This is a genomic window from Buttiauxella sp. (assembly GCF_049686335.1).
Lineage (GTDB): Bacteria > Pseudomonadota > Gammaproteobacteria > Enterobacterales > Enterobacteriaceae > Buttiauxella.
This window is the reverse complement of sequence record NZ_JBAVHX010000010.1, coordinates 576,716-634,386: the sequence shown is the minus strand read 5'-3', so window position 1 is coordinate 634,386 and position 57,671 is coordinate 576,716. Positions and strand designations below refer to the sequence as shown.

Sequence of the window (57,671 nt, the reverse complement as noted above, 5' to 3'; positions counted from 1 at the left end):
CCTCCAACGGATCAATTCAGACGAAAAAAGCCGACAACAATTACTTTTGGTTTTGTTTTGGTTTTTTCTCGTCTTTTTGCGGTGCTTTTTCAGGTGTTTTTGATTGTTCTTTAGAGACGTTCATTAGTATTTTTTTCATGGGTGACTCCAATAGGGTATACAGCGATTTGCTGTAACTTAAGTATAGTTTTTTCTGATGATACGGCGAGCGAAGCGGTATAAGTCTGCGAGGTTGTTTGCGGTAAATATTCAGCAACTTCAACAGGCTGTAGGGGTTATTTAATTAAATAAAAAATGAAGAAAATTTATTTGCATTCCTTTTTGAATTAATTCCCATGTTTATTTAAATGTCGGGTGTGACTGGCAATCAGAATTGGTTTAAAAAACCATAGAATCAGAAATAATATATTTCAAATAGAAGTGTTTTTTGCAATGCAAATAAGTTTACTCATATTTACGAAATGTCAGTAAAGCAGGGCGTTTGTATGAGTCATTCCACTGGAGTGTAAAGTCTGCTCCATCGCGATGCCTGGGATTCTGGCATGGCAACGGAGCCGCATTACTAAAATTATCCTGACTCACTTTCATTAACTGGCGCTTTTCTCAGCATCTGGATTGACTGTGGATTCCGCAATGGTACTGAGTTTGCTGTCTGCTGCTTTCTCTTCCTCCAGCGTTTCGCCTAGCAGAGACTTCGCGCTCGAATACCCCAGTTGCTGAGCCAGAGTGCACAACGTACCGTAAGCGGCAATTTCGTAATGCTCCACTTTTTGCGCAGCGGCAATAAGCCCTGCGTCACGAACCGCTCCTTCACTGATACTCTCAATGACTTCCGCGCCTTCTTCGATTAAGCCTTCCATTGCGACACATTTAATTCTGGCTAATTTCAGTCCGTTAATACTATCAACGACCTGGTCGATACGTTCGATTTGCCCACGAGTTTCTTCAAGATGGTTTTTGAATGCTTCTGCCAAAGAAGGGTCATGAGCTGCGCGGGCGAGTTTTGGCAATGCACGAATTAATTGTTTCTCTGCACTGTAGGTATCTGAAAGCAAATGTTTGAATAGTTCTTCAAGTGTTTTGATCTGCATATATGCTTCTCCAAAAAATCAGGTTAAATGATTTAGAAAAATAAACCATGACTGTTAAGGATAGTCCCCGCGAGCGGGGATGAATTTAAATATTTCCCATCACAGTATTTAATTCATTAAAATCCGAACTTTATGGGGATTTATTTGAGTGATGTCGATTGATAACACCACCAATATGAGCAGACATTTACGTTTCAGTCGCGAGTTCAGTACTGGCTTTGCTACTGGAGTAAATAAAGTAAAGCGCTATTCCCAGGCAGATGACGGCACCAAGGCGAGTCATGGAGAAGGGGATCGCTTCATTACCCAGCCAGCCAAAATTATCAATCAGCATACTCATCGCCAGCTGACCAAAAATAACCGCCACCGTCGCGACAGCAGCACCGATACGCTGAACCGCCACTACCATAATGACGATGTAAGGCACGCCACAAAATGCGCCAAGCAGCTGCCATTTCGGTACGTCCAGCAAAGTCAGAGCGTGCTTTTGTTCGAAGAAGAAAATGAGAAGTGCCGTGACCAGAGCGCCTACTGAGAACGTCAGAAAAGCACAGCGGAAAACGCCAACGCAGCTACCCAGCTTGCCACCGATGGCGGCCTGCATGCTAAGAACCGCACCGCCGATAACCGCCAGAAAAATCATCAATATATCCATAAATACTCCTTAACCTCTGGACACGAGGAACAGGGCTGCAACAATAAAAATCAGAGCCACAATACGTTTATTGTCTATTTTCCGATGCGGAGTACCGAACAGGCCATAATGGTCAATCACCAGGCTTTTGAATACTTGCCCCGCCAGAATGCCGATCATGGTCATCGCAATACCGATAATGGGTACGGCAATGGTCAGGATGACTACGTACACCGGCCCCAAAATGCCACCCAACAGAGTCCATGACGGCTGAGCAAAGAAAGAAGGGCTGTTTCGTGGGCTAAAGAACAACATCAACAGGAATGTCAGTGCCGCCCCAACCCCGAAAATACTGAACGTTGCCCATAAATCGCCGACCTGGCTCCCCAATGGCCCTAGTAATCCGGCTTCTACGGATAACCCCATCCCGCCAGCAACGACGAGTAATATAAGTAAAAGCTGCATACCAACACTCTCCTGTGAATCAGGCGGGAGATGGTATAGCAGCAGTGAATAATGAAAAACGGTATAATCCAGGAAACACCTTTGCAGGAATCGAGATAATGTATGAACCAGGCGCCATAAATTTTCGCGCACTGTTATTTTTCATCGGTGTCTTTGATGAACAGAACTTTTCCGCCGTGGCCAGGCGGGAAGGTGTCTCAGCATCAATGGTCTCGCGCGTAATACTGCAACTGGAAGATACGCTGGGTCAGCAGCTTTTTTATCGCAACACCCGGGCTGTTATTCCGACAGAAGCGGGGAGGTTATTCATTGAGTATGCCCGCACCATGACGGAACAACTCAGTGAGGCTCACACAGAAATGCTGGAGCGGTCCCTCGAGCCGGCAGGGTTGATAAGGATTAACGCGCCGGTGTTTTTCGGGCAGCGCCATATCGCACCGTGGCTACCTGAATTATCAGACAGGTATCCGCGATTATTGCTTGAACTGACGCAAACGGATGACTATATCAATCCACATCGCGAAGCATCGGATATCATTTTTAGAATTGGCACGCTGACGGATTCCTCCTTCCATGCGCGTATATTCGGCACGCAGCGGTATCACCTGGCGGCTTCACCGGGCTATATCAAAAAATATGGAACACCAGAATTACCTGCGGATCTGAATCATCATAAATGTCTGGTTTATAAAGGGTCGTCAGGCCCTAATCGATGGCTATTCAAAGAACCCGGTGGCAGTTGGATTCACTATCCGGTTACTGGGTTACTGACATCGAACAACGCGGAATCATTGCTAACCAGCGCATTAGGCGGGATGGGAATGGTGCTATTTCCGGACTGGCTGATAGGCGACAGTATTAAGAAAGGCGACCTGGTCAGATTGATGGGAAGATATGTGGCAGCGATTAATACAGAACCACAGCACATCGCCGCCATTTATCCCAATGTTCGACATCCTCCGCTCAATGTACGCGCAGTTATTGATTACTTCGTGGAGGTTTATGGTACGCCACTTTATTGGCAATTTGATTGAAGCACAGAGCCAGGATGAGCCTGTAACTTTAGCCACTTGAAGACAAGCGTGACAAAAATAATGATTTGATAAGGGCCATTCTTAAAGGCACACAGCGTATCGCACAAAAAAGCCTGGTCAGATTATCTGACCAGGCTTTTTAGGAAACGCCTATTACGTGTTGATTTTATTACATGTAATCAAAATTCAATGTGGCATTACCGTCCAGGTTCTGGACCTCAGTAACCGTTTTCATATCATTTGCAAGGTTTATGTTGTCAATAAAAACTTCAAAAGATGCATTGGTAAATGCCTTGGGAACAAGCTGACCAACGTCTGCAAAAGACGCTATGTCAGTAGTTTCGGCAGGCCACACGCTTGTAATATACGTATTAATAAAAGTACTGCCGCCATTGGCGCTCTCAATCAGTTGGGCGGGATTGCCGTCAAGAGTCAGGTTCCCAAATCGTAAGGCATAAGCACCAATTGGCTTATCGTCAAGGGTTTTTCCTAAACCAAAATCTGCAGCGGCTGGCCAGCCTGTCAGACCCGGCACAGAGGTGCCTTTACGGTTATCGACAACAGTGAAAGACATCTTCATTGGGCCTGTACAGGCAATATCCAACACAATAGATTTGTCATCCAAACGTAAAGCACCTGTAGCAGCAAATTGACTGGTAGATGTCGCACCATAATCGACTAATCCATCATTGGGAAACGTAGGGGTACAGGCCGCTGGGGTAATGGTACCTTTGACCTGTAACGTTGCGCTTGGGTTGGCGGCCATAACGTTACTTGCGCTCACTAATAGAGCGGCAACTACTGATGCTTTAAAGATAGTTAAGTGTTTCATATATTTTTACCTGACTGATAGTATTGATGACATTAAGAAATTATATCTAAACTGCTTGAATTAGATTGGCATCAGTATCGGCCTAACATCGCTGCAACGCTATTTAATAAATAGATAAGTATTTTTTCGTTTTAGGGAATTCCTGAAACCAAAACAGGCGCTAAGATTATAATTAATTCATTAATTTTTCATTTAATTCGATTCATCAAATACTTCAGGGTAAGATTTAACTTATTAAACACTAATTATGGCTCCCCAGCTTTGAGAGAAAAAATGAAGCAGAACAATATGTTTACGTTAACTTCTCTCGCTGCACTATTGTTCGTCGCGGGTACGGAAGTTGCAGCAGGCCGACAGCGACTTTGCAAGTTACGGGTACGATTACACCAGCGGCCTGTACACCTACGCAGGGCAACGGCGGTACTGTCGATTTTGGTACCACATCAACCTCAGAAATTATTGATACCAAAATCGAACTTGAGAACAAGTCTGTCGCGCTAAACGTTGTATGTACCGGGGCAACGAAACTTTCTTTTAACGTTGTCGATAATCGTGCCGGCACCGTAGTCGCTAACCTCACTAATTTCCCCGCGGGTCTGGCTGATTTTGGCCCTGGGAAAACGAATGATGATAAAGATATGGGGCTTACGTTATTTACCCGCAAAATCCAGTTATTGACGGTGTGGCGGGTAAAATCCTTGGTTCGGCAGACAAAATGAGCTGGCATACTACCGGCATTGAGGTTATTAGCACCAGTATCAGTGGTGGTTCAGATACTAATATTTCAGTTACAACTTCAGAAGGAACCGCTCCCGTTGGACTTAAACAGTTTCCCATCCCTTGATGGAGAAATGAAAAATATCACTCAATTGCAAGCTTTGGATGGTAACGCCACCCCTAATTTCGATTATTTTTAGTCATTCATGCGGTATGTAATGAACTTGATTTCAGACATATCCCGCCTGATTTACGTCTCCTCCAGACACACGCGTAGCGCCGTATCTTTCTGTTTTTAATGATTATGAAAGGGGCTAACAGCAACAAGTAAGTATGAAATAAATCATTAAGTATTCTTAATGTCCTTGCTCCACTATTATACATCTCGTCAATGTGTGGCAAGGAATGTTAATTAGACAATCAGTTCTTAACCTTTAAGTGAGCATCTATGACGTGCTATTCATAAATGGAATTTACTCTTATCAACGACTCGCTCGGTGTCTATTTATAGACTCCGCAGTTATTAAGTTTTATTTCTAAATAGCGATACGAAATTCAAGGTAATTAATATGAAATATTCATCTGTAATGATTGCATCTCTGCTTTCAATGACTGGTTTTGTACATGCAAGCGGCATGGTGCCTGCTACATCCGCTTTATTAGTGAATGAAGCAGACGGCGGGGCCAGTATTAGCGTCAAAAACACCGATGCTAAAGCCGCATTGTTATATACCACCGTGAAAGAAGTTGACGAAAAAGATAAAAGCAGCGTGCGCCTTATTGCTACACAGCCGATTAGCCGACTTGAAGCCGGCCAAACACAGAAGGTTCGCTTTGTACTTAATACCACTGCGCCGCTAACGGTAGAGCATTATAAACGCGTCTCCTTTGAAGGTATTCCTCAGACTAAGGCGCCTGGTAAAATGCAGATAACAGCAACCATTCGCCAGACTCTGCCCGTCATTATCCATCCAAAAGGTCTGGCCGTGTCCACCGAACCATGGACCAAGCTTGAGTGGGCTGTGAGCGGCAAAAAAGTCACTGTTAAAAACCCAAGCCCATACGTTGTACGCTTGTCGTCAGAAGTGACAATGATGCCTTCAAAAGCAGCGGGTAAATTGCCTAAAACCTGGATTTTGCCAGGAGAGACCCTGCAAATTGATTTGAACTCTGCCAGCAGCGATAAACAGTTGCAAATTTCTCCGGTCTCTCGTTTTGGTCTTGACGCGGGTGTCTATACCGCGAATGTGAAAAGTTAATTATTGAAATTACCTTTCTAAGTTTTATTCAATATCTTCGAGTTGTCATTATTTTCTCGTTGCGTGTTAACGTCATCTTATTGTGAGGTGGCGTTAATTTGGTGCTACAGAATTATAATTATTGTGAATCCGAAATGTTTAAAAGAAATCTGATAAGCACCATTCTATTGCTTACGTTACCCCTTATTTCTGCGTCCGCAGTGGCTGTGGAAAGTGGTAATAATAGCTCAACAGGGAATTCGGATAGTAATAATAATGCTGTGCCTACACCTGCCGACGGAAAAGATGTGCAATTCGACCTTGAAACACTGAAGTCGCGTGGTATCGATCCTTCACTTGCCAATTATTTCTCGGAACAGGCAAAATTTATCGAAGGGGACAAAGCTGTCACGGTATCCGTTAACGGGCATGCGAAAGGCAGTATTCCGGTGCGTTTTAACAATAAAGGGCAGGCGTGTCTTAGCGAAGGGTTTCTAAAAGCCGCCGGGTTAAAAATCCCTGACACCAGCGATGCCACTGACGGCTGTTACGATTATGCAAAAGCCTACCCAGGTACGGTATTAACTCTGATACCCAATGAGGAACGGGTGGATATTGTTACACCGCCGGATGCCATCGCCCCGCTTGCGGAGCAAGGTGTAGAAAATGCACTAACGGGGGGAACGGCTGCGTTACTGAATTACTCAATGTTCACCAGTAGTAACGAATTTGAAGGCGGGAAAAGCACCTATTCTCAGGGGTCGTTTGAAACAGGTTTTAACTTTCACGACTGGCTAATTCGCAGCAGTAATATGGTCACTCAGAGTGATGGGGTCTTCAGCCATAACTCGCTGTATACCTATGCCCAGCACACGCTGACGGATTACAAAAAAGTCCTTCAGGTTGGTGAAATCAACATCAATAACAGTCTGTTTAGTGGTGATGCTATTAGTGGCGTGCAACTGTTCCCTGAAGCCGCACTGGATATAAACAACAATAACAACGTTGTGGTCACCGGTATCGCTCAAACCCCCCAGGCACGTGTAGAAGTTCGCCAGTCTGGTTCATTAATTTACTCAACTCTGGTGCCTGCAGGCCCGTTCACATTAACCAATATTCCGATCATCAGCGGCAACATAGATTTGGATGTGAAAGTGGTAGAAACCAGCGGCTCTATCAACACCTTTCGCGTGCCAGCACAGTCTTTTGGCGGTAGTGGAATACCCGCTGCGCAAGGGCTGTCGATGGCAATGGGGCGAACGCGAGATACCGAAAGTCCGTATGGTGATCCCTGGCTTGCCACGGTTTCCGACGGCTGGGCATTAACCCGTAATATGAATTTGAGTGCCGGTGCTCTGGCGGCGGATCAATATAATTCCCTGGCAAGTGGGCTTGATATTGCCGTCAGTAAAGATCTTACCTTCGGCGCAAAGGTGCTTACCTCATCAGATAAACGCAGTGGCAATAAAGGGCAGCAGCTTCAAATGTCTGCCAATTACCGCGCCCCCTGGTCGTTGACCTTTGGTGCTTCGGCCACGCAAAACAGTCGTGGTTTCCGTACGCTGTCTGACTCTTTAAGAGATGAAGAAGATTCGGGCCTCAATAAAAGTGATTACAGCCTGAATGTTGGTTGGTCGGAAACGACCCTTGGGAGCTTCTCTCTCGGCCTGACGAAGTCAGAAGGGTTCGACAAAGACGATAACTCATCGCGCATTAGCGCTTCCTGGGGGCGGCACTTTAAATATGCCCTGGTTAACGTGAGCTGGCAGCATGAGTTGGACAGTGATTCGGGAAAACATCATCACGAGGATGGATATGACGGTGACTATTCAAACTTTAATAATGATGGTGATACCTGGTATGTCAACGTCAGTATTCCTTTCGGTGGCCAGACGGTAAATACCTACGTCCGTAATGATGGCGATAGCACCACTTATGGCGCACAGACCAGCGGCAACATATCGAAAGACACTTCTTACAATATTACGGCAGAAAGTGGCCAAAACGAAAGTGACCGGAATATTTATGCCGGCATCAACAGCAATTTGCATTACACCCGTGTGGGTCTGAATGCGGGAACTAACGGCGACAAATCCAGAAATTATTCTGCCTCTTTAGATGGTGCGATTGTTGCTCATAGCCATGGTGTTACTTTCTCACCTTATGCCGTAGACGATACCTTTGCTATTGCCTCTTTGTCGGAAGAAGTGGCGGGTGTGGAAATAGGGACGTCGCAAGGCCCGGTATGGACAGACAAATGGGGGCAGGCGGTTATCCCTTCACTCACCCCTTATAAAGACTCTGTGGTGACGGTCAATACCGAAACATTGCCGAAAAATCTCGATGTTGTGAACGGCTATAAATCAGTGAACGCCGGTCATGGCTCGGTACCAAAAATGCAATTTGGTGCGGCTAGTGTGAGACGTCTCATGCTGGCAACCACGATGCCTGATGGCAAACCCATCGAAAAAGGCGTGGCGATATTTGATGACAAAGGACAGTACGTCACGACTGCGGTAGATGATGGCGTTGTCTTCCTCGATAACGCAGCCGAGCAGACCCATCTTATTGCTCAACTGGATGAAAGCCATCGCTGCCGAATTAACTTCAAAGCGAATGAAAAAACAGATCTTGATAATTTCTATGAAAATGTCACGGCCAAATGTGAGCCAATGTAATGAACAAATATTACCAACCGGATATAAAGCCAATGAACAAAGTCATAATTAAAGCAGCTCAGGGGCTGGTTGTCGGCATCGCATTATTATGTGGAACGGCTCATGCCTCGATTGACGATTGTAATCTGGCTATTTCACAGATGCAGATAGACTATGGGAAACTCAACAAAGCCTCACAGTCTTTTCAAACGACTTCTCAGGGTGATATGACGGTACTTGATAAAAGAACGTTATCAGTCATGGTTTCGTGCAACCGCCCCGAATCTATAAAATTGCAGTTTTCAGGAATCAAAACCAGCGGGCAGCAATTTGCCTTTGGACAGGACGGTGGCGTTAAAATTACGTTGAGAAATGCGACTATGGACAGTAAATCTGCACAGTTGCGTAATATTACACCGGGAGCGACAGACGTTTCTCTGCAAAATTCGCAAGTGATAAAGCCTGATACCATTATCTCTCCAGACGTGAATAGCAGCGACACTGGAGTGTCTTTTGCCGCAATGATAGATGTTGAGCCGGTTGTCAAAGATAGTGCTTTTAATATGCAGGATGCCCAACAGCTAGTGACGCAAATGGAAATCTCCCTTGTGGAATAACCCCTTTATTTTAACACTTGCAATATAGACAATTTGGTATCGCATATGAAACATGTATCTTTTTATATTAAAATTATTATGTTAATGATTATCTCAGCCAATGCTGTAGCAGCAACATCTGCTGTATTAATCATTAAGGCTGAAACTGTTCCTCCAGCTTGTACCGCCATATTGAGCGATGGGGGCGAAATCAATTTTGGAACCATCAGTGCCGGTCAGCTCTCTGAGAGCCAGTCAGTGGCGCTGGCTCCTAAGCGTATTCAACTGACTATTAGTTGTGATTCAGCAGCAAAACTAAATGTCACTTTTGACGATAACCGCCGGGACTCATCGGATGATGTGGCCTCTCATTATGGGCTGGGTAAAGCGCTCAATGATGCGAAAATCGGTTATTACACACTGACCGCGCCGTCGGTTGCTGCAGGAAGCCAACAGGCGAGCCTGCTGAGTAGCACCGACACGGTAAACTGGACTACAGAGAGTAGTGACGCAAATATTGAAAATAATAATACCGGGATGCTTCGTCACTATTCCATAGGTTCATCTGGGATTCCCGTAGGTGCCAACAGTTTTAATTTTGATATTGAAGTAACGCCTACTATATCTCCCGAGATGAGAAATATCACTGAAGCCACACAACTGGATGGCAGCACAACAATAAATATTGATTACCTGTAAAAGATCCAAAACAAAAATTAATTATTAAGTAGTCCGGCTGTGCTGGGAGTGTAGATACTTATTTTCCATGGATTAATAAAATCAAGGATTAGATGCGATGAGCCTTAAATACTCTAAAATAGCGCAGGGTTGTTTATTTGCTTTTTCTGCGGGTAGTTTACCTTCCCTCGCTTTTGCAGATTCTCCATGGAAAGTCACAGACGGAACGCATGTGACAGTGACCAGTGGCTATGATAGCACTGCCGCTGGCGATTATCCGCTTTATGCTGAAGGGAATGGCAGCGTGCTGGAATCCATCGATGGATTAACTTTTAGCACCCATGGCGATTATCTTTATGGTGCTTCAGTAAAAAATGGCGGAGCTATTGTTTTAAATAACGCCCAGATCTCTACTCAGGGTAGCAGTGCCCATGCGGTAAATGTTTATAACGGCCAGTTCACGATGGATAAAGGCAGTATTATCGTTGAAGGTTATTACTCGTCAGGAATAAACGCCAGCCAGAACTCAGACATTACATTAAGTGGGCTCGATATAGCCGCGAAAGGCGATAATACTAATGCAATAAAAATCACTGAAGGAATGTTGAATGCAAGTGATATCAATATTATGGCTTCGGGAAAATCAAGCCAGGGCATTGTTCTGGCTTATGGCTCCGTTGGGCAAGTAGAGGCAATCCTCGAAAACGTCAGTGTTGTTTTAAGCGGTAAAGGCACCGAAGCGGCCATCATGTTAGGAAACGGCACGCTTGTCGGCAATAACGTCACGATTTCTACCTCGGATAAAAACAAAGGAATCGATCTCTACAACGGCGGAACAGATCGCGGGCATTTAACACTCACTGACAGCTTTATCACCTCTGAAAATGGTCACGCCGTCTATGTGATGAACGGAGATGCAACGCTGGTCAATACGGCGATCGGCACTGACAACGGTTTCGGGGTGAATGTCAACAAAGGGGGGACGGTCACGCTGAATGGCGGGAGTGTAACTACCCAGGGTGATAATGCTTTTGGCACCTGGCTTGCGACAGGAACTTCTTTGTTGGAAGTGGACGGTACGTCTTTTATTACCTATGGCAACAATGCCATTGCCGTTGATGCTCAGTACGGCCAGGCGTCCCTAAAAAATACCGATATCAAAACCACTGGTACTAACGCCTACGGCTTATATAGCGAGAATTTGGCCCATGCTGAAAACCTGAATGTTGAGACGGTTGGAGAGGGGGCCATCGCGGTGTTTGCCGCAGGTGGCGGGAAGATTACATTGAATAACGCCACGCTTTCTACGCAAGGCGAGAGTGCCACGGGGATTCTGACTTACTCTGGCTCGACAATAGAAGCCACAGATATCTCATTAACGACAAAAGGCACCAACAGCCCTGCATTGTGGGTAAACGACGGCACTCTGTCCGTCAGCAACAGCGAGATTTTAACCACCGGTGAAAATGGCGCTGGTCTGCTGGTATCAGGCGATCGAAGCGGCGTTGGCAGCACCATCGTGCTGGATAACGTCTCGTTAACGTCGCAAAACGCTGGCGCAATCCTCACCCGTGGCGCGGCAGTAGACATTTCCCTGCTCAATGGTACACAACTGATTGCTGGCAATGGCATTCTGCTTGATGACGTTGCTACCCAAGGTTATCCGAAGGATGTGACACTCACCGCGCAAACAAACGTTACCCTGCAAGGTGATATTCGTGCGGCGACAGAAAATAACGTTCACGCTGCGTTGTTGGAATCTTCAAACCTAACCGGTGCTATTAACGGAACTGACCAACTAAGCATCGACAATAGCAGCCAGTGGTTTCTGACCAGTTCGTCATCAGTCGGTGCGTTTAGCCATGAGGGGACAGTTGAGTTTCAGCATAGCGACGACAGCTTCCATACCCTGATGATGACCTCCCTGAGTGGGAACGGTAATTTTTTGATTAATACAGACCTTGCGGCACAGCAGGGTGATTTAATCGTGGTAGACGGGCAGGCCAGCGGCGATCACTGGTTAGGCATAAAAAACAGCGGCAAAGATCCGGATAAAAGTAGCGATGTTTTAACTGTAGTGGATACACAAGGGGGTGATGCCTCCTTTAGCCTGCAAGGGGACGTTGTCGATGTGGGCACCTATCAATACGAGTTACAGCATCGTGGCGACGATTGGGTATTGGCGCAGAAAGATAAAGCTGAACCTGATGTCCCGGATGACACACCTGTTCCTGATGTCCCGGACGACACACCTGTTCCTGATGTTCCGGATGACACACCTGTTCCTGATGTCCCTGACGACAATATCCCAGATAATATTGTACCCGTACTGACACCTACTGCCAGCACGGCAATCGGCATGTTTAACACGTTACCGACAGTCTGGAACGGCGAATTGGCCACTCTGAGAACGCGCATGGGTGAAGTGCGTGAGGGTAATCAGCAGGGAGATGCCTGGGTTCGGCTGTTAGGGAATCAGTATGACGTCACTGCCACTCAGAATATTGGCTATGAACAGACGCAATCAGGGATCTCTGTTGGGGTAGATGCCATTCGCGAGACACAATACGGGCAATTCATTGGCGGGATATTTACAGGCTACAGCTATAGCGATGTGGACTTTGATAACAGCAGTACAGGTTCTGTCGATAGTTTCTTTATCGGAGGGTATGCCACGTGGTTGCTGAACTCCGGCTGGTTTGTCGATGCCGTTGCTAAGGCAAATAATTTCAGCAGCTCTGCCGATGCCCGTATGAGTGATGGAACTTATACGACAGGTAGCTACAGTACGCCAGGTTTTGGTCTCTCACTTGAAGTTGGGCGACAGTTCACGTTTGAGAATGGCTGGTTTGTCGAACCCTCGGTGTTGGCTTCGGCACTGTGGATTAAAGGCGAATCTTACGAGTACGACAATGGGCTGGAAGCTAAGAGTAGCCAAATCACGTCAAAACAACTTGCCCTGAATGGCGTGGTTGGGAAATCCGTGACACTCGAAAACGGCGTCAAACTACAGCCCTGGATCCGTGTCGGGATGTATCAGGAGCTGGCGGACAACAATGACGTAAGCATTAATGGTAATGATTTTACCAATGACATGTCGGGGACTCGTGGAGAATATGGTGTGGGCATCTCGGCTCAGATAACGCCGGCTCTTCAAGTTTATACTGATGCGCGTTATAGCAAGGGTAGCAATATTGAATCTCCCTGGGGAGCAAACCTTGGAGTGAGATGGCGTTGGTAATGGTTTACCTCCTTTTGGCTTGAGATGAGGGACAGCGTACGACCACGAAAACATGTTGGTTAAATTTTGCAACCCCTTCTTTTTTGAGGGGTTTCTTACTGATTACCGAATAATCAGCTAAGGTTTTAATGAGGTCATTGGTTTTGGTAGTGTCTGGTCAAGCATCAATAAAACTAAATAAATCGTTTTGTTTATTTCATAAATATTTAAGAGTAACTTTCTCATAATCTTATCTTCTACCCACTAATTCACAGGTGCGAAATGAAATATTTTGATGAATGGCCTCAATGTAAAGCATGGTTGACTAATATCCTTAATAACAGTGGATTATGCACTGAAGAGGAGATAAGTGATTACGTAAATAAAAATAAACCGTTGCAATTTCCTTGTATCGCTTACGTTGACGCCAACGAAACGTTTCAATTCGATGATCACATTGTGTATATTTATAAAGACCAAATCGATGAATGGTCTGCGTTAATGACAGCTCCTTCAGACGATGAAACTTTTACATAAACACAGTCTGGATGATGAATCCTTCTGTAAATTAGGGTGAAAAAATGAACGATCTTGAACCGACCGACCGCGCAAGTGGGAAAGGTAAACGAATAGATTTAAATTTACTGATTTTCTTTGATGCCGTCTATCAGACGGGAAGCGTTAAGCTGGCAGCATCGTTACTCAATTGTAGTTCGCCCAATGTCAGTCAGTCATTGCAGCGTCTGCGTGACCTGATCGGCGACCCTTTATTTATCCGTAATGGGCAAAAGCTGAGTGCAACAACGGTAGCAATCAGGCTGCACGAAGAAACTAAAAACAGCCTCCATGAACTACAATATTCGTTTGAAAACTTTAGCGAAAAGAGTAAAAGAAAACTCATCATCGAATGCATGCCTTACTTCTCTATAAAACTCATTCCGTTGATTACATCTTTTTTAGAAACGAAAAATATTGATTGTGAAATTCTTAACCTCGAACATAGCACAACAGAATCAACGTTCGGCGAGCGTCTGTCGTTAAAAAAAGTGGATATTATTTTTGGCGTAAACGCTGATTTAGGTTTATCCAGAGAGAAATTTTGCATCACCACAGGTACCGGGATATTGGTGTGCAGAAAGAACCATCCACGTCTTGATAAGTCTTATGTTTACGGCACAGATCCTTCAGAAAATGTAGCTAAGATACTTACAGATATCGGCGTGATAAAAAAAATGCGTACATTAAACGCCGACTTTTTCCAAAATTCATTCTGTTCATTACAGGCGAAGTCATTTTTATCAATATGTTCACATATTGCCGTATCGAATTCTGTTGCAATAATCCCACGTTCATTTTATGAGCAGTTTAAAGATGTTTTTAATCTTAAGTCATTAGAGACTAACCTGGACATGCCAGTTTACTCAGAATATATGTATTTTAATAAGACCACCAGCGATAAAGTTCTGTATCTTGAACTCTTCAATTATATTAAAGATAATTATGATAATCCTTTGTATTAAATGATTTGATGGCTATCTATTTTTGTAGTCCCCAAAAAGGGCTAATTATTAATGTAAATGACGGCTTCTATCAGCGCGTGAGCAAGACAGTTCCTGCATAAAAAGCCTTATGAATATCATCAGGCTTTTTTAAGCGACAGATGAAGGCGCTGGCCGTTTTAAGAGTGCCCAGCCTGGAAAACGAACCTGAATGCCAGCGTGTTATCCGTTTTCACCGGCAATACACGCTCCCCGAACCGTTCAGTTGAGCGGGTTATACTTAATATCGCTGCGTGACATAGCTTGCCAGTCTTCCAGTAACACCTTCCCATTCAGACTAACAATCAGCTCTTCAGGTATCCTGATATCCATTTGCATAAACAAATTGAGGGCAGGTTATCAGTTTCTTGACGGAGCCTGCACAATGTCTAAAAGCATCCGTTAAATAAGACTTTTCTACTCATCCGCCATCTCAAAACCCAACCATGTACTAATGTTACTCAAAGTGTTTCGACAAGTGTTTCTTGTTGTTTATTTGTGTCAACGCGCTACTTCCTTATGTGGCCTTGCAGAGATGACTTATGAATAATATTTATCGTTTGGTATGGAGCCATGTGGCGAACAGTTTTATTGCTGTTGCAGAAACATCCCGTACAGGGAAAAAAGGATCGAAGACCGGACGTGGAGGCCGAAAATTAGTCACTACTGCGCTGATTGTCGCCGGTGTTTATGGCCCGACGGCCAGCGCGGTAGATGTGACGTGGAGCGCGGCTTATCCAAACTACCTGTTTCTACCGGTTTACGATGTAGTAAAAGAGACGGGCTACGCGTTTACCATTGATGGACAGCCACTGGCAAATCATTACGCCCCAGGCACCGAACTGAATATTATTGGCGCGATACCCAACATTGCCACGGGGACAAACGGCAGCAGTACAGGTGTCACGGTACTGAATGCGCTGCCTGACCCCGGTGGAACCGGTACGGGGACCGACCCAAATCGTATCATCACTATCGAAGCCACCGACTCAGCCGGGGCGGCTACGCCAATCACAGCGGCAAACATTGATCAGTACACGTATTCGCCTTCTCCGGCCAGACCTCAGGAAAGCCAGGAACTGAACGTCGAAGTACCAGGTCTCGACGGCAGTTATCAGGTCATCAGCATTTATGATTCCTCGACGTTTATTGCTGCCGATGACACGGCAGTCAGCGACATGTTGTTGCCGGTTTACGACCCAAACTCGATTCGTATCTTTAATAATTTCGGTATCGCGTCGGTGGCGTCAACCGGCGGGCAGGCCAGTATCAATGTGGGTTCAAGCGATGCGAATGCTCCGATTGCGGCAGCTGCAAATACCATTGACCTGTTGACTAAAAACTCTGTGCTGGCAAAAGCGGACGGCAGCGGGAGTGTGACCAGCCGTACCGAATGGCGTTCCGATAACTATATCCATTTCCGTCCGGCGATCGTGCTCTCATCTGATACCCAAAATCTTGAAGCACAAAGTGCGAAATACGATTTCACCATCACGCTGCCACACTACGAGCAGGTCGGAAATAAGGCTCTGCTACTGGGGAATAAAGACTTCGTTATTCATTCTTCCACTGACATTGCAGATGTTAATGATTTCCTGACAGGCCAGGGGGCTTATGCTGGAAAACCGCAGATCCAGTACTGGCTGACGGCGGGTGCAACAGTCAATGGCGAGGTGATTGACTCGTCTGTTGAAGCGCAAAATACCTACGACGCGATTATTAGCGGCATGTTGGCACAGGAGGAAAACACCAGTATCAACCTGACGTATCATGTCTGGGATGACAAAGGCGTACACAACAACAACGCCACGGTTTCAACCGGGGATTTAAACGTTATCTATGCCACAGGTGCGAATGCGTCTGGTTTGGTCACCAGCGACGGGAGCCTGGCAGTTGACGGGGCATCGGCGGTGATGCGCGCGGATAACGGTGCCATCATCACTAACGACGGGGCGATCAACGCCTGGCGCAGCAGCGGTAGTAGCCCAGACTCGGTTGGTATGCTGACGACAGACGCCACGGCCATCAACAATGGCACCCTCAACGCGGGTCTGTTTATTGAAAAGGATGGCAGCAACCAGAACGTTTCTAATGCTGGCAGCACAGGTATGCAGGGCAGCGGTAACAGTATGCTGACCAACAACGGCCATATCAATGCGGCGATGACTGACTCCACCACCAACGATGCCGTGGGCATTCGCGCGTCAGGCACCACCACGGTTTCGAATACGTTAGCAGGTACCATCGCACTGGTTGGCAACAGTAATAATCAGTTCGGCAAAGCAGGCGGTTACGGCGTCTGGCTTGATCAAAGCGCCACATTCAATAACGCCGGTAATATCTACCTTGGCGTCAACCCTGTCTTAAATTCCACCGCGCCAACACCGGTTCCGATGACCGGTGGCGATCTGTCGGCGGGGATTCGCACGCAAAGCACCGGCGCGGTGAACAACACCGGTACGATAACCATTGCGGAAAATACCCGTAATGCTGCCGGGATCTCCATCGAAGGGGCGTCAGGAGCGGTGACCAACTCCGGCACAATCAATGTGTTAGGTAAGCTGACTGACGGTTCAGCCGCTGCTAACTATGGTTTGAACGCAGTTGACAATGTCGGCACCGTGACGCACAGCGGCCTCATCAAGGTGGACGGTGATAATAACATCGCCATCAACGTGCTGGCACAAGATGCGGGAGCGGAAGTTACCACCACAACAGGAAGTGCGATTACGGTCGGGACCGCGGGGGATACTGGTGGCAGCGATGGCCAACCCTACACCTATCGTAACTACGCCGTATATGCGGAAGGACTCAATACCCAGCATGCACAGGTTAATCTGAACTCCACCATTCGTTTGTTATCCGCCGGGGCGATTGGCGTACATGCGCGTGGTGATGCGCGCATCGATATTGATGCCGCTTCGACGCTCTCATTCGAAAACGTAAAACAGATGGGTTATTACGCCTGGGGTAATGAGGCACAGATAAATCTGGGTAATGCCATTATCAATGATAACGGCCAGGCCGATTCTATTCTGTTTGCCGTGGATCACGGGGCCACTTTTGCCGGTAATACCGGTGTGGCGGCGGGATATCAACTGACGGTATCGGGTAACAACGGAACCGGGATTATTGCCAACGGCATTGATGAGGTCAGCGGAACCAAAACCTCTCTCACCACCGGCACCGCACAAATATTTGTCAATGGCGAGAAAGCGGTTGGGGTAAAAGTGACTGGCGGGGCAGTCGGTAATATTAATGACGGCGGGATTGTCCTGCAGCATGACAACACCACTGCGGTCCTGATTGACGGACGTGATTACAATATTGACGGCTCCATTGATCCCGAAGAAGTGCAGACAGACGTGACATCCAGTGCCTCGATTACCAGCAGCCCAGGGCAAAGTGGCATTGTTGGCTATAACGTGGCTCATGCCGGGGTGCTCAATCTCAGCGGCCCAGGGATAACATTAAATGGCACCAACAGTACCGGGATCATTCTGCATGACAACGGTAGCGCAACGGTCGCAGCACCGGTGAATGTTTCTGGCACCAATAATATTGGTGTCGATATTCAAAATAATGGCGTGCTGACGAATAACGGCATTATTAGCGTCAGCGGTGCCGCGAATAGCGGCAACGTCGGCGTTCGTGTAGGGGGAGCAAATGCGGTGGTTAACCGCCTCGGCACAGTCAATGCTTCAGGCGGTTTGGCGGCAGTTCAGCTTATTGGAGCAGGCGCGAATTTAACGGTTAACGGCACAGGCAACCAGATTACGGCCTCTGGTGGAGCCGATGGCGTAAGAATGGATGCCGGTGCCACTTCCTTTAGCTCCTCGGATACGGTTATCGACATTTCCGACAGCGGCGCGGGGATTAATAACAACGCCGATACCTCCAACATCAATCTTAGTAACGTCACGATTAACGCCTCCGATGGCCCTGCGATTCGCACCGCCGTCACCTTTAGCGCGCAGGGGACGAACAACACCCTGAATGTTTCCGGCAATGGTGAAGGCTTTGCATTTATGCAGGCCGATGGTTCGGTGACTACGGGCTCTCTCACCATTGGTAACGGCTACACCATCAATGGCACCGGGGCAGGTAGCGTCGGTATTCTGGCAAGAACCTCCAACAATGTGAGTTCGGCTGCGACTATCAACATGGACGCCGGTGCGGGTTCAGCGATTGTCGCAACCGATGGTCTGAGTGGTAGTAGTCGTACGATTACCAACTCGGGCGTGATCACAAGCCTCGGAGCGGGTGCGCCAGTGATTAATGCCTCAGGCGCAGGAAATACCACCGTCATTAACAGCGGCACATTGCTGGCGGCAAATACCACCGCACAGGCGATTCTGACCGGTACCGGCAATGACGTGGTGTCGTTAAATGGTCCGGGGGCCACGACCCGTGGGGAAATCACGCTGGGTAGTGGCAACGACCAGTTCAGCTGGACGGCGGGTGATTACACGGGTGGAGTGACATTCACGGGTGCTGACGGCAATGACAGTGCCACGCTGGGTAACGTGTCGATGGCGGACGTGACGCATATTCTCAGTGAAGGCGGCACCAATAATACGTTGACTCTTAATGGTACGAATGAGGGGGCAGCGCCTGCATTACTGGGATCCTTTAGCGCGGACGACCTGGCGAAAGGCACCAATATTGGGTCGGGCTGGAGCACGCTGACCTTAGATAGCTTAAATGGCGTTCCGACTGACGCACGGGTAGTAGATAATTTAACGCTCTCCGGCGTACAAACCATCAATATCAATAATGGTGCGACGCTGCGCAGCGGCGACAGTGCCCCGGTTGCGGGCGAGGCCACCATCCACAATTACAACGTCGCCACCTCGGGTGCCACAAGCTTGCTGTCATTCGATGGTGCGGCTGACCAAATCTACAGCGGTGTTATCAGTGGCACGGGAGGCATGGAGCGCATTAACAGCGGTAATACTATTCTGCTGGGAGATAACACCTACACCGGAAATACGTTGATAGGTGCAGGATCGGAGCTGACTCTCGGCGATGGTAATACCACCGGCAAACTATCCGAACAAACCAACATTACTGATAACGGCATCCTGACGGTTAACCACTCTGATGCAGTGGCGCTCAATGGTGTTATTTCAGGAAGTGGTGCGTTCCGCCAGACTGGTAGCGGCGTCACTCGACTCGGTGGCAATAACAGCTATGCAGGAACCACCACGGTTGAACAGGGTACCTTGCTAGTAAACGGTGTGCAGAGTGGCACAGGGCTGACCACCGTCAGGAGCGGCACTACGCTTGGCGGTTACGGCACCCTCGGCGGTGATGTGCTGTTCGAGAGTGGGACCACATTGCGCCCGGGTGATGACAGCCGTGGCAATGGCACCGGGACGCTGACCGTTCAGGGCGACCTGACACTGGCCAGCGACACCAACAGCCAGTTCCAGTTGGGTGAAGTCTATACACCGGGTGGCTCACTCAATGACCTGGTAGATGTAAAAGGTGACTTAACACTTGATGGTTCACTCAATGTGGCGCTGACCGCAGGCGGAGCCTTCCTGCCGGGTGTGTATCGCCTGTTTAACTATGGCGGTTCGCTCACCGACAACACTATGGATATCGCGTCGCTGCCACCCAACGACGCCAATAACTACGCAATCCAGACCAACATCGACAAGCAAGTTAACCTCGCGCTCAACTTTATTGACCCGACAAATCAGTTGCAGTTCTGGGATGGCGACCTTGATGTGATCCCAGGTAACCACGGGGATGGTACGACAGGCAATGGCCGGGTTGACGGTGGCTTCGGTTACTGGACCAGCCTGATTTCAGGCGTCAGCAACAACTGGACGCAAGTCGATGGGGTCGGTAATGCACCCTGGTCGCAGGATGCTTTTGCCGTCTTCCAGGGGCAAGGGGACATTGTGCGCGTGAGCAATGCGTTTGGCGATGTGCTCACTTCCGGGATGCAGTTCGCCAGTAATGGCTACATCCTGAATGCCGATCCTGCGCGCCCGGACTCGCAACTGTTCTTTGATGCAACTAACCCGCCGGGTAATTTCCCGCCGGATAACAGCTACGAAGCGCAAGGGGCGACTCATGCCGACAGCTATTTTGCGATTCGTGTGGGGAATGGGGCGGCGGGAGCCGATATCACAACGCTTATCAACGTCAACCTGGTGCAGAACGATCTGTCCGCTGGCAATATCCGTTTGCTGAAAACCGATCCGGGTCGCCTGATTTTAACCGGCAATAATGTGTTTACCGGTGGCGTGGAAGTCTGGAACGGCACGCTGAATATCACCAACGACAACGCGCTTGGTGCGACCAGTAACTCAGTGTTGTTGAAAAATGGCGCCACCTTCCAGGCCGGGGCCGATCTCACAACGTCACGCTTGTTCTTTGTCGATGGCGTTGCGGGCGGTGCGCTGGATGTATTCGGCCATACCTTTACCCCAACAGGCGTGATTGGCGGTGATGGTCCGCTGACGATTAAAGACAGCTCCACGGGCACCAATAATGGCGTGCTTGAGTTGGGCACGGCGAATACCTATCAGGGCGACACCACGATTATCGGCAAAAATGGTACCGGGCAACTGACGGTCAATGCGAATACCAGTGGGGCATTTGGTACGGCAGATAGCCTGGTTTCGTTAAGCTCTCTGGCGCTGTTAAACCTCAATAACGCAGCCTCGGGTGAAACGCACACCTTTGCCGTCGACAACGCATCACTGGCGTTCCACGACAACGCCGGAGCCGGGCAAAGCACGATCAATCTGACTAACGGCGCTAACGCCACTTTCAGCGATGCGAGCCAGGGTGATAATGCGAATGTGTCCGTTGATGCCAGCTCCCTGCTTGCGCTCAATGGCAGTGCCGATGCGGGTTCATCGACGGTCAATAACAGCGGACGTGTGACCTTTGCTGACAACGCGCAGGGTGCGGGCGCGGTGATTTCCAACCTTGTGGGCGGCCTGGTGGATATCAGTTCTGCACTGTCGGGCACCTCGATAGGTTCCTTATCAGGTGTGGGTAACGTGATGCTGGGTGCGGCCACTCTGGTTGAAGGCGCCTTAGGGCGCAACGACGCCATCAGCGGCATTATCAGCGGTAACGGAAATCTGGTGAAAACCGGAAGCGGGACGCTAAACCTCACTGCAGCCAACACCTGGACCGGAACCACCGAAGCTCAGCAAGGCGTGATACTGATTAACGGTAATCAGGTGGCGGCAACCGGGCAAACCACGGTCAATAGCGGTGCAACGCTTGGCGGTGCGGGCCAACTCGGTGGCAGCGTGGTGATAGACAACGGCGGGCATCTGGCGGCTGGGCAGGAGCTGTCAAGTGTGGGCGTGCTGACGATGGGCGCGCTAACCCTCAATCAGGATTCGCAAGTCGATTTCCAGTTTGGCCAGCCCTACACCGTCGGCGGCACGCTTAACGATCTTATCAACATTAATGGCGACCTCAATCTTAACGGCAAACTGAATATCACCCAGACACCGGGCGGCAGTTTTGATGTCGGGATCTATCGCGTCTTTAATTACTCCGGTGCGTTAACCAACAACATTCTCGACATTGGCACCGCGCCTGCGGCGGCAGACGATCTCTACGTTCAGACCTCTATCGCAGGCCAGGTGAACCTGGTTAACCGCAGCGGTTATGTCATGCGCTTCTGGGACGGTTTCGGCGGTACGGGCGGGGCGTTGAAAAATAACGACCAGATCGATGGCGGCAACGGTATCTGGCAAAACAGCAGCGGCAATGACAACTGGACCACGGATGTCACCGATCCTGAAGGGCGCTTTAATACACCGTTCAGCAATGGTTCCTTTGCCGTATTTGGCGGTAGCGCCGGTAATGTCACTATTGACACCAGCCTCGGTGAAGTGGCGATTAGTGGCGCGCAGTTTGCCACTGACGGTTATGTTATCGGCGGGAATAATCTCACCACCCATACCGCGAATACGATTATTCGCGTCGGTGATGGTACGGCACCGAGTGCGGGTTATACCGCCACTATTAACTCGGTTATTGACGGTGAAGGCGGAATTAATAAAGCCGACCTCGGTACCTTGATTCTGAACGGCAATAACCAATATCAGGGCGGCACGCAGGTTAGCGGCGGGGTACTGCAAGTTTCTGCGGATAATAATCTCGGTGCAGCAGGAACCGGAATTGGCCTGAGTGGCGGCACGTTGCGCTATGGCGCGGCGTTTGACACTGCCCGCCAGGTGACGCTTTCGGGCGTCGGTGGGGCAATTGATACCAACGGTCATGCGGTTTCGCTGTTAACGGCGGTTACCGGCAATGGCGATTTCACCAAACTGGGCGATGGCACGTTAACGCTCACGCAAGACAGCACATTCAACGGGCAAACCACCATCAGCAAAGGCATATTGCAGTTGGGGAACGGGGGGATGGCGGGCAACATCGGCGGGAATATTGTCGATAACGCGACGCTTGCGATTAACCGCAGCGATACGTTGACACTTAACGGAAATATTTCCGGCAACGGACAGGTCTGGCAGCAGGGCAGCGGCACCACCATTCTCAATGGTAACAATAGCTGGAGCGGAATTACGCTCGTGGAAAAAGGCACCTTGCTGGCATCCGGTGAGAATCGCTTTAGCCAGCCATCCAGCCATATTGTGAGCCGTGGTGCATTACTGGATACCGGTGGCTACAGCCAGTCGGTCGCCAACCTGGTGAACCAGGGCACCATTAATTTGCGTGGCGGTGATGTCGGGTCAACCCTGACGGTCAACGGTGATTACGTCGGCCTGAACGGTACATTGAACATCGCTGCCCAGCAACATAGTCCGGGTGTCGCCGACCGTCTGGTGATAAATGGCGGCAGCGCTACTGGCCTGACGAACCTGAATATTGATGTTAGCCAACTCGGCGAACCGACCACCGGTGACGGCATTATGGTGGTTGAAGCCATTAATGGGGCCACCACCACCGCTCAGACCACCAAAGATGCCTTTACCATTGGCGATGGCGTGCTTACCGCCGGCGCGTGGCAATACCAGCTGTTTGCCGGTAACGCGCAGGGGGCAGGTGAAGACTGGTTCTTACGCGCCGGTTATCGTCCTGATGTACCGGGCTTCGATACGCTGGCCGCGATTATCCGCCAGGCCGATTTAGCGGTGCTCGGGACACTTCACCAGCGTGTGGGCGATGAACAACCCTGGCGTGCGGATGTTGCTGCCGATCAGGAAAACCGTTTCTGGGCACGTTACATCGTCAAATCGGTCGACCAAAAACACGACGATCCTACCGGCTCGCAAAGCAGTTCCAACTTCAACGGGATGCAGATGGGATTGGACCTGTGGCAAAACGACAAATGGCGTGCAGGTTTGTACACCACCTTTATGGATATCGACAGTTCGATCAATGGCGATACCGGGATGAGCGGCGGGGCCGCGTACAACTCGACCTTCTCCTCATACCTGGGGGGTTATGCCACCTGGACTGATACCGACGGTTTATACGTCGATAACGTCCTGCAGTACGGTTACCACTCTGTCGATTTGAAGAACATGAGCAGTCATGAATCCTACAGTCCGGACGGTAGCTCGGTGGTGGCGTCGGTCGAAGTCGGTAAACCGTGGCAATTAGGCGATAGCAACTGGCAGCTCGAACCGCAGGCGCAGCTTATTTATCAGTACAGTAATTTTGATGATGTCACACTTGCCGATCGGTCGAAAACCAAAGTTTCGGTGGACGCTGACGGTTCTGTGATTGGCCGCCTTGGGGTCCGTCTGACTGCCGATTACGACACCGACTATGGCAAAGTTAAGCCTTATGTTCGCGCAAACTACTGGCAGGAACTGTCTGACGGCCAGGACACCGTGACGTATCGCAATACGGCAAACCAGGCCGGTGCGACGGAAATCAACGCCAACCAACGCTTCCAGGCAACCGAAGTGGCTCTCGGGACGACATGGGCGGTAACCACTGATGTGCAGGCCTATACCGAGGTGGGCAAAAGCTGGGATAACGGTGGGGACACGTCCGTATCCTCTGATATTTCAGCATCCGTTGGGATGAAAATTCGCTTCTGATGACACTGCGGCTCACATCGAGCCGCAGTTTATCCCAGGCCTTTTAGCGGCTATTTTTAGAAACAGGTGGCACATGAAAAAGAGCATCGTGGCGTGTTCAGGACTGCTGTTAGCCTCATTTTCTCATGCGAGTGGCCTTTATTTTTATGAGATTGGTACAGAAGATACGGCACTGGCCGGTGCCGGGCAGGCTGCGCGCGCTCAGGATGCTTCTACCATTGTCACCAATCCGGCGGGTATGACCCGTCTACCGGATCATATGTTCACCGGTGGTCTACAGGTCATGGGGGGAGATATCAATTATCAGTTAGATAACTCAAGACAAAGCCCGGGGAATGTTATGAATCTTTTCCCTAATGCCAGTAGCTTCTATAGCCAAAAAGTCAGTGATGAGGTGTACGCGGGGATTGGTCTGTATGGAAACTATGGTCTGGGGATAGATTTTGGCGACTGGGCGGGAGACCGGTTAATCAAAAAGAGCACCATGGTTGCCATGACTCTGAGCCCGTCTCTGGCCTGGAAACTGAGTGACCGTGTTTCCATCGGGGGATCGGTCAATGCCAACTATGGTTTCTTGTCGCTGACGCGCAACGTTGATGGGGATGATAAAACGCAAAAAGACCACGACTGGGCGATGAGCTATCGTCTCGGTTTGTTGATGGATCTGACCGATCAAACCCGCGCGGGGATAACCTGGAACAGCAAAACCGATTACGACTTTACTATTGATGCTCAGGCGCGGTTCCCCAACCTGCCAAATGTCGATTTCACCTTACCCATCGGTGCGCAAGTCCGGGCGCCACAGCAAATCATGCTAAGCCTGGTACACGATATCGATAAACAGTGGTCTGTGATGGGCGATCTTGGCTGGCAGGACTGGAGCCAGTTTGGTGCACCACAGATTACCGTGGCCGGTGAGGCGCTCGACAAAACCAGCCGCCTTAAAGATACCTGGCATACCGCATTGGGTGTGCAATACCGTCCAACGGCAGAGTGGCGTCTCAATGCCGGCGTGGCATTTGATAGTACGGTATATAACGATCAGAGTGATGCGGCTTTAACCCTGCCAACTGGCGACGAATGGCGTTTTGCCACCGGTGCGCAGTATCAACTGAGCCAGGCCAGCAATATTGGAATTGCAGTGGAATACCTGCATATGCAGTCTTCGAAAATCCAGTCTCCGGCGGTTTTGGCGGGCAATTACGATAATCCTTATCTGTGGTTTACCAGCGTCAATTACAGTTATCAGTTCTGATTATCAGTTCTGATTATCTGTTCTGATTATCTGTTCTGGTTATCTGTTCTGGTTATCTGTTCTGGTTATCCGTTTTGATTGCTAAAAGCCCTTAACTCCGTGCTTAAGAGTTAAGGGCTTTTGAACTGGAGACAATGACACTAATGACTCTAATGACATAATGCCGGATCAAACACTGTTCTCCAGTCCTGCTTCATATCCACCACCGTCCAGCCTTTTTCCTTTGCAACCGTCAATCCCTCTACCAGTTTTCCACTCGCCGGTGGATGGCTGTCATAAGCGTATTCACGCTGCGCATCGGTGTGGTGAACCAGTAAACCGAAGGTCTTATAGTCCGGGTTTGACGCGGTGTACTGCATCATCGCTAAATCACCGTCGCTGTTACCAAACGCCGCAACCGGGCGCTGGCCCATAAACAGGTGAATGGCGACCGGTTTGGCTGCCGCATCGTCGTTAAACGCGCCTTTCATGGTTTTACGCAACTGCGTGCCGTTGTCGGTCAGGGAAAACTCGCTGAGCGAGAATGATCCGATAACCTGCTCAGGCGGGATGCCATACATTTTTTCTGCCACTACCCGCATAAAATCAATGCCGCCGCCGGACACAATCCACGTTTTAAAGCCATTTTCCCGCAGGTATTCGAGTAACTGGCGCATCGGCTGGTAGCCCATTTGATCATATCGGCAGCCAAAACGGCTATCACGATGGCTGTCGACCCAGTTGCTGACACGCTGGTTAAACTCCCCGGTAGTGATGTTGCTGTGAGTCAGCTCTAAAAGCTGAATCAGCCCCTTCTCACCGGAAGCCACCACGGTTTTTAAATCGTCATTGAGTACCGCGCTCACAACAGGGTCGTTTTTCCATTCCGGGTGCTCAGGTGCCAGGCGCTTCACTTCATCCACCGCGAACTGAAGCTGGAATGTCAGCGATGCTTCGGGCCACAACGTACCGTCGTTATCAAACACCACGTAGCGTTTTTCTGGCGGGATAAAAGTCGAACGATCTTTATTTGTGGCATTTTGCACCCATTGCTCAATGGCCTGTTTCGACGGGGTGTTATTCCAGGTAGAGAGTGGGTCATCGGCATGCGCTGCGCCAATAGTACCGAATAGTATGGCGCTGAAGAGTAATGCGTGTTTCATCGTTCACCCCTTTTGGTGGGAGTCAGTTCGGGTAATTGGACAGGGTTCCAGAAGCGCTGCCAGACACGGTGCAGGTACATAAAACTGCGCCACAGCAGGCGTCGCGTAAACCAAATAAGTAATGCGATTATGGCCAGCGTGGCGATGAGCAGCACCGTCTGCCATTTCCCTTCGCCAGTGGTGCCCCGCAGTGCCGCCTCTCCGCCAGCCGCACGGGCTTCAGCCACAGGTATCGTTTTGCCAGCCAACCGGGCGATTTGCCATTGCTGGTTTGCGGTATCCCACCAACGTAATTTGACCTCTGGCAGAGTGATGGTTCCCGCTTGCGACGGCAGATAACGCAATGTCTCAATGCGTTGTGCTCCTTCAATTTCGCCACGACCTGTTTTGAGCGAGGAATTCACAGGGGTCAGGCGCTGGGTCTCGGTACCTGGAATAGCGTAAAGCAACTGTGGAATTTGCGTGGCGACAATGCCATTGGCTTTCACGGTGACAGTGCGCTCAACCACATCGCCAGCATGTAATTTGTCGTCTGAGCTTGCGTGATACTGGGTGATTTTTTGGCTTAACGTTAAGTTGCTGGCGGGCAGGAAGCGGTCTGGTTGCTCAACGTCTTTTGGCCAGACCACCTCTTTTTTCAGCTCCGGCAGTTGCACTGTGACGGGCGGTTGATTGGGCGATGTCAGCGTCACTTCAACCGCAGGTAAAAGCAGCACGCCCTGATCCCATGCCATTACCTGCTTTTCAAGGCGGATACCGCTCCAGCTGGTGCCATCTTTGTGGCGACTGAGCAGCTGGTTGGGCAGGGCGGTTGTCATCAACGCGCCATTTTCGATTTTAAAATCAGGCCACTGTGGCGGCGGGTTGAACCAGCTATCCGTCCAGAAGGTAACGGCAATGCGCACCGGTTGGCCTGGGGCGACATGTTCGGGGGCGTCGAGTTCGCGGGTGATGTCCATTGCTGCGCGAGCGGGTAACACCAGCAGTAAAAGCAGCATCAGCAAGGCTTTCATGGCGTTTCCTCCGTACTGGCGCGATAGAGGTTTTCCAGCAGGCCGGACGGGGACACATCCAGGTTTTCAAACCACTGATTGACCTGCGGGCTGTTGCTGGCAACAGGCGCGATATCCTTCTGATTCACCCCCTGATCTTTCTTCAGATCGTGTTTAATTTCATCGGGTTTGTAGTCCTGCTCCTTGCCCTGAGCAGCCTGACGGTCGCGCTCTTTCTGGCGTAATTCCATAATGATTTTGGCGATGGCAGCGCGATTTTTTTGCGCCATTTCCCAGTCCGGGCGCAGACTTAAGGCGCGGTCATAACAGTTAATTGCCTGCTGCCACTGCTTTTGCTGGGCGTAGCTGTTACCCGTCCACAGTAAGGTTTCAGGTGTTTGCGGAGCCTGGCGAAATGCTGAGGTGGCGGCGGCAAAATCTCCGGCGCGATAAGAGGCGATGCCTTGCCAGAGCGGATCCTGAAAACGTTCAGCCGCTTTTTGATACTCCCCTTTATTGAAAGCCATTTGCCCCTGCATATCCGGTGTTACCCACGCATCTTGCCAGGCGGCATGGCTTTGGGGCAGATACAGCAGCGGTCCCAGCACAACCAGCCAGCAGATTAACTGCCGCCGTCCGAGCAGCAGTAATAACAGCATCGGGATAACCAGCAAATAACCGCTATTTTTCCAGTGCAAATCGCCGCGCGAGTTGTTTTGCGCGCTCACCGATTGTTGGATATGGCTGGTGATAACGGATATATCGCTTTCATCACTGGTGACCAGCGTAACGGGAATGCCGGCGTCGCGGATTTTGCTAAACCGCGCGACGTTAAGTCGCGTATCAATACCGCGCTCAGCGTAGATTTCGGGCAATGTACCGCCGCGTGCGGTTCCTGGAACCCAGATTTGAATCGGCGCTTTCTGCTGGACAAGCCATGTTGCGTCTTGTGGCGAAATGGTGTCCGCCACCAGCAAAATATTACGTGGCATATTTGGCGCTTCTGGCATGTTTTTTAGTGCCAGAGCAATAGCCTGTTTCAGGCCTGAGCCTTCGCCTTCCGGCAACAGATTGGGGGTTTGTGCGTGTAAAAATAGCGAGTAGAAGGTCGGGTCAATGGTCAGGGGAGTAGTGAGCCAGGCGTGGCTGTTATACACCACCAGCCCAAAATGCGTTCCAGTTGAGCGCGCCATGAGATTCATGATTTTGCTTTGCATCCGCTGGTGACGGCTGGGCGCCAGATCCTGAGCATACATCGCCGGATCTTGCTGCAAGACCACCATCATATTGCTTTGTTGTGTCAATGCAGCAGGCAATTCGCGCTGCCACGTTGGTCCCGCAAGGGCGAAAACCCCCAGCGCACATAACCAGGGCAAAACCTGAGTCAGCCGTTTTTGCCGCCCGATTATCAGCGCGTTGGCGAAGGGTTTCTCCATAATTTGATGCCAGGCACTGCGCTTTCCAGTGGCGATGAACCATAAAAGCACGCAAATGAGCAGGCCGAGTAGCCGCCAGGGATAAACAAAATGGAAATCACTCATGCTGTTTTCTCCCGCACAAAGCGCGTGGCCGCGAGCAATATCAACACCACCAGCGCCAGCAATAACGGCCACTGGAATAAAGGGATATGCCACGACCAGCCGATAGATTTTACCTGTACAGGCGTAATGGCATCGATCTCCTTCCAGACGCTATCCAGCGATGCACCTGAGTTTGCCGCCGTCCAGGATTTGCCCCCAGTAATACGCGCAATATCCTGCATCAGCGGCAGGTCCACTTTGTCATCGCCTGTGCTGTTGAGGTCGCCAAATGCGATGGTATGCACCTGGACGTGATGCGTCGCTGCCAGTTGCGCCGCGAGTGCAGGCGACAATTGCGAAGCGGTGTCGTTGCCATCGGTGAGCAAAATTGCCAGTTTGCTGGCGTCTTTATTGGTGGTGCTGTCGAGCAGTTTGACACCCACGCCCAGTGCGTCACCAATCGCTGTTTGCTGGCCAATCATACCCGGAGCGAGTTGGTTTATACGGGTTTGCAGCGCCTGTTTATCTTCACTGACAGGGGCGAAAGGCCAGGCTGAGCTTGCAAAAATCACCAGACCAATGCGGTCAGTTTTCCGTGCAGCCACGAACTTTCGCACCGACTCCTGAACGGCCTGCAGGCGCGTGATCCCGCCCTGAACATCGTTCTTTCCCATCGAACCGGAGACATCCAGAATCAGCACCACATCGCGCATCGGCTTTTGAATATGCTGCGGCGGTGTCAGATATTCCGGGCGCGAAAGGGCGGCGACTAACAGGATCCACACCAGCCAAAAAATCAGGCTTGCGAGTTTGCTGGTGCGTACCGGCTGGCTGTTAAGTTTCAGTTCATCAATTAATTCAGGCAAAAACGGTACGCGAACACGTTCCGTTACTTCGCGATCTTGTGGCAAAAAATAGCGACCTAACAACGGCAGGAAAATCAGCAGCCAGGCCCATGGCCAGGCGAAATCCAGACGGCTCAGAAACTCAGACATAAGGCAGTTTCTCCAGCCAGTTTGTTAACTGGATTTGTAGACGGGCATTCTGATTCGCCTCAAGTTGGTTATCCGGCTGGCAATATTTTTGGCTCAGTTGCTGGCGTAATTCTGCGTCGATTTCTACCTGCTCAAGCAGTTGTTCCGGGGAAAGGGTTTGGCTGACGCTTTTGCGTGGCTGGTGCATCAAAAGAATACGTTTTATCAGTGCAAGCCAGCTATCGACGCTTTGGGGTTGTTGCAGGGAGGCCAGCGCCTGGCGCCGCCACAGATTGCGTCGCCAGCGAGCCAGACGAAATATCAGGAAGATGATCAGCGCGATAAGCAGTACGCCGCTCAGGACAAACCAGCCAGGTGGCAGTGGGAACCAGGGGATACTTTGCGGTAGCGCGGGGAGCAGTAATTCCGGCACGCTAAATCCTTTCTCGAGCATTCAGACTCCCTTTTGTAGCTGCTTGATAAGATCCTGCGCGACCACTATCTGATTCACGCGGATGCCAAGACTTGTCAGTCGATTCTGCAGGCGCGCAAGCCGCGCCGTAATGCTTTGCTGGATGTCATTGTTAAGTCCCGGCGACAGCGAAAATGCGGCTTCGCGCCCCTGATAGCTGGCAGCAAGATGGCCCTGTTCTGGCAGTGACAGATGAAGATCGTCGAGAGTAATGAAGGCGCTGATTTCGCACCGCCGCCGCAATGCGGCCAGTAATGCCTCGCCTGATGCATCCAAATCGTGAAAATCGCTGATCACTGCCACCCACGATCCACTGGGGATCAGGTGGCTTGCGTGTTGCAGTACATGGCTAAGGGTGACTGTTGCGGGCGTTTCGTCAGGGTAACGTTCAGGTAATTGCTGATTGTATTGCAGCACGTCGTCGAGCACGGCGGGCAGGCTTGTCCTGGGAGAACGACATTTTTGCAGGTTGTATTTGGTGTCGCTGAATAGCGCGCTACCAAGGCGGTCGCCATCGTGCCAACTGCGCCATGCCAGCAGACCGGCAATTTTTGCTGCCGCCACTGATTTGGTTTGCCCGCGAGTCGCAAAAAACATATCCAGCCGTTGGTCGACTATCAGGAAAACCGGACGTTCACGCTCTTCGTTATACAAACGGATCCACGGCGCTCGCAGACGAGCGGTCGCCTGCCAGTCGATCAAACGCACGTCATCACCAGGTTGATAGCGCCTGAGACTGTCAAAATTAAGTCCGCGACCTTGCTGGCGAGAAACGCGTTCCCCCGCCAGCGCACCCGGTGGGATTTGCCCCGGTGGGTTCGACAGCAACTGGGCTTCGCTTGCCAGCGCCATCAGGGTTTTTCGATCCACCTGCAATGCGCTATCCATCAGGCCACCACTGCGTCGAGCAGCATCCGTATCACGTCATCAGGCGAACAGTTATCGGCATTGGCCTGATAGCTCAACATCAGGCGGTGGCGCAGCACTGCCGGTGCGACGCGCTGAATATCTTCCGGCAGCACCGCATCACGGCCTTCAAGCCATGCCAGGGCACGTCCACAACGGTCAAGAGCCAGAGTACCGCGCGGACTCACGCCAAAGGTGATGTAACTGGCGATGGTGTCGCTGATACCTTGCGGATGACGCGTCATATCCACCAGATTAACAATGTAATTTTCAATGGTTGGCGCGACGTAAATGGCTGAAATTTCCTGCCAGCAGGTGGCGATATCGGCTTGAGAGAGCATCAGGGTTTCTGGCGGTATTTCCGGAGACTCTTCGCGGCTTGCCAGGTATTTTTCCTGCTGCTCAGAGCGCACCAGTTGCATCACTTTTTGCTCATTCTCTTTGGAGGGGTAGTCCACCAGAACTTTCATCAGGAAGCGGTCAAGCTGGGCTTCTGGCAGTGGCCAGGTGCCTTCCTGATCGACCGGGTTTTGTGTCGCCAGCACCATGAAGACGCCAGGTAATGGCCAGGTTTTCCCGGCAACGGTAACGTGGCGTTCTTCCATGGCTTCGAGCAGGGCCGATTGCACACGCGCCGAGGCGCGGTTTATCTCATCGGCAAGAATGATATTGCCGAATACCGGGCCTGGGCGAAAACGAAACTGGTCTTCTTCACGTGTGGCGTTTTGCTGGTAAATTTCGCTGCCGGTAATATCTGAAGGCAGAAGGTCCGGCGTGAACTGAATGCGACGGAAATCACCTTCCACATGGCGAGCAAGCTCACGCACGGCACGGGTTTTAGCAAGACCGGGCAAACCTTCAAGCAGCACATGTCCGTCGCACAGCAAGGCGACAATCAGCATGCGCACCAGTGATTCCTGCCCCAATACTTGTTGGTTCATCCGCTGCTCTAGTTCGAGCAGTTTCTCTCTGTTTGTCATTTGCGCAATCCTGCAAAGTCACGTTTCAAAAGCGTAGCGAGCCCGACCAGAATCGGCTCGGCGTAATTGAAGAAAGTTTTGATGCCAGGACACAAATAATTAAGGCCAGGCTCGCCATCGGGGGTGCGGACAAGCCGGTTTTTCGGGCATTCGCCCCAGCATAATTTCAGATAGGGACACTGCTTGCAGTAATCCGGCAGCGTATCTTTCTTACCCATGCCAAAGGCTTTCTGGCGTTCGGAAAATGCCAGATGGGCGAGTTTGGTGTTTTCGATATTACCAATCTGGTATTCCGGGTAGACATAGTGATCGCAGGAGTAGATATCACCATTTTTCTCGATAGCCAGACCTTTGCCGCAGAATTCGGATGCGGTACAGATTTGCGCTGGCATGCCCATGGTTTGAGCAACCGCAGTCTCGAACAGGTTGACCTGCACGCGGCCTAAATCGTTATTGACCCAATCTTCGAATACCGTTTTCAGGAAGGTACCCCAGTCGTCCGGGTCAACCGACCAGTCGGTGACGATGGAATCGAGGTCGCCAGGTTTTGCACGACGTGAGCCGGTAATCGGAATGGTGTCATCACGCCAGAATTGCGGGGCGGTGACTTTGAAATCAACTGGCTCTACGCACGGGTTGAACTGCACGTAGGTTGCTCCCAGCTCACGGGTGACAAAGCGGTACACTTCCAGCGGGAAGCGGGCATTGGTGCGGTTGACAGTGACGAGGGCGTTAAACGGGACTTTGTATTTTTTGAGTGCTTCGACGCCTTTCATCACTAAGTCGAAAGTCGGTTTGCCGCTGCGTGTGACGCGATAGCGGTCATGCAATTCCCGTGGGCCGTCAATCGACAGTCCCACCAGAAAACGGTGTTCTTTAAGGAATTCAGCCCATTTGTCGTTTATCAGCACGCCATTGGTTTGTAGATCGTTTTCGATGCGCTGACCGGATTTTTGGTACTGCTTCTGGAATTTGACGACTTTTTCAAAAAACTCCAGCCCCATCAATGTGGGTTCGCCACCTTGCCAGGAGAAAACCACTTGTTCGCCATCTTGCCCGTCGATGTACTGGCGAATGAAGTTTTCCAACACTTCGTCGCTCATACCCGTGTGGCGGTCTTGATGTAGAAGGTCTTCTTTATGCAGGTAAAAACAGTAGGAACAATCGAGATTACAGGTGGAGCCAGTCGGCTTCGCCATAACATGGAAACGACGCTTGTATTCAGGGCCTGTGCCATCGTATTTCTCTGCTGACGGTAATGCTTTAACCGGCAATGTGGTGCTGTACTTCATAGCTGCCCCTTCGAAAACTCTTTTTGGAAAACGGAGGATTTGCGTAGGGCGGGTAAGCCTGCGTCACCCGCCATTGCGGGTGCAAATAGTGGATGACGCTCGCGCTTATCCACCCTACGGATTAATTAATCCACCTGATTCACCGCGAGTTAGTTATTCGCGTTTGAACCTTGTTCGATCATTGCCGCTGCATCGGAAACGGTGAATGAACCTGGTTTCTGACGAGGTGGGTAATCTTTAAAGGTTGCCAGCATCTCTTTCACGTATTTCTGCGCGCCGCCCATCAGGAACATGCGGTCGTAGAACCAGCTCTGGTAACCCATACCGTCGGAAGCTTTCTCCAGCGGATCAACTTCCAGATCGAAGATCATTGGCGCACGCAGTTTGGTGAACGGATAACGCCACAGATCCAGACCCGTGTGTTCCTGAATCATGAAGTGCGCTTTCCAGCGTCCATAGCGGATTGCCAGTAAGTCGCCGTCATCACTCCAGTAGAAGAACTCTTTACGCGGGTCTTCGCCTTTGCCTTGCAGGAAGTCGAGCTGGTTATAGCCATCAAGATGGACTTTGTAGGTGATTGATGGGGTTTTGTAGCCCTTCAGCAATTGCTCTTTGATATCCGGAACACCCGCTGCGGCAACCAGCGTTGGGAACCAGTCGTTACTGCCAAAGATGTCGTTTACCAGACTGCCCGGTTTGATATGGCCTGGCCATTTGATCATGGCAGGGACGCGGAAACCGCCTTCCCAGCCGGTGTTTTTCTCACCACGGAACGGAGTGATACCCGCATCAGGCCAGGTTGCCGTCATCGGGCCGTTATCGGTGGTGTAGAGAACGATAGTGTTATCTTCGATGCCCAAATCTTTAATCTTTTGCAGCACCTCACCGACCATTTTGTCATGCTCTACCATGCCGTCAGCGTAAGTCCCAAGACCTGTCGCGCCGATGCTGGCATCTTTGAGGTGAGTTTTGTTATGCATACGGGTGGTGTTAAACCACGTAAAGAACGGCTTACCGGCTTTGGTCTGACGTTCCATGAAGTCGTTGTTTGCGGCGAGTGTTTCTTCGTCAACGGTGCCCATACGTTTAACCGTCAGTGGGCCGGTATCTTCAATTTTGCCGTCGGCCGAGCTTTTAATGACGCCACGTGGGCCAAATTCTTTACGGAATTCAGGATCTTTCGGGTAATCCGGATTTTCTGGTTCTTCTTCGGCATTCAGGTGGTAGAGGTTGCCGAGAAATTCATCGAAACCGTGTGCGGTTGGCAGGAATTCGTCGCGGTCACCGAGGTGGTTTTTACCAAACTGACCGGTAGCATATCCGAGCTGTTTAAGGATGTTGGCGATGGTGGGATCTTCTTTGCTCAGGCCTTGTGGTGCACCTGGCATACCGACTTTACTCATCCCGGTACGGAATGGCATTTGCCCGGTAATGAACGAAGAACGCCCAGCCGTTGAGCTTTGTTCTGCATAGTAGGAGGTGAATTTGGCGCCTTCATTGGCAATACTGTCGATGTTCGGTGTTTTATAACCCATCATGCCCTGGTTATAAGAACTGATATTCCAGTAACCAATATCATCACCGAAAATAACCACGATGTTGGGTTTTGAAGCGTCTTGTTTCGGTGCGTTTTCGGGTGAGGCTGTGGCGGGAGTGGCTTCAACAGCGGACACGGCGCCAGACATTAATGTAAGCATGCTGGCTATCATTGTCCTTTTAAAAGGGACGTTATTAAGCATCTTTGGGACTCCGTTCATTTAGGGACTAAATGAGTATAGTCAAGACGAGAAATTCGTTATTACATTTAGACTTGTTTAGAAGAGAAACTATTAATCCTGAAAAGAAAGTTTGGGTAAATGCACGGAAATACCGAGTCGTTAATCTGCTGGTATCAATTTCAAAAGAAAGCGTGAATATTTAAATCCATATAAATTGAGTGGTTGATTGATTATTAGAAAGATTAACTATCATTTACAACTACCAGTAAATAGACCGGTTATCGTCGTCGGGTAACCACCCCGCATAATCGTACCATTCACATTTAGAGACCTTCCGGCAGACTCATCCTGTAAACGAAGATGCACCGGGAATAGAAAAATGGTCATCGAGTTTGGCGGCGGCCTTATCAAAGCAGGCTGTATAGAAAGTTCCAGCTACACTGAACTATAAAATTATCTTAGCTCATCTTTATGTAAGGGATAACATGGCTTTAACGCGCAGAGAATTTTATAAATTTGCTTTGGGGTCCGCTGTCGGTTTAGCCGTCCTTAAACACTCCCCCTCAGCACTGGCAGATCCCCGTTCATTACAAATAACCTTAAAGCAGGGCGCTGGAGATAAAGGGGAAACGCTGGGAGGACTCCCTCCTGCTAATTCCACCTGTTCGGTCAGTGACTTTGACTATCAACTCAAGTACCAGCGCGCTTTCGAAGCGGTATTGTGTTACATGCCTGCGGTGGCGATTTACAGTTTTCGCCGCGCAGCATTTGAAAATTTAGGCCTGAAAGACAATGACATTATTGCCTACTCAGCCCCGGCCACTCCTAAGCTCGAAGCCATTACCGCGAACAGCACCACCCCTTACATCACCGCTTTTACCGACTTACGCAAAGGGCCTGTCGTTCTGGAACTGCCCGCTGCGGGTGATGAGGGTAGCCTGTACGGGCAGATAGTTGATGCCTGGCAATTTACCATTGCGGACGTTGGACCTGCGGGACTTGATAAGGGGAAAGGGGGCAAGTTTTTGTTAACTCCGCCAGGTTATAAAGAGACGGTACCGCCAGACTATATCCATATCCCGTCGCCTAACTATCGCGTGGCTTTCGCATTCCGCTCGGTACCTGTTGAAGGTAAAACTGCGCAGGATGCCTACCATTATTCTAAACGTCTGCGAATGTACTATTTGTCGGAAGCGGGTTCGCCACCCACGCAGCGCTTTGTTGATCCGATCAACGAACGCTATCCAACACTTCCCTATTACGACGAAAGACATTTCAAAGACCTGCACGCAATAGCCAGTGTTGAGCCTGTCAGGGAACAGGACAAAATCATGATGGGCATGCTTTCTTCATTGGGCATTCATAAAGGTGAGTCTTTTAATCCCGATGAGAAGACCACAAAAGCATTACGCCAGGCGGCCATTGATGCATGGTTTTATCTGCAAAACTGGTTCGATAATTTCCCTGCACAGAAGCTTTACTGGCCGGAAAGGCATTATGCCTCACTGCTGATGGCCGATAAGAATAAAACTTTCACCTTCGTCTATGACGATAAAACCGACATTATTGAAAGAGCCGCCGAGTATTTCTGGTGTACTTATATGCCGAAAGAGCTGACGGACTCGCCCGCGACACAATATCTTATGTCGATGGCGGATAAGAATGGAAGCCTGCTCGAAGCGGGTAAGTTATATAAAATTAATGTCCCTGCAAAAATGCCGGTTAAACAATTCTGGGCATTAACCGTTTACAACCGTGACACCATGTCATTTATTTACAGCCCATCAGAAAGAACCACGTTGTCCTCTTATGACCTGGACAACATGAAAAAAGAAGCGGATGGCAGCGTGAATATTTACGTTGGACCTGAAGTCCCTCAGGGTCTGGAAAATAACTGGATCCCGACCAGTGGTAAACGGCCATTACCCGCAATGCGTTTTTATGGCCCCACTGATGAATTAAACAATAAAACATTTATGTTGAATGACTTCGAATTAGTCAGTCTGTGAGTTATGTGAAAACCGGACAAATTTACCTGAAAGGAAATGCAAATGATTCATCTAAAACCTTTAGCAAAAGCGATCCTGTTGACCGGATTACTCGGAGCCTCTTCTGTTACCCTGGCTCAGACAGAAGCGCAAACCTGGCATGATCCTTTGCTCACATTGCAGGGCACACCGGATGTGGTTAACAAAGGCCTTGAGGTTGATGGTTATAGCTCGGCTATTTCCGCCTGGAGCTGGGGATACCCGATTGTGCGTATGGAACAAGTGGTACGCGATTACACCAACGTGCCATCGCCAAAACCGGCAACCAGTTACCGCGCGCCTCTTAACCAGATTGGCTGGGCGACAGAACTGGCGACACCTGACGCAAAAGATATGCCTACCGCCAACAATGACACGCTTTACATGAGCGCCGTCGTGAAACTGGATGAACCTTATATCCTCACTGTTCCGGATACACATGACCGCTATTACGTGGTTGATGTGTTCGATATGTGGCAAGAACTGGAGCATTACATCGGCAGAAGAACCACCGGCACGCAGGCCGGGAAATACGTCTTAGTCCCACCGGGCTGGAAAGGTGAACTGCCCGCTGACGCGAAAGTCCTTCATGTTTCGACCAATAAAATCTGGCTGTGGGGGCGTTTGCGCGTCAAACAGGGCGAAGACATGGCGCCACTTCATCAGCTACAAAATGAATTTAAACTCGCATCACTTAGCGGAAAAGTTTATTCCGATACCTTGCCGCCGCTACCTGAACTGAAAAATGATGGCCTCGATTTCTTCCGCCTGTTAGCCGCTGCGCTGAAAGAGAACCCGGTCAGACCTGAGGATAAAGGGTTATTCGGGCAGTTTAGTCGTATTGGTCTGACGGACAGCGGCTTTAATCCTGAACCTGTGCCAAAGGTGATGATTGATGGCGTGAAACGCGGCCTGGAGGATGCACCAAATGTCGCAGCGTCTACATTAACCAGTACCTCCGAAGACCGGAATGGCTGGAGTTACGTGCGAGGGCTGGACTCCTTCGGCTATAACTACCCGCTGCGTGCGTTAGTTTCCGGGCCGTACCTCGGTGGACAAGGTGAGAAAGAGGCCGTCTATCCCATCCGCTATAACGACAGCGAGAATCAGCCACTGACCGGTGCTAATGACTACATCCTCAAGCTGCCGGGCGAGCCTCCGGTGAACGCGTTCTGGTCAATCACCATGTACGATGCCAAAACCAAAATGCTGGTTAACAATGAGCTGAATCGCTACAAAGTGGGCACCGACACGGAAGGGCTGGTTAAGGGTTCTGATGGCAGTATTACAGTTTCTCTTAGCCACAAAAAACCTACCGACCCGAATGTAAACTGGTTACCCGCGCCTGAGGGCAACTTCTATCTGCTGTTCCGTATGTATCAGCCTAAAGACGCCGTCATGAATAACGAATGGAAACTGCCGCAGGTGACAAAAAGTCACTAATGAAAGTGGGCTTCGTTGAGGTGTAAATCCTTCCCTCAGGGACAGGCTAATAGAGCAGTTGTGAAAGTAACGGAGTTTCTGGAGGAAGGATGATTAAAGCGTTAATGGGTCTGTGTATTTGTCTGTTGCTCTTCACTTTACATGACGCAACAGGCGCTGAGCCACGGCAGGCACCTTCCCCGCAGGAAAAGGCGCGGACTTTGTCTCTGCTTAATCAGCCCGTTGTGATGCTACAGGCAACATTTGGGCTGACCACGCCAGAGGAGCGGGTTAAGCGTATCGTTACGATCTTGCGCTCGCTGGATGATAAAGATCTGGCTCAGCCGGTTGTGACTCATGCTGTCACGCGATACCGACAGCCTGCCGTGCTTTTTTCTGTCAACGGCAAACCCTTTATGTTACTGGCTCAGGGAGATCTTGATGAAGGGGATGACCTGACGCTTGCGCAATCGGCGGAGCGTGTCAGGTTGCGTCTCGACACGCTTCGTCTCTCATTGTCTGAACAGTACTCTTCGCATTACCTGTTATTCTCCGCGCTAAAAGGTCTGGCGGGGGCACTGGTGATAGTGGCATTCATTTGGTTTGCCCTGCGATCCCACGCCTGGCTGAAACGGGTCTATACCGTGCGGCACGCTCAGCGCAAAAGCATTATTCCTGGCGAGCTTCGCGCGTTTCTCGGTCCGATTGAGGTACGGCTGTATGCTGTTGTTCTTACCTCCGCCATCCTCGTAACATTTTACATCTGGGTGAGTTGGGTATTGCGGCTGTTTCCCTGGACGCGGATTTGGGGTCTGGAGCTGGGAAGTTACGCGCTAGGACTATTGCAAATGATAGGGCTGGCGGCACTTTCCGCTCTACCGGGTCTGGTCATTGTCGTCGTAATTTGTAGCATCACAGCGCTGGTAACGCGTTTGTTGAGACTGGTGTTAAGGCGAGTCGAAACCGGACAATTACATCTGCCCGGGTTGCATCCGGATACGGTGGGTGTGACCCGCAAGCTTATCAGCGTAGTCATCTGGTTGTTTGCCTTGTCAGCGGCGTATCCGTTTCTGCCGGGCGCTAATTCACTCGCCTTCAAAGGGATTAGCGTTTTCTTCGGCCTGATGCTGACGCTGGGATCTGCCGGAGTGATGAACCATGCCATGAGCGGGCTGGTTCTGACCTATTCCCGTGCACTGCGTAAAGGGGAAGTCATCAGGATTGCAGATCATGAGGGGGTTGTCAGTGAGGTTGGCATGCTGGCAACCAAAATTCTGACTCGAGAGAACTACGAGGTGACGGTTCCCAACGCGGTGGTCGTTAGCGGCAGAATTGTGAACTTAAGTGCCACGCTCAAAGGCGAAGGTGTCAATATGACGACCAGTGTCACTATTGGTTATGACACGCCGTGGCGGCAGGTTGAAGCCATGCTGGAACTTGCCGCAAGCCGTACGGCTGGAATTAATCGCGATATTCCTCCGTTGGTGCGGCAGTTGGCACTGCAGGACTGGTATGTGGCGTATGAACTTCAGGTGCGGCTGAAAGCGGGTGAGTCACTGGCCGGCGTCAGAAGTACTCTTCACGGCCATATTCAGGATGTGTTTAATGAATTCGGCGTGCAGATCATGTCACCTAATTTCATCAGCCAGCCCGATCAGCCGGTACTCGTGACAAAATCCAATTGGTTTGCCCCTCCAGCGGGAGAAAAAGACAAATAAGGTGGTCCAGGGAAGTGAGACTCAAGCAGGTTTGATTTCCTTGCGATCGTCCGGGTAATGCCAGACATCAATATATTTACCCTGAAAATCTCTATAAAAATAGAATGTTATTTAATTATCCGCAAATTGCCATAGCTTAGTGGTGAGATGACATAATGCGAACATGCTTTTATCTCACCGCTATCCAAATTGTTACCAGGCTCTATTATGAAATGTCGGCCAATAATAATTTTAACATTAACGGTTAATTTTTTACAAATGCACTGTCGGGGCGGCAGGGGGGGGTTAATCTATAAGATTTCTCCTGTTACCGTAGATGCATTTTGAATGAAAGAATTATTTTATTTTATTTCATATAATTACCTGTGTAAACAATCACAAGAATAAGCTTAATATATTATTAAGCAAAGCGGTATTTAAATATTAATAATTGCCTGCTAATTTACACGCCATATTTAATTACTTCCTAATCTTCTATGGCGATTTATTCATGAGTAATACACAACATAAGCTGAGCAAAACACGAACGCCCCGTGTTCAAATAACATACGACGTTGAAGTGGGCGGTGCTGAATCCAAGAAAGAATTACCTTTAGTCATGGGCGTTATCGGGGATTTTGCCAAAGATGATATGCCTTTGCGCGACCGTCGTTTCACGCACATCGATAAAGATAATTTTAATAATGTGATGGAAGGGATGAAACCATCAGTAGAAATGCTGGTTGAAAGTACCTTACCGGAAAAAGAAGGCCAGATGGCAATCTCACTGGAATTCAACTCAATTGATGATTTCTCGCCTGAGAATGTCGCGATGCAGGTCGAACCTTTACGCAAGCTGCTGGAACTGCGCGAGCAACTGAGTGATTTACGCAACCGGACCGCGAGTAATGACCGCCTGAAAGAACAACTGGTTATGTTGCTTGAGGGGCGTGCGAAAGACACAAACCCTGCCACGGGAGATGCCGAATGAGCGATATCCAGGTCATGAATGCCTCCGCGCAGGCTGAGCAATCCAGCGATTATCTTGATCAGATTATCGATAATACCCAGGCCATTCGCCGGGAATCCGATCGTACTAAAGTGAAAAGTCAGCTGGATAACTTCCTGTCGGAAGTTGCCTCCGGCGCGGTCATTGTTTCCAATGATTTGGTGGGCAGTATTGAAGCCCGCATTGCGGCGATTGATGAACTACTTTCCTCACAGGTCAGCAAAATTATTCAGGCTCCGCAATTTCAGCGCATGGAATCTTCCTGGCGCGGTTTGCACAAACTGGTGCAAAGCAGTGTTACCGAGAACACCAAAGTTCGCGTGTTTAACTGCACCAAGAAAGAGCTGATGCGTGACTTTAAATCAGCCTCGGACTTTGATCAGTCTTCATTATTCAAAAGCATTTATGAGAGTGAATACGGCACCTTTGGTGGTGACCCTTATTCGGCTTTCATCGGCGATTTTGAATTCGATTGTATGCCGGAAGATGTTCAGTTGCTCGAGCAGATTTCTCATGTTGCTGCCGCAGCGCACGCGCCATTCCTGAGTGCGGCGAATCCTGGCATGTTTGCCATGGGCTCGTTTTCCGAAATGCCGCGTCCACGCGATCTGGGCAAACTGTTTGAAACCTCCGACTATGCCCGCTGGAAATCTTTCCGCCAGAGCGATGACTCACGTTACGTCGGTTTGACGCTGCCACGCGTGATTGGTCGTCTGCCTTACGGTGCGAAAACCGTGTCTGTCGATGCGTTCAATTTCGAAGAGAAAATTGACGAAAACAACGATGGCGCCAGCTATCTGTGGGTGAATGCCGCTTACGATTTAGCCGGACGCATGGTTGATGCCTTTGAAGAGCACGGCTGGTGTGCGGCAATTCGTGGAGTGGAAGGCGGCGGTCTGGTGAAATCTCTGCCGACCTACAACTACATTTCGCAGACCGGTGAAAAGGTCATGCAATGTCCGACAGAAGTCGCCATCTCAGATCGTCGTGAAAAGGAATTGGCAGAGCTTGGCTTTATTCCACTTATTTATTGCAAAGGCACAGATTATGCGGCGTTCTTCGCTGTGCAATCAGCTAATAAACCGCGTAAATATGATTCTGAACTGGCAAATGCGAACGCTAAATTGTCCAGTCAGCTGCAATATATTATGACGACATCGCGCTTCGCTCACTATTTGAAATCCATCGTGCGCGATAAAGTGGGCAGTTTCATGTCCAAATCGGAATGCCAGAATTTCCTGCAAAACTGGATCAACCAATATGTGGTTGGTTCGGATAATGTAGGACCAACGATTAAAGCAAGCCATCCTTTACGAGAGGCTGTAGTTGAAGTTGTTGATGTACCGGGTTCTCCAGGCAGTTATCGCGCCGTTGCGTATTTAAAACCGCATTTCCAGCTTGAAGGTCTCAGCATGTCGCTGCGTCTGGTAGCGGAACTCCCTGCATCAACCGGTGCATAAACAGTTAATTAACACATCAAGGAAAGTATATGTCTACTGAATCTCTATTTATGCAAATTGAAGGCGTTAAAGGCACAGTAAGCAATAAAGGTTTTGAGGGTTGGATTTCTGTCGATAATATTAACTTCGGTGTTTATTGCTCGGCTAAAATCGATAATGCCAGCGGTCAGGTCAATAGCGATGGCGTAAATTTTGATGCGATTTCATTCTCAAAATTAATGGACACGACTTCAACGCAACTGGCGAACATGGTTGCTCAGGGCAGCAATCTTAAACAAATCACCATAGTTAAGGCATTGTTCCAGGGTGATAAAATGGTTCAGGCATTGAAGCTGAACTACAAAAATTGCGTGCTGACCAGCTACAACTTTGCTGCTCACTCTGCAGGCGATGTGCCGAGTGAAGGTCTGAGCTTTGTCTTTGGTCAGATGACATTCGAAACCAACATGGTTGAGCCAGATGGCAAAACCAGCAAGCAAGGCCCAGTGGGCTGGAACCTGGTCGAGAATACCAAGCTGTAATTTTTTTAAAATCAACAGTGCACGCCTAAAGCGTGCACTGTATTAGGTTTAGTTATGAAAAGTTTATTACAGCAGTTGTCTGATGATAATCCAAAAGATCAGAATGATATTTCTGAGGCAGAATACAAAAGCAGCACGTTAATTGATGAAATTTTGCTGCTTTTGTCTTCACGCCCCCGAAGTTACCGCATTGACGATATTCCGTTAATTAATGGATCAATTCTTAATTACGGCGTCAGTGATGTTTTTGCCAGTGATACGCCTCGCCTTGAGCGGAATGGCATTATGCAGTCTCGTATTGAAATAGCATTACAACGATTTGAACCGAGACTAAAAAATATCTGTGTGACACCCGGTGAGGAATTAGGAAGTCTTTGTTCATTTATTATTGACGCCGAAACATCCACTGGCGGCGTGCGTTACCGTCTGATGTGGGACGATGTCATCAGTCAATTTTCTCTGCGTGACTAACGAGTATTACTAATGTTGGCGAAAAGATTAATTTCTTATTATCAGAATGAACTCGCTTACCTCAAAACGCAGGGAAAGGCGTTCGCACGTCATTTTCCAAAAGTCGCCAGACGATTAGGAATGTCAGAAGGTTCGTCAGAAGATCCGCATATTGAGCGGATTATTGAGTCTTTCGCGCTAGTCACGGCACAAATCCAGCAACGACTTGATGAAGATATGCCGGAAGTGACAGATGCTTTACTGACGGTACTGGCCCCGCAATTTTTACGTCCTTTCCCGTCCGTTTGTGTCGTGCAAATGCTGCCCGATATCAAAGTCAGCGCACTGACGGCCAGTAACCGTATTGAAGCCGGTACGGCATTGTTTTCCAGGCCGGTGAACGGACAGATGTGTCATTTCCGCACCACTTATCCGGTGACACTCCAGCCTGTCAGCCTGCATAAAGCCAGCCTGCATCTGGATACGGATGACATGAGCTGGAGCCTGAAAATACAGTTATCGGTCTGGCCGGGCGCTACGCTGGCGGCGGATTCCCTGAGGCTGCACCTCAGCGGAAGCAGCCGCATCGTGAACATTCTTTATACGTTGTTGTGCAGTGAAGTTGAGTCGCTTTCAGTTTTCCTTCAAGGACAACATTACGCGCTCTCACCGCAAGCTATCTGCGCCGTTGGGTTCGGAGAAAATGAAGGCTTACTGGCGGGGGACTCGCGGGTTTCGCCCACTCACAGCCTGTTGCAGGATTATTTTTTCTTTCCGCAAAAGTTTCATTTTATCGATATGCCGCTGCCTGAAGGGTTAAGCGCGGGCAGTCAGTGCGAACTCTCAATGATCGTAAAATTCAACCGGTGTGCGATGACGCGTCAGCTGGAGAAAATAGCCGGTGCGGTGAACGAGAACTTGTTTCTGCTCAACTGTACACCTGCCGTGAACTTATTTTCCCATCGCGCTGAACCGATTTCGCCCGATCATGGCACCGCAGAATACCCGGTTATTCCCGATATCCGCCATCAGGATGCGATGGAGGTCTGGTCGGTTGACAGTGTTTCGGCAATGCGTAAGCAGGGCAATGAAACGCAGTCGCGGCCAATTTATCCGTTATTCGGTTTAGATCATTCAGCGAGCGACGGGGAAAGTGGCTTGTTCTGGCAATGCATGCGTCGCGAAACCCCGCAAAATGAAGGGGTTGCCTCTACGTTATTTATTGCCTTTTCTGACCGTGCTGAAAGCCCGTTAACGCCGGGCTGCGACATTGTCAGTCTGAACCTGACCTGCACCAACCGCGATATACCTGGCGCTATGCGAAATGGCGACCCTGATGGTGATTTCGAATCGGAATTGCCGATCGCGGGTATGAAAATTATTGCGCTGACACGTCCAACGATGCCAGTCAGGCCGCCGCTAAAACAGGCCACACGCTGGCGCCTAATTTCTCAGCTTTCGCTCAATCATATGTTGATCAGCGGGCCGGAGGGTGCCCGGGTGCTGAAGGAATCACTGGCGCTGTATAACTTTATCGATAATCCGGGCATTACTCGTTTAATCAACCTGATCCTGGGCGTCGAATCCAGTCCTGTTGTCACCCGGCTGGCACCTCTCGATCCGCGTTCAATGGCGCGCGGGATAGAAATTCGTGTGACCTTCGCCAGCGAGGCAGCTGAAGAGGTTGAATATTTCCTGTTGTGCCGTTTTATCGATTGTTTTCTGGCGCTGTATGCGCCGGTCAACAGTTTCACCCGGGTGATCACCTGTATTGATGCGCCGGGCGAAACTGCACGTATCTGGCCGGTGCGGGCGGGAAGGTTGTCATGGATCTGAGCAAAATCCTCAGCCCGCATAATTTCTTCCAGCAGGTGCGCCTGATGTTGCGCAGTCTGACCAGAGAGCAGGGTAAAGACAGCAGGCAGGCACTTGAAGAACAGCTTTATTTCGTTTCGCCACTCTCACTGGATGCGCCGAAAGGGGATATCTCGTCGGTGACATCGCTGGAAAAACAGCGCTGGCAAGTTGAAGTGGCGGCCCACGGGCTGACGGGGGCGCTGGGCGCATTACCGACGGTGTATACCGAATGGATGATCGACCGTTATTACCGTCACGGTGATAAAACGGCCAAGGCATTCCTCGATATCTTTAATCATCGTCTGCACAGCCTGCGTTATCTCGCCTGGCAGAAATATCACTATTACGCCATGGCCGAATTCAGTGCATCGCGTCCGCTGAGTCAGGCAATACGCTCACTGTCTGGTGTGGCGCACAGTACACCGTCCCTGCAACAGGAACGGTTTGCTGATGTGTTCGCGCATTCCGTTCGCTCGATGCTCAACGTTGAAACCTGGCTAAAGCACCGGTTTGCCGTGGCAGCGAAAGTTACCCCTTTCACCGGTGGATGGCAGGTGATGGAACCGGCACTGTGTTGCCGTCTGGGAGAACCCGCCCAGACGCTGGCAGCGGCCCCGATGCTGGGCAGTGTTTACTGGGACCGGCAGTCACATTTTACGGTGACGCTGGGGCCGGTGCCGATGAAAAACGCGGGGCAGTTTTTGCCGAAAGGAAAACACTACCAAAACCTGTGGTCGCATATCCGTGAATACGTCGGTCTGGGACTGGATTTTGATATTGATCTGCTGATCGAAAATACCTCAAACGTCATGACACCGTTGGGTGTAGGGCAACTCGGGCTGGATATTTGCCTCGGACCTTCAGCGGGTGCAGACCTGCATAAAATTCGTTTACCCGTCTGGCGGGAAGGAAAATAAAAGATGTCGAAAACACTCGGGCAGGACAACCGCTTTATCCGATTTGCCGGCGATGCCGCTGATTCGCTGACGCTGATGCATATCGAAGGAGAGGAACACTTTTCTGACACTTTCCGCTATCAGATCCAGTTTCGCACGTCGCTAGTGACGGCGCAGATGGGGCGCTTTCTGGGGCATGAAATGGCCTGCGAAATTGGCCGTGGCAACCAGAAACGTTACGTCCATGGCGTGCTGACACAGCTCAAGGAAGACAACAATGTCGATGGTATCAGCACCTTCACCGGTACGCTCGAACCGCGAATGGCGCTGCTGCGTCTGGGGCGGAATCTGGCGGTTTTCCAGAACATTACCGTACCTGATTTAGTCTGCAAACTGCTGCGCCAGCAGAATATCAGCCATATTGATTTGCGTCTGCGCGCGACTTATCAGCCGCGTGAATACTGCATCCAGTATCGCGAATCCGATTTTGACTTTATTAGCCGCTTGCTCGAACAGGAAGGGATCTATTACTTCTTCCGGCATGAGGCAGGGCAACACACGCTGGTGCTGGCCGATCATCCGTCCAGCCATCAGTCCGGCACAACCGCGGAGCTGCCCTTCATGCCATTGCAGGGGCGGGGCGATGGCGTCGGTATTCTGAACTGGGTCGCGATGTCATCGCTGGCGGCATCTTCCGTCACGTTGCAGGGTTTTAACATGGTGCAGGCTGCCAGTATCGATGGCGGGTCGCAAGCCCTGATGGCGGAAAACGCCGTGTCAGGCATCCGTTATGTTGACACGCACGGCCATGAAAAACGTGAACTGTTGCAGTCAGACGCACGGCTGAAAATGGAACAGCTGGAGGCTGACAACCAGCAATTCTATGCCGAAGCCAGCGCCTGGTGGCTGGGTTGCGGCGATAAATTCCAGCTGAGCGGGCATCCTTCCTGTCAGGGGAATTACCGCATCAAGTCGGTGCATATGCAGGCATCGAGCAGCATTGATGACGGGCAACCTGATTTTAGCTACGCGCTCACCGTGCTGAAAGACAGCCTGTCCTGGCGTCCGCCTTGCCTGACAAAACAACCCGAAATTGCCGGTATCCTGACGGCCATTGTCGTCGGCCCCCGCTCGGAAGAAGTCCATACAGACGAATATGGCCGTATCAAAATTCAGTTCCCGTGGGACAGCGAAAACAAACATGACGATGGCAGTTCCTGCTGGGTACGGGTTTCGCAGCCGTGGGCTGGGAGTCGCTTTGGTGCCATGTTCCTGCCGCGCGTCAACAGTGAGGTTACCGTCAGTTTTGTACAAGGTAACCCGGATTATCCGCTGGTGACGGGGTCGGTCTTTAACGGGCAGAACAAGCCGCCGCTGAACTTGCCAGAAGAGAAAAACCACACCGGATTTGTGTCGCGCAGTTCACTCAACGGCAATATCGAAGAAGGGCATGAGCTGCGTTTCGACGACAAAAAAGGTGAAGAGCGACTGGTCATCACCTCGCAAAAGGATTTGCTGCTGACGGTGAAAAACGACGTCACCAGCACGATTGCCAAAAACGTCACTGAAACCATTGGTGAGAACCGCACGACCGAGTTAACCAAAGGCAACGACAGTCTGACGCTTAAACAGGGTGATTACAGCCTGGATATTAAAGGCAACCTGCAGGAAAGCCTGACCAGCGGCAATCATCAGCTAAAAATCAGCGGTGGCGGCAGCACGGTCAAAGCGGACAAAGCCTGCGTCATTGAATCCACCCAGTCTATCGAATTAAAAGTCGGTAGCAGCAAAATTACGCTTTCTCCTTCCGGCATTACGCTGAGCGGCACCACGATCAAAATCGAAGGGAAAGGCACTGCAGAACTTAAAGGCGCAATGGTCACTGTTCAGGGTAGTGGTATGACCCAGATCAAGGGCGGCGTGACGATGATTGGCTGAGGAAATAGATAACATGAAAGAAAAACTGCTCACGCCAGAATCACTTGCTGCTTATAACCCACTGCAAAACGGCGCAGAAAACGCATCGCAAATGATGAACGCTGATCAATGGGAAGATGCGCTGGCCAGTCTGGTCGCAGATTGTCCGCAGGAAAAAATGATGGCCTGGGCGCTGCAACAGGCGCTGAGCCGTATGGCATCGCCAGAACAGGCGGTGCAGCAATGTGCCAGCGACATCCGGCAATGGCTGGCAAAGCCTGATGATGACCAACGTTTTCGTATTTTCCAGCAAGCGGAACAAATCGGTTTCGATACGCCGGTTGGCGCGCTCGGATTAGCGCTGTTCTGGATGCAAGGCAGCATGACGCCTGCTGAATTTGATGCAGTGTACCCGGAACCCCATTTGTCCCGACTGATGATCCTGTGTGCGCTCAAACTGCTCAGCGTCGGGATCGCGGCGGAAGACGCACCGCTGAAAGGTGCCCAGCTGTTGCTGGCCGAATGGCATGCCGCACAAGGAGGCTACTGATGGGACAGCCCGCAGCCCGCGTAGGCGATATGCATGTTTGCCCGATCGTGACCCCCGGCTTACCGCCGATCCCACACGTTGGCGGGCCGGTGACCACGCCGGGTAGCCCCACGGTGCTTATTGGCGGAATGCCCGCCGCCACAATGGGTTCAATGGCGGTATGCGTTGGGCCACCGGATACCGTCGTGATGGGTAGCGCGAAAGTACTGATAGGCGGTAAACCCGCAGCGCGCATGGGCGACAGCACGGCGCATGGCGGAACAATAGTGGCGGGTTGTCCGACCGTACTGATTTCATAGAGTGTATTGAAATGACGATGAATTTTGAGCCGTTGCTCGCCCCGGTTGATAACGATCAGCCTGCGGGTCGCAACGTGGAATATGACCAGATTTATAACGATATCCGTGAGGCGCGGGAAAGCGATCCCGACTATTTGCCACAAGGCGAATGGGCCACACCATTGCGTAAAGCCGACTGGAGCAAAGTGGTCCGCCTGAGCACCCGGGTCTTACAGAAAGAAAGCAAAGATTTGCAGGTCGCCTGCTGGCTGGCTGAAGGTCTGAGCCAGCAACAGGGCATCAGCGGCATCCTGGATGGGATCGGTTTCCTGACGCCGTTTATGCAGACTTACTGGCAAAACGGCTGGCCGGAACTGGAAGACGATGGCGCAGTGATCCGCCACGGCATGATCAATCGTCTGGATCGACAACTGGCGCAGATGCTGCACTGTTATCCGCTGTTTGGTCAGCCGGAAAGCACCCTGGATCACTGGCGCAAAGTGCTCGCGTACGAACATCAGGTGACGATGAAACCGGATAGTGCCGCTGAGAAGGGCAGTGACGATGATTTTTCAATGGACACCTTCAACCGCTGGGCTTCCGCACTGGATCCGCAGAAGGTCGCGGCCCAAAGCGAGTTGTTAAACCAGATGGTGGTGACGCTGGATACGCTTGAAACCACCTACGCGCAGCTCAATCCCCAGGCTGATTCCCTGGCAATGGGACAGACACGTAGCGCAACCGCCGAAATGCAGGAGTTTGTGAAACGCCTGTTTGACCGCGCGGCACCCGCTTATGACGATGTGATGACGCTTAACGTATTAACCCCTCTCGAGGATGAACAGGACACGGATGTCAGTTCGCTGATGACGAATACGCAAAAACAGACCATGTCACGGGATCTGGCGATCAGCCAGATGCTTACGATTGCCCATTTTTTCCGCCAGACTGAGCCTTCAAGCCCGGTCCCTTTCCTGATGGAACGCGCGGCGCGCTGGGCGGCAATGACGCTGACAGAGTGGCTGGAAGAGATGCTGCAGGATGACAGCAGCATGCGCGACATCAACAACGTACTGAAAGGGCACGGCAGAGAATGAGCGGGAAAATGAAACTGACCGTGCTGATGTTGGGCGTGATGCTGCTGGCAGGTTGTACATCAGATAACCCACAGGGCAGGGAGCAGGCGATAAGCGATGTGGCAGCACCCGCCGCAAACGGGGCTATCACCTTGCAATTGCGCGCCGAACCCGGCCTGAACAGCCTGAACGACATGCCCAATAGCTGCACCGTTTTACTGCTGCAAACCAAAGAAAAACCTGCGCTGGATAAAATCCTCGGTAATCCTGCGACGATAAAAAGTCTGTTTGCCGGTGCGGGCAGTGAAGGGGATGTTTTGCAGGTAGATCGTTACGTCATGATGCCGGGGCAAACCAACACGGTGCATATCGACCGTGCTCAGAATACCCGCCATGTGGCGCTGGTGGCGGGCTATTACCCCTTCCCGGTGAAAAAGCACATGGTCAGCGCAGCTATTCCGGTGGCAACAGAAAGTACAGGCTGGTGGGAACCCGTCTGGCAGGCGCAGTTAGAGCCGGTCACGCTCTCCGTCACCTTAGGCAGTGAAAGCATTGTCAGTTCAGATGTCCCCGTTGCTGCGGAGGAAAAATAATGTATCCAGAACAACAGCAGATTTACTGGCATTCGGGGCTATACCTGCAACCGCAACATTTTCAGTCGCTTGATCTGCATTATGAATGGAACCTCGCGGAGCAGCTGCGGCTGGCACAGCCCTATAATTACGGGCTGGTTGAGGTGAGCATTAATGAGGCCGCACTGAGCGACTATGTGGTCAACGTTGAACAGATCAGATGTATTTTGCCGGGCGGAACCTTGCTGTCACAACCGGGTAACAGCCGCGTTGAGCAACGTAACTTTCGTGAACTCTGGAAGCAGCGCGATCAGCCCCTGACCATCTGGCTGGCTTTGCGCCGTTTCGATCCGTTGCACAGCAATGTCACGACGCTTGAAAAAGAGCACGATCGTGCCGTTACGCGCTGGGTAAACACCAGCGAAGAGCGGGTGATGAAGGATGTTTACGATCATGCGCCTGACGCTGCGGTTGCCCGTCTTTGCTACAACGTCAGGTTACTGACGGATGCGGAAAAGGCCGATGCCGTTGACTGCGAATGCCTACCGCTTACCCGGTTGCGCTATGAAAATGAGCGGGTGATCCTCGACCCGGCATTCTCTCCTCCTTCAGTCACGCTATTTGGCTCATTGAGCCTCGGTAAACTGATTGACACGATTTATTTCGAACTGAGTGCGCGTGCCAGAAAGCTTGAAGAATATAAGCGCTCTGAGCGGCTGGTCAGCGACACCGATCGCGGTGATCAGGTCACCCAGTTGCTGGCAATGCGCTCCCTCAACCGGGTGCTGCCGCAGCTGAAAAATTTCTGTCAGGCGCGTCAGGTTCATCCCTGGCAGGTCTACAACCTGTTATGTCAGCTGGTGGGGGACCTCTCCTCGTTTAGCGACAGTTGCTCCTTTTTGGGGGAATGGCACGACGGCGAAAACCCGCTCCAAAGCTACAACCACGATGAATTGCTGAACTGTTTTGACAGTGCGCGTAAGACATTGATCGCGCTGCTGAACAGCCTGGTACTTGAAGACAACACCTACGTCACGCTGGAGAACGATCTTCAGGGCGTGTTCACCGGCAGCTTCAATGGTTCACAGAGTAAAAATGCCGAAACGGTATTGCTGCTGCTGCGTTCAGCCAGCATGCCGGTGGAAAACCGTCAGATTAAAAATCCCGGCGGCATCAAACTGGCATCGCCGAAAATGATTGAACCGCTGATCCAGCATGCCTTACCCGGTATTCCGGTGACACGTTGCCCGCAGCCACCGCGCGGTGTGCCGAACCGCAGCGACTCACATTATTTCCTGGTCGGGCAAGACAGCGAGTTGTGGAGCAAAGCGCAGCAACACGAAAGCATTTCATTCTACTGGCCAGATATGCCTGACGATCTTCAGGTTCAGATTATATTTGTGGTGCCCTCATGATGAGTTTACTCAATGGCTATTTGCCGGTTTTCCGTTATGTCACAGCGTTCTTTATTAATCCGCAGGAATATCCGGATTACAGCGAATTTCGGGAAAAATGCATTGCCTTATTACAGCAGGCTTTATCTGCGTCAGAGCGCCATCATGAATCACAAGAATGCCAGGATGCTTATTTTGCCGTGGTGTTATGGATTGATGAAAGAGTATTGCGATCGCGGGCTGGCTGGGTGAAAGAATGGCGCGGGAATTTATTGCAGAGTTTTTATTTCGACATCTCTGTCGGAGGCGAGGCTTTTTTTGAACGACTGGATGAAACAGATAAAACAAATCACTCACTGAGAATGGTGTATCTGTTTTGTCTGTTAATGGGGTTCCACGGCAAATACACCGCACAGGATGTTCAGCAGTTGCAAAAACGCATCGAAGATGAGCGGCAATGTCTGCCTGAAGCATGGCGTCAATGGCCGAACGATGCTTTGCTGGTTGAGCAGGAAACGGGCAGTGGCGAAAGGAATAGTGCGGCGGCAAAAAGCTTACGTCAGCGCAAAGGGTTACTGATTTCTCTTCCTGTTGTCATTTACTTATTAATCATGTCAACGGGCTTAGGGATGTTTTTCGGATAATACATTATGTTTAAAAAATTAATTTCCTTTGCTGCATGGGCACTATTCCTGTGTGTGCTGCTTATTGCCTGTGTTATCGCTTGTGTTATTTCAGAGCGGACTTTTTTGCACGCCTTTGCGCTGTGGTTAATAGTCATTGTTGTGATTTTATGTGTGCGTTTTATCTGGGGTTTAGTTTCCAGTGTTACTCAGGAAAAATATATCGACGCGGTGAAAGCGAAATTTAAACTCACCCGTCTGGAATATGTTTTATACGAGCACTGGAAAACCGGTGCTTCAGTGATTAAACGCATCAGACGACGCAGACAACCGATCCCCTGGTTTGTCCTGACCGGCGGACGCAGTGGTAAAACCACGCTGATGGCCGGTGCGGGATTGCCGCTGTTTTCAAATGAGCCGGAAAGTTCTCTGGTAGTGCCGACCCGCACCCTGCGCTGGTGGTTCTTTCGCTCTGCAGGATTTCTCGACCTCTCCAGCCATTTTTTGAATAAAACGCCGGCTTTTGAGCGTGGCTGGTTGCGTCTGGTGAAGTGGTGCGGTCGTCTGCCCGCGCCTGCGGGCATTGTGGTCTGTGTTTCGGTCAGTGAACTGCTCGAAAAAAATGACGCAGATCTGCATCTGCACGCGCGGCATATCCGCACGCAGATAGAACCGCTGGTCAGTAAAGTCAAACGCCGTCTGCCGGTCTATCTGTTTATTACCTGCTGTGACCGTGTACCGGGCTTCAGCCACTGGGCGAGTCAGCTTTCGGCCGCTCAACGTCAGCAGCCGCTGGGCTACTACTGGCGCAGTTCACCAATCGTTGATGGCAAAGATCCCGCGTTGCTGGATCCGCTATTTACCTGTGTGAAAGACGGGCTGGATAAAGTGCGGGTCAGCATGCTTTCAGGCGGCGAGCCTGATGCCGACACGCTGGCGCTGATGGATTTTCCGGAACAACTTCCGCAACTGCAACCGGCGCTGCAACGCTATCTGGCCGCCCTGTGCGAGCCGGACGCTTACTTTCAGCCCGCGGCGCTTGGTGGCGTCTGGTTTACGGCCACTGAACCTGTCAGTAAAAACAGTGCGACTCGCGAGGCTTTCTTTATCCATGATCTGATGACCCGGTTATTGCCGATGCTAAGCCGCCAGCGTGAAGTGGAACCTGTCGGTTTTGGTCGCGTTTTTCTGCATAAATGGGGAGCGATAACCTTCAGTGCGCTGGCGATAAGCGGTGTGCTGATGTCTGGTTATTTCACCGGCCTTCTCACGCAGGGCACACTGGCAAAAATGGATGTCGCGGCACAGGTGCAGCAGCTTGAGAATATCGAAGGCTGGAGCAACCACCCGCTGCGCTATTTACCCTTTTTGCCCGTCCTGAACCAACGCCATACGCAGCTGGAGGCCAGTATTCTGGCGGCAACCCCGCGCGATAACGTTAACCTGCAGGCGCTAGCGGACAGCTACGAACAACAATTCATGCAGGCCACCGCGCCGCAAAAACGCGACCTGATCCTGACGCTGGCAAACACGCTTATCAGTAAACAGGCCATGTGGGAAAAACAGCCGGTCAGCGAGCTTCTTAAACAGGCACAGGTTCCTGCGGCGCTGAGCATGACCGGTGCCACTGTGCCGCTGCCGCACCAGCAGGATGTGGTGTTGCAACGTGCGTTATTGCAGCAGCCGCAGGGCGAGCAACAGCTAAAGGTTCTGCGTCAGTTGCTGGGGCGTCTGGTCAACAGCGACCCGCAGATGGCCTGGCTTGAGGCGCCTTCAGACGAACTGACGCCGGTGAATCTGACCGACTTCCTGCCCCTGTCTGATGACAAAACGCAGGTGAGCGGTCTGTGGACTCAACAGGGTACCGACCAAATACAGGGCTGGATGGCTCAAATCCGGCGGGCGGGAGGCGGAAAGATTCCGATGCCGGAACTGGCCGCCTTCGATCAGCGCTGGCCTGCACTGCGCCAGACGCAATGGATGACGTTGATGCTGGCGATGAATCAGCAATCCGCTCCTGCGCTGAGTCAGGAGCAATGGCAAACCGCGCTGATTGCCCTCGATCAGGGCAACAGCCCGTCGATGAAGTTTGCCCGCTACGTAAACGAACAGCTGGAAGACATCAGCACGCAGGATGCCGCCCTCTGGCTGCGCGAACTGCGCCGGTTAAACCAGTTACAGGCTATGCCGTCAGCCGGTGCGCGAGTGCCGCGCATCAGCCAGGTTCAGCAATTCCTGCACAAGAAGATGTCAGCCTGGCTGAAAATCGACAGCAAAACGCTACCGCCAGTGCTTTCCGATCTCGATGTGAAGAACTGGAATACCTGGAAATCCGGCCTGCATGCGGCGGTTTCAGACGTATTTGCGACGCCAAAAAGCAGTGACCGCCTGACACGCGGCTTGTTCCAGACCGGTGCCAGCGGAGACAACAACCCGCTGCAACTGCTCGACAGCCGGTTTAACGTGCTACGTAAAAGCCTCTCTGCACAACCTGATGATTTTGCTACCAACGCCGTCTGGACTCTGTACCAGAGTGATGCGCAATGGCTGGTCGCGAATGCCATGCAGCGTTCCGCCTGCTGGCTGCAACAGCAATGGCAAAGCCGCGTGTTGTGGCCGATGGAAAACAACGCCAGCCGTCTGGAATACGACGATCAGCAAGATCTGGCGTGGCAATACCTGTCGGACTTTATCCGTGGCCCGGCAAAAAGCGTGCTGGTTGTTGAAGATGCCGGGCCGAAAGCGGGTGAATTCAACGGACAAACGCCTGGCCTGACCGCGGAATTCCTGCGGATGGTTAATCACGTGCTGCGTCCGGATGACGTACTGGCGATGCCAGAACGCGAAAATACCCGCCATGACGATGCGCTGGCTGCGCTGAAAGATGAGCAAAACGAACTCGAAGACGAGATGGCGGCACTGGAAGCCAAACCGCTGGAAGTGACGCTCAAAAGCTTGCCCGCCACCATTCCGGGCGGTGCGCGACTGATGCCGGTGGGCACACGACTGACACTGTTCTGCGATGAACAGCAGTGGAAACTCAACAGCATGAACTTCAGCGAACAGGCGTCTTTCCGCTGGCGTCCGGGGCATTGCAGCCGCGCTACGCTGGTTGTCAACTTCCCGGGCTTTGATCTGACCTATGAATATTTTGGCGACGCTGCGTGGCCGGATTTCCTGCGCGACATGTCTGAGGGGCAACACCGCTTCAGCGCCGAAGATTTTCCTGAGCAGGCGGCACAGCTGGCAACGCTGGGCATCAAAGAAGTCATGGTCCGTTATCAGACCGGTTCACAGGATCCGGTTCAGGAAAGCTGGCAGCAGTGGCAGACGCTCAATCAGACATTGAATGACAACATTGAGGCGCAACAGGAAGCCGGCAGCAAAAAAACGGAAAAACAACGGCCATCGGCACTGAAGAGCGCGTTCTCGCAATTGCCTGTCCGTATCACCGAGTGTCACTGAGCGTCCGTGAAGACGCCGAATGGAAAAATTAACAGGACGATTTATGGGTAACTATCTGAAAAAAATTGTAGAGAAAATGAATGTCGGCGCCCGCGAGTGTCTGGATGCCGCCATCAGCCTCGCCGTCAGCCGCACGCATCACGAAGTGGACGTTGAGCATTTGCTGCTTGCACTGGTGACCCGACAGCCAGCGCTTATCGAGCAACTTTGCCTCAATGCCGGATTGCGCGGCGATGCGCTGATGGATGCACTACAAGCCAGTCTTAATCACCTGCGCAGTGGCAATACGCGCAGCCCGGTATTGTCGGAATTGCTGGTCGACCATCTCGAAAAATCCTGGCTTCACGCCAGTGCCTGCTGGCAGCAAACTCAGCTGCCGGTAGAGGCATTTCTCGGCAGCCTGATTGCCGGGGACAAAGACCATCATTTGCATCTTTCACCGACATTA

General features: G+C 50.7%; 42 protein-coding genes (1 of these 42 cut by a window edge). 29 read left to right on the top strand and 13 right to left on the bottom strand.

The genetic code is table 11. From position 1 onward, the window contains the following. Positions 1-587: 587 nt before the first annotated feature. From WBL83_RS11755 to WBL83_RS11745, 3 genes are all read right to left on the bottom strand, one after another. Positions 588-1,091 carry a ferritin-like domain-containing protein gene (locus WBL83_RS11755; protein WP_424589312.1) on the bottom strand — a complete coding sequence of 168 codons (504 nt, stop codon included), beginning with the start codon at positions 1,089-1,091 and terminating at the stop codon, positions 588-590. Between the two features lie 187 nt (positions 1,092-1,278). Next, the gene (locus WBL83_RS11750; protein ID WP_424589311.1) at positions 1,279-1,746 is read right to left on the bottom strand and encodes a DMT family transporter; all 468 of its coding nucleotides are present in this window, start codon (positions 1,744-1,746) and stop codon (positions 1,279-1,281) included. A gap of 9 nt (positions 1,747-1,755) precedes the next feature. After that, positions 1,756-2,190, bottom strand: a complete 435-nt coding sequence (locus WBL83_RS11745) for a DMT family transporter (RefSeq protein WP_424589310.1) — start codon at positions 2,188-2,190, stop codon at positions 1,756-1,758. Between the two features lie 98 nt (positions 2,191-2,288). Here WBL83_RS11745 and WBL83_RS11740 point away from each other — a divergent pair, with 98 nt between their 5' ends. Continuing rightward, complete coding sequence (locus tag WBL83_RS11740) at positions 2,289-3,224, top strand: LysR substrate-binding domain-containing protein (protein WP_424589309.1); 936 nt, start codon at positions 2,289-2,291, stop codon at positions 3,222-3,224. A 169-nt stretch (positions 3,225-3,393) separates the two neighbouring features. On the opposite strand, the gene WBL83_RS11735 is transcribed toward WBL83_RS11740, so the two are convergent. Beyond that, positions 3,394-4,056, bottom strand: coding sequence for a DUF1120 domain-containing protein (locus tag WBL83_RS11735; RefSeq protein ID WP_424589308.1), 663 nt, complete (start codon positions 4,054-4,056; stop codon positions 3,394-3,396). A 362-nt stretch (positions 4,057-4,418) separates the two neighbouring features. On the opposite strand from WBL83_RS11735, the gene WBL83_RS11730 reads away from it, so the two are divergent. The 10 genes from WBL83_RS11730 (at position 4,419) to WBL83_RS11685 (ending at position 26,013) form a co-directional block, all read left to right on the top strand. Beyond that, positions 4,419-4,775 (top strand): DUF1120 domain-containing protein, encoded by a 357-nt coding sequence (locus tag WBL83_RS11730; RefSeq protein WP_424589307.1) that lies wholly within the window; start codon positions 4,419-4,421, stop codon positions 4,773-4,775. 567 nt (positions 4,776-5,342) lie between these two features. Further along, positions 5,343-6,032 (top strand): fimbria/pilus chaperone family protein, encoded by a 690-nt coding sequence (locus tag WBL83_RS11725; RefSeq protein ID WP_424589306.1) that lies wholly within the window; start codon positions 5,343-5,345, stop codon positions 6,030-6,032. Between the two features lie 134 nt (positions 6,033-6,166). Next, the gene (locus WBL83_RS11720; protein WP_424589305.1) at positions 6,167-8,689 is read left to right on the top strand and encodes a fimbrial biogenesis usher protein; all 2,523 of its coding nucleotides are present in this window, start codon (positions 6,167-6,169) and stop codon (positions 8,687-8,689) included. Further along, positions 8,689-9,285 (top strand): hypothetical protein, encoded by a 597-nt coding sequence (locus tag WBL83_RS11715; RefSeq protein WP_424589304.1) that lies wholly within the window; start codon positions 8,689-8,691, stop codon positions 9,283-9,285. The genes WBL83_RS11720 and WBL83_RS11715 overlap by 1 nt, the downstream gene beginning before the upstream one ends. A 45-nt stretch (positions 9,286-9,330) precedes the next feature. Then, a complete protein-coding gene (locus WBL83_RS11710) occupies positions 9,331-9,963 on the top strand; it encodes a DUF1120 domain-containing protein (RefSeq protein ID WP_424589303.1) in 633 nt (210 codons plus the stop codon). A 97-nt stretch (positions 9,964-10,060) separates the two neighbouring features. Continuing rightward, on the top strand, positions 10,061-13,183 hold the full coding sequence (locus WBL83_RS11705; protein WP_424589302.1) for an autotransporter outer membrane beta-barrel domain-containing protein: 3,123 nt from the start codon (positions 10,061-10,063) through the stop codon (positions 13,181-13,183). Between the two features lie 261 nt (positions 13,184-13,444). Next, positions 13,445-13,699, top strand: coding sequence for a hypothetical protein (locus tag WBL83_RS11700; protein WP_424589301.1), 255 nt, complete (start codon positions 13,445-13,447; stop codon positions 13,697-13,699). Between the two features lie 44 nt (positions 13,700-13,743). Then, positions 13,744-14,682, top strand: coding sequence for a LysR family transcriptional regulator (locus tag WBL83_RS11695; RefSeq protein ID WP_424589300.1), 939 nt, complete (start codon positions 13,744-13,746; stop codon positions 14,680-14,682). A gap of 560 nt (positions 14,683-15,242) precedes the next feature. Then, positions 15,243-24,758: an autotransporter outer membrane beta-barrel domain-containing protein gene (locus tag WBL83_RS11690; protein WP_424589299.1), complete on the top strand. Its 9,516-nt coding sequence runs from the start codon at positions 15,243-15,245 to the stop codon at positions 24,756-24,758. Between the two features lie 73 nt (positions 24,759-24,831). Further along, positions 24,832-26,013 (top strand): OmpP1/FadL family transporter, encoded by a 1,182-nt coding sequence (locus WBL83_RS11685; RefSeq protein ID WP_424589298.1) that lies wholly within the window; start codon positions 24,832-24,834, stop codon positions 26,011-26,013. 149 nt (positions 26,014-26,162) lie between these two features. On the opposite strand, the gene WBL83_RS11680 is transcribed toward WBL83_RS11685, so the two are convergent. From WBL83_RS11680 to WBL83_RS11640, 9 genes are all read right to left on the bottom strand, one after another. Then, positions 26,163-27,155 (bottom strand): HAD family hydrolase, encoded by a 993-nt coding sequence (locus WBL83_RS11680; protein WP_424589297.1) that lies wholly within the window; start codon positions 27,153-27,155, stop codon positions 26,163-26,165. Beyond that, positions 27,152-28,168, bottom strand: coding sequence for an oxygen tolerance domain protein (locus tag WBL83_RS11675; protein WP_424589296.1), 1,017 nt, complete (start codon positions 28,166-28,168; stop codon positions 27,152-27,154). The genes WBL83_RS11680 and WBL83_RS11675 overlap by 4 nt, the downstream gene beginning before the upstream one ends. Beyond that, complete coding sequence (locus tag WBL83_RS11670; RefSeq protein ID WP_424589295.1) at positions 28,165-29,688, bottom strand: vWA domain-containing protein; 1,524 nt, start codon at positions 29,686-29,688, stop codon at positions 28,165-28,167. Before WBL83_RS11670 ends, WBL83_RS11675 begins: the two co-directional genes overlap by 4 nt. Then, entirely contained in the window at positions 29,685-30,662 is a 978-nt protein-coding gene (locus tag WBL83_RS11665) for a VWA domain-containing protein (protein WP_424589294.1), read from the bottom strand. Before WBL83_RS11665 ends, WBL83_RS11670 begins: the two co-directional genes overlap by 4 nt. Beyond that, the gene (locus tag WBL83_RS11660; protein ID WP_424589293.1) at positions 30,655-31,095 is read right to left on the bottom strand and encodes a DUF4381 family protein; all 441 of its coding nucleotides are present in this window, start codon (positions 31,093-31,095) and stop codon (positions 30,655-30,657) included. Before WBL83_RS11660 ends, WBL83_RS11665 begins: the two co-directional genes overlap by 8 nt. Next, entirely contained in the window at positions 31,096-32,001 is a 906-nt protein-coding gene (locus WBL83_RS11655; protein WP_424589292.1) for a DUF58 domain-containing protein, read from the bottom strand. Then, the gene (locus tag WBL83_RS11650) at positions 32,001-32,999 is read right to left on the bottom strand and encodes an AAA family ATPase (protein ID WP_424589291.1); all 999 of its coding nucleotides are present in this window, start codon (positions 32,997-32,999) and stop codon (positions 32,001-32,003) included. The genes WBL83_RS11655 and WBL83_RS11650 overlap by 1 nt, the downstream gene beginning before the upstream one ends. Continuing rightward, on the bottom strand, positions 32,996-34,291 hold the full coding sequence (locus tag WBL83_RS11645; protein WP_424589290.1) for an anaerobic sulfatase maturase: 1,296 nt from the start codon (positions 34,289-34,291) through the stop codon (positions 32,996-32,998). The genes WBL83_RS11650 and WBL83_RS11645 overlap by 4 nt, the downstream gene beginning before the upstream one ends. A 149-nt stretch (positions 34,292-34,440) precedes the next feature. Further along, a complete protein-coding gene (locus tag WBL83_RS11640) occupies positions 34,441-36,030 on the bottom strand; it encodes an arylsulfatase (protein ID WP_064556227.1) in 1,590 nt (529 codons plus the stop codon). Positions 36,031-36,494: 464 nt separating this feature from the next. On the opposite strand from WBL83_RS11640, the gene WBL83_RS11635 reads away from it, so the two are divergent. From WBL83_RS11635 to tssH, 18 genes are all read left to right on the top strand, one after another. Continuing rightward, positions 36,495-38,018, top strand: a complete 1,524-nt coding sequence (locus WBL83_RS11635; RefSeq protein ID WP_424589289.1) for a DUF1254 domain-containing protein — start codon at positions 36,495-36,497, stop codon at positions 38,016-38,018. A gap of 42 nt (positions 38,019-38,060) precedes the next feature. Then, the gene (locus WBL83_RS11630; RefSeq protein WP_424589288.1) at positions 38,061-39,479 is read left to right on the top strand and encodes a DUF1254 domain-containing protein; all 1,419 of its coding nucleotides are present in this window, start codon (positions 38,061-38,063) and stop codon (positions 39,477-39,479) included. 89 nt (positions 39,480-39,568) lie between these two features. Next, positions 39,569-41,176 carry a mechanosensitive ion channel family protein gene (locus tag WBL83_RS11625; RefSeq protein WP_424589287.1) on the top strand — a complete coding sequence of 536 codons (1,608 nt, stop codon included), beginning with the start codon at positions 39,569-39,571 and terminating at the stop codon, positions 41,174-41,176. A gap of 490 nt (positions 41,177-41,666) precedes the next feature. Further along, entirely contained in the window at positions 41,667-42,146 is a 480-nt protein-coding gene (gene tssB, locus WBL83_RS11620) for a type VI secretion system contractile sheath small subunit (protein WP_424589286.1), read from the top strand. Beyond that, positions 42,143-43,624 carry a type VI secretion system contractile sheath large subunit gene (gene tssC, locus WBL83_RS11615; protein ID WP_424589285.1) on the top strand — a complete coding sequence of 494 codons (1,482 nt, stop codon included), beginning with the start codon at positions 42,143-42,145 and terminating at the stop codon, positions 43,622-43,624. The genes tssB and tssC overlap by 4 nt, the downstream gene beginning before the upstream one ends. 29 nt (positions 43,625-43,653) lie before the next feature. Continuing rightward, a complete protein-coding gene (locus tag WBL83_RS11610) occupies positions 43,654-44,145 on the top strand; it encodes an Hcp family type VI secretion system effector (protein ID WP_424589284.1) in 492 nt (163 codons plus the stop codon). A 54-nt stretch (positions 44,146-44,199) separates the two neighbouring features. Continuing rightward, positions 44,200-44,616 carry a hypothetical protein gene (locus WBL83_RS11605; RefSeq protein WP_424589283.1) on the top strand — a complete coding sequence of 139 codons (417 nt, stop codon included), beginning with the start codon at positions 44,200-44,202 and terminating at the stop codon, positions 44,614-44,616. 12 nt (positions 44,617-44,628) lie between these two features. Next, positions 44,629-46,431, top strand: coding sequence for a type VI secretion system baseplate subunit TssF (tssF, locus tag WBL83_RS11600; RefSeq protein ID WP_424589282.1), 1,803 nt, complete (start codon positions 44,629-44,631; stop codon positions 46,429-46,431). Beyond that, positions 46,422-47,369: a type VI secretion system baseplate subunit TssG gene (tssG, locus tag WBL83_RS11595; RefSeq protein ID WP_424589281.1), complete on the top strand. Its 948-nt coding sequence runs from the start codon at positions 46,422-46,424 to the stop codon at positions 47,367-47,369. The genes tssF and tssG overlap by 10 nt, the downstream gene beginning before the upstream one ends. Before the next feature lie 3 nt (positions 47,370-47,372). Beyond that, positions 47,373-49,286 carry a type VI secretion system Vgr family protein gene (locus WBL83_RS11590; protein ID WP_424589280.1) on the top strand — a complete coding sequence of 638 codons (1,914 nt, stop codon included), beginning with the start codon at positions 47,373-47,375 and terminating at the stop codon, positions 49,284-49,286. 13 nt (positions 49,287-49,299) lie between these two features. Continuing rightward, positions 49,300-49,815, top strand: coding sequence for a DUF6931 family protein (locus tag WBL83_RS11585; RefSeq protein WP_424589279.1), 516 nt, complete (start codon positions 49,300-49,302; stop codon positions 49,813-49,815). After that, positions 49,815-50,114 carry a PAAR domain-containing protein gene (locus WBL83_RS11580; protein ID WP_424589278.1) on the top strand — a complete coding sequence of 100 codons (300 nt, stop codon included), beginning with the start codon at positions 49,815-49,817 and terminating at the stop codon, positions 50,112-50,114. The genes WBL83_RS11585 and WBL83_RS11580 overlap by 1 nt, the downstream gene beginning before the upstream one ends. Positions 50,115-50,125: 11 nt before the next feature. Further along, a complete protein-coding gene (gene tssA, locus WBL83_RS11575) occupies positions 50,126-51,190 on the top strand; it encodes a type VI secretion system protein TssA (protein WP_424589277.1) in 1,065 nt (354 codons plus the stop codon). A gap of 8 nt (positions 51,191-51,198) precedes the next feature. After that, positions 51,199-51,762: a type VI secretion lipoprotein TssJ gene (locus tag WBL83_RS11570; RefSeq protein WP_424589276.1), complete on the top strand. Its 564-nt coding sequence runs from the start codon at positions 51,199-51,201 to the stop codon at positions 51,760-51,762. Beyond that, complete coding sequence (tssK, locus tag WBL83_RS11565; RefSeq protein WP_424589275.1) at positions 51,762-53,156, top strand: type VI secretion system baseplate subunit TssK; 1,395 nt, start codon at positions 51,762-51,764, stop codon at positions 53,154-53,156. The genes WBL83_RS11570 and tssK overlap by 1 nt, the downstream gene beginning before the upstream one ends. After that, complete coding sequence (locus tag WBL83_RS11560) at positions 53,153-53,779, top strand: DotU family type IV/VI secretion system protein (RefSeq protein ID WP_424589274.1); 627 nt, start codon at positions 53,153-53,155, stop codon at positions 53,777-53,779. Before tssK ends, WBL83_RS11560 begins: the two co-directional genes overlap by 4 nt. Positions 53,780-53,785: 6 nt before the next feature. Further along, entirely contained in the window at positions 53,786-57,223 is a 3,438-nt protein-coding gene (locus WBL83_RS11555; RefSeq protein WP_424589273.1) for a type VI secretion protein IcmF/TssM N-terminal domain-containing protein, read from the top strand. 43 nt (positions 57,224-57,266) lie between these two features. Further along, a protein-coding gene (tssH, locus tag WBL83_RS11550; RefSeq protein WP_424589376.1) for a type VI secretion system ATPase TssH crosses the window boundary here: on the top strand, positions 57,267-57,671 show its 5' portion. The gene runs 2,166 nt beyond the window's last position; only the first 405 of its 2,571 coding nucleotides appear in the window; its start codon is at positions 57,267-57,269; its stop codon lies beyond the right edge, outside the window.

Excerpts from the sequence above, each read along its gene's own strand:
- WBL83_RS11755 (WP_424589312.1), bottom strand. The coding sequence starts at position 1,091 with ATGCAGATCAAAACACTTGAAGAACTATTCAAACATTTGCTTTCAGAT.
- WBL83_RS11750 (WP_424589311.1), bottom strand. The coding sequence starts at position 1,746 with ATGGATATATTGATGATTTTTCTGGCGGTTATCGGCGGTGCGGTTCTT.
- WBL83_RS11745 (WP_424589310.1), bottom strand. The coding sequence starts at position 2,190 with ATGCAGCTTTTACTTATATTACTCGTCGTTGCTGGCGGGATGGGGTTA.
- WBL83_RS11740 (WP_424589309.1), top strand. The coding sequence starts at position 2,289 with ATGTATGAACCAGGCGCCATAAATTTTCGCGCACTGTTATTTTTCATC.
- WBL83_RS11735 (WP_424589308.1), bottom strand. The coding sequence starts at position 4,056 with ATGAAACACTTAACTATCTTTAAAGCATCAGTAGTTGCCGCTCTATTA.
- WBL83_RS11725 (WP_424589306.1), top strand. The coding sequence starts at position 5,343 with ATGAAATATTCATCTGTAATGATTGCATCTCTGCTTTCAATGACTGGT.
- WBL83_RS11720 (WP_424589305.1), top strand. The coding sequence starts at position 6,167 with ATGTTTAAAAGAAATCTGATAAGCACCATTCTATTGCTTACGTTACCC.
- WBL83_RS11715 (WP_424589304.1), top strand. The coding sequence starts at position 8,689 with ATGAACAAATATTACCAACCGGATATAAAGCCAATGAACAAAGTCATA.
- WBL83_RS11710 (WP_424589303.1), top strand. The coding sequence starts at position 9,331 with ATGAAACATGTATCTTTTTATATTAAAATTATTATGTTAATGATTATC.
- WBL83_RS11705 (WP_424589302.1), top strand. The coding sequence starts at position 10,061 with ATGAGCCTTAAATACTCTAAAATAGCGCAGGGTTGTTTATTTGCTTTT.
- WBL83_RS11700 (WP_424589301.1), top strand. The coding sequence starts at position 13,445 with ATGAAATATTTTGATGAATGGCCTCAATGTAAAGCATGGTTGACTAAT.
- WBL83_RS11695 (WP_424589300.1), top strand. The coding sequence starts at position 13,744 with ATGAACGATCTTGAACCGACCGACCGCGCAAGTGGGAAAGGTAAACGA.
- WBL83_RS11690 (WP_424589299.1), top strand. The coding sequence starts at position 15,243 with ATGAATAATATTTATCGTTTGGTATGGAGCCATGTGGCGAACAGTTTT.
- WBL83_RS11685 (WP_424589298.1), top strand. The coding sequence starts at position 24,832 with ATGAAAAAGAGCATCGTGGCGTGTTCAGGACTGCTGTTAGCCTCATTT.
- WBL83_RS11680 (WP_424589297.1), bottom strand. The coding sequence starts at position 27,155 with ATGAAACACGCATTACTCTTCAGCGCCATACTATTCGGTACTATTGGC.
- WBL83_RS11675 (WP_424589296.1), bottom strand. The coding sequence starts at position 28,168 with ATGAAAGCCTTGCTGATGCTGCTTTTACTGCTGGTGTTACCCGCTCGC.
- WBL83_RS11670 (WP_424589295.1), bottom strand. The coding sequence starts at position 29,688 with ATGAGTGATTTCCATTTTGTTTATCCCTGGCGGCTACTCGGCCTGCTC.
- WBL83_RS11665 (WP_424589294.1), bottom strand. The coding sequence starts at position 30,662 with ATGTCTGAGTTTCTGAGCCGTCTGGATTTCGCCTGGCCATGGGCCTGG.
- WBL83_RS11660 (WP_424589293.1), bottom strand. The coding sequence starts at position 31,095 with ATGCTCGAGAAAGGATTTAGCGTGCCGGAATTACTGCTCCCCGCGCTA.
- WBL83_RS11655 (WP_424589292.1), bottom strand. The coding sequence starts at position 32,001 with ATGGATAGCGCATTGCAGGTGGATCGAAAAACCCTGATGGCGCTGGCA.
- WBL83_RS11650 (WP_424589291.1), bottom strand. The coding sequence starts at position 32,999 with ATGACAAACAGAGAGAAACTGCTCGAACTAGAGCAGCGGATGAACCAA.
- WBL83_RS11645 (WP_424589290.1), bottom strand. The coding sequence starts at position 34,291 with ATGAAGTACAGCACCACATTGCCGGTTAAAGCATTACCGTCAGCAGAG.
- WBL83_RS11640 (WP_064556227.1), bottom strand. The coding sequence starts at position 36,030 with ATGCTTAATAACGTCCCTTTTAAAAGGACAATGATAGCCAGCATGCTT.
- WBL83_RS11635 (WP_424589289.1), top strand. The coding sequence starts at position 36,495 with ATGGCTTTAACGCGCAGAGAATTTTATAAATTTGCTTTGGGGTCCGCT.
- WBL83_RS11630 (WP_424589288.1), top strand. The coding sequence starts at position 38,061 with ATGATTCATCTAAAACCTTTAGCAAAAGCGATCCTGTTGACCGGATTA.
- WBL83_RS11625 (WP_424589287.1), top strand. The coding sequence starts at position 39,569 with ATGATTAAAGCGTTAATGGGTCTGTGTATTTGTCTGTTGCTCTTCACT.
- tssB (WP_424589286.1), top strand. The coding sequence starts at position 41,667 with ATGAGTAATACACAACATAAGCTGAGCAAAACACGAACGCCCCGTGTT.
- tssC (WP_424589285.1), top strand. The coding sequence starts at position 42,143 with ATGAGCGATATCCAGGTCATGAATGCCTCCGCGCAGGCTGAGCAATCC.
- WBL83_RS11610 (WP_424589284.1), top strand. The coding sequence starts at position 43,654 with ATGTCTACTGAATCTCTATTTATGCAAATTGAAGGCGTTAAAGGCACA.
- WBL83_RS11605 (WP_424589283.1), top strand. The coding sequence starts at position 44,200 with ATGAAAAGTTTATTACAGCAGTTGTCTGATGATAATCCAAAAGATCAG.
- tssF (WP_424589282.1), top strand. The coding sequence starts at position 44,629 with ATGTTGGCGAAAAGATTAATTTCTTATTATCAGAATGAACTCGCTTAC.
- tssG (WP_424589281.1), top strand. The coding sequence starts at position 46,422 with ATGGATCTGAGCAAAATCCTCAGCCCGCATAATTTCTTCCAGCAGGTG.
- WBL83_RS11590 (WP_424589280.1), top strand. The coding sequence starts at position 47,373 with ATGTCGAAAACACTCGGGCAGGACAACCGCTTTATCCGATTTGCCGGC.
- WBL83_RS11585 (WP_424589279.1), top strand. The coding sequence starts at position 49,300 with ATGAAAGAAAAACTGCTCACGCCAGAATCACTTGCTGCTTATAACCCA.
- WBL83_RS11580 (WP_424589278.1), top strand. The coding sequence starts at position 49,815 with ATGGGACAGCCCGCAGCCCGCGTAGGCGATATGCATGTTTGCCCGATC.
- tssA (WP_424589277.1), top strand. The coding sequence starts at position 50,126 with ATGACGATGAATTTTGAGCCGTTGCTCGCCCCGGTTGATAACGATCAG.
- WBL83_RS11570 (WP_424589276.1), top strand. The coding sequence starts at position 51,199 with ATGAAACTGACCGTGCTGATGTTGGGCGTGATGCTGCTGGCAGGTTGT.
- tssK (WP_424589275.1), top strand. The coding sequence starts at position 51,762 with ATGTATCCAGAACAACAGCAGATTTACTGGCATTCGGGGCTATACCTG.
- WBL83_RS11560 (WP_424589274.1), top strand. The coding sequence starts at position 53,153 with ATGATGAGTTTACTCAATGGCTATTTGCCGGTTTTCCGTTATGTCACA.
- WBL83_RS11555 (WP_424589273.1), top strand. The coding sequence starts at position 53,786 with ATGTTTAAAAAATTAATTTCCTTTGCTGCATGGGCACTATTCCTGTGT.